65 protein-coding genes (1 of these 65 cut by a window edge) are annotated in these 54,562 nt (G+C 65.3%); 43 read left to right on the top strand and 22 right to left on the bottom strand.

The window, feature by feature from the left end:
* From GGD90_RS08185 to GGD90_RS08135, 11 genes are all read left to right on the top strand, one after another.
* A protein-coding gene (locus tag GGD90_RS08185) for a hypothetical protein (protein WP_153116053.1) crosses the window boundary here: on the top strand, positions 1-506 show its 3' portion. The gene continues 241 nt to the left of window position 1, outside the view; 506 of the gene's 747 nt are visible here — the last part of the coding sequence; the start codon falls outside the window, past its left edge; its stop codon occupies positions 504-506.
* 2 nt (positions 507-508) lie between these two features.
* Positions 509-712 carry a hypothetical protein gene (locus GGD90_RS08180; RefSeq protein ID WP_153116052.1) on the top strand — a complete coding sequence of 68 codons (204 nt, stop codon included), beginning with the start codon at positions 509-511 and terminating at the stop codon, positions 710-712.
* Positions 709-1,302, top strand: a complete 594-nt coding sequence (locus GGD90_RS08175) for a hypothetical protein (RefSeq protein ID WP_153116051.1) — start codon at positions 709-711, stop codon at positions 1,300-1,302. The genes GGD90_RS08180 and GGD90_RS08175 overlap by 4 nt, the downstream gene beginning before the upstream one ends.
* Positions 1,289-1,609, top strand: a complete 321-nt coding sequence (locus GGD90_RS08170; RefSeq protein WP_153116050.1) for a helix-turn-helix domain-containing protein — start codon at positions 1,289-1,291, stop codon at positions 1,607-1,609. Before GGD90_RS08175 ends, GGD90_RS08170 begins: the two co-directional genes overlap by 14 nt.
* Positions 1,610-1,655: 46 nt before the next feature.
* The gene (locus GGD90_RS08165) at positions 1,656-2,192 is read left to right on the top strand and encodes a host-nuclease inhibitor Gam family protein (RefSeq protein ID WP_153116049.1); all 537 of its coding nucleotides are present in this window, start codon (positions 1,656-1,658) and stop codon (positions 2,190-2,192) included.
* Positions 2,189-3,082: a recombination-associated protein RdgC gene (locus GGD90_RS08160; RefSeq protein ID WP_221227708.1), complete on the top strand. Its 894-nt coding sequence runs from the start codon at positions 2,189-2,191 to the stop codon at positions 3,080-3,082. The genes GGD90_RS08165 and GGD90_RS08160 overlap by 4 nt, the downstream gene beginning before the upstream one ends.
* A gap of 82 nt (positions 3,083-3,164) precedes the next feature.
* On the top strand, positions 3,165-3,599 hold the full coding sequence (locus tag GGD90_RS08155) for a hypothetical protein (RefSeq protein WP_153116048.1): 435 nt from the start codon (positions 3,165-3,167) through the stop codon (positions 3,597-3,599).
* A 23-nt stretch (positions 3,600-3,622) separates the two neighbouring features.
* Positions 3,623-3,979: a hypothetical protein gene (locus GGD90_RS08150; RefSeq protein ID WP_153116047.1), complete on the top strand. Its 357-nt coding sequence runs from the start codon at positions 3,623-3,625 to the stop codon at positions 3,977-3,979.
* On the top strand, positions 3,976-4,374 hold the full coding sequence (locus GGD90_RS08145) for an ASCH domain-containing protein (protein WP_153116046.1): 399 nt from the start codon (positions 3,976-3,978) through the stop codon (positions 4,372-4,374). The genes GGD90_RS08150 and GGD90_RS08145 overlap by 4 nt, the downstream gene beginning before the upstream one ends.
* Positions 4,371-4,832 carry a regulatory protein GemA gene (locus tag GGD90_RS08140; protein WP_153116045.1) on the top strand — a complete coding sequence of 154 codons (462 nt, stop codon included), beginning with the start codon at positions 4,371-4,373 and terminating at the stop codon, positions 4,830-4,832. The genes GGD90_RS08145 and GGD90_RS08140 overlap by 4 nt, the downstream gene beginning before the upstream one ends.
* A complete protein-coding gene (locus tag GGD90_RS08135; RefSeq protein WP_153116044.1) occupies positions 4,829-5,245 on the top strand; it encodes a Mor transcription activator family protein in 417 nt (138 codons plus the stop codon). The genes GGD90_RS08140 and GGD90_RS08135 overlap by 4 nt, the downstream gene beginning before the upstream one ends.
* A 3-nt stretch (positions 5,246-5,248) precedes the next feature.
* On the opposite strand, the gene GGD90_RS18315 is transcribed toward GGD90_RS08135, so the two are convergent.
* The gene (locus GGD90_RS18315; RefSeq protein WP_221227707.1) at positions 5,249-5,452 is read right to left on the bottom strand and encodes a superinfection immunity protein; all 204 of its coding nucleotides are present in this window, start codon (positions 5,450-5,452) and stop codon (positions 5,249-5,251) included.
* Positions 5,453-5,606: 154 nt separating this feature from the next.
* Here GGD90_RS18315 and GGD90_RS08125 point away from each other — a divergent pair, with 154 nt between their 5' ends.
* The 32 genes from GGD90_RS08125 to GGD90_RS07970 all read left to right on the top strand — a co-directional run bounded on the left by GGD90_RS08125 (position 5,607) and on the right by GGD90_RS07970 (position 32,688).
* On the top strand, positions 5,607-6,149 hold the full coding sequence (locus GGD90_RS08125; protein ID WP_153116042.1) for an N-acetylmuramoyl-L-alanine amidase: 543 nt from the start codon (positions 5,607-5,609) through the stop codon (positions 6,147-6,149).
* Positions 6,146-6,313 (top strand): hypothetical protein, encoded by a 168-nt coding sequence (locus GGD90_RS08120; protein WP_153116041.1) that lies wholly within the window; start codon positions 6,146-6,148, stop codon positions 6,311-6,313. The genes GGD90_RS08125 and GGD90_RS08120 overlap by 4 nt, the downstream gene beginning before the upstream one ends.
* A complete protein-coding gene (locus GGD90_RS08115; protein WP_153116040.1) occupies positions 6,313-6,834 on the top strand; it encodes a hypothetical protein in 522 nt (173 codons plus the stop codon). Before GGD90_RS08120 ends, GGD90_RS08115 begins: the two co-directional genes overlap by 1 nt.
* Entirely contained in the window at positions 6,831-7,025 is a 195-nt protein-coding gene (locus tag GGD90_RS08110) for a hypothetical protein (RefSeq protein ID WP_153116039.1), read from the top strand. The genes GGD90_RS08115 and GGD90_RS08110 overlap by 4 nt, the downstream gene beginning before the upstream one ends.
* A gap of 171 nt (positions 7,026-7,196) precedes the next feature.
* Positions 7,197-7,469, top strand: a complete 273-nt coding sequence (locus GGD90_RS18310) for a TraR/DksA C4-type zinc finger protein (RefSeq protein ID WP_221227706.1) — start codon at positions 7,197-7,199, stop codon at positions 7,467-7,469.
* Complete coding sequence (locus GGD90_RS08100; protein ID WP_153116038.1) at positions 7,469-7,858, top strand: hypothetical protein; 390 nt, start codon at positions 7,469-7,471, stop codon at positions 7,856-7,858. Before GGD90_RS18310 ends, GGD90_RS08100 begins: the two co-directional genes overlap by 1 nt.
* Positions 7,851-8,162 (top strand): hypothetical protein, encoded by a 312-nt coding sequence (locus GGD90_RS08095; protein WP_153116037.1) that lies wholly within the window; start codon positions 7,851-7,853, stop codon positions 8,160-8,162. Before GGD90_RS08100 ends, GGD90_RS08095 begins: the two co-directional genes overlap by 8 nt.
* Positions 8,162-8,716 (top strand): DUF3486 family protein, encoded by a 555-nt coding sequence (locus tag GGD90_RS08090; protein WP_153116036.1) that lies wholly within the window; start codon positions 8,162-8,164, stop codon positions 8,714-8,716. The genes GGD90_RS08095 and GGD90_RS08090 overlap by 1 nt, the downstream gene beginning before the upstream one ends.
* Positions 8,716-10,167 carry a phage terminase large subunit family protein gene (locus tag GGD90_RS08085; RefSeq protein WP_153116035.1) on the top strand — a complete coding sequence of 484 codons (1,452 nt, stop codon included), beginning with the start codon at positions 8,716-8,718 and terminating at the stop codon, positions 10,165-10,167. The genes GGD90_RS08090 and GGD90_RS08085 overlap by 1 nt, the downstream gene beginning before the upstream one ends.
* A gap of 15 nt (positions 10,168-10,182) precedes the next feature.
* Positions 10,183-11,784, top strand: a complete 1,602-nt coding sequence (locus tag GGD90_RS08080) for a DUF935 domain-containing protein (protein ID WP_153116034.1) — start codon at positions 10,183-10,185, stop codon at positions 11,782-11,784.
* Entirely contained in the window at positions 11,784-12,062 is a 279-nt protein-coding gene (locus GGD90_RS08075; RefSeq protein WP_153116033.1) for a hypothetical protein, read from the top strand. The genes GGD90_RS08080 and GGD90_RS08075 overlap by 1 nt, the downstream gene beginning before the upstream one ends.
* 20 nt (positions 12,063-12,082) lie before the next feature.
* Entirely contained in the window at positions 12,083-13,345 is a 1,263-nt protein-coding gene (locus GGD90_RS08070) for a phage head morphogenesis protein (protein WP_184415028.1), read from the top strand.
* Positions 13,345-13,833 carry a phage virion morphogenesis protein gene (locus GGD90_RS08065; RefSeq protein ID WP_184415026.1) on the top strand — a complete coding sequence of 163 codons (489 nt, stop codon included), beginning with the start codon at positions 13,345-13,347 and terminating at the stop codon, positions 13,831-13,833. Before GGD90_RS08070 ends, GGD90_RS08065 begins: the two co-directional genes overlap by 1 nt.
* A 237-nt stretch (positions 13,834-14,070) precedes the next feature.
* Complete coding sequence (locus GGD90_RS08060; protein WP_153116030.1) at positions 14,071-15,135, top strand: phage protease; 1,065 nt, start codon at positions 14,071-14,073, stop codon at positions 15,133-15,135.
* A 16-nt stretch (positions 15,136-15,151) separates the two neighbouring features.
* Positions 15,152-15,559: a hypothetical protein gene (locus GGD90_RS08055; protein ID WP_153116029.1), complete on the top strand. Its 408-nt coding sequence runs from the start codon at positions 15,152-15,154 to the stop codon at positions 15,557-15,559.
* 24 nt (positions 15,560-15,583) lie between these two features.
* Positions 15,584-16,600 (top strand): Mu-like prophage major head subunit gpT family protein, encoded by a 1,017-nt coding sequence (locus tag GGD90_RS08050; RefSeq protein ID WP_153116028.1) that lies wholly within the window; start codon positions 15,584-15,586, stop codon positions 16,598-16,600.
* Positions 16,601-16,746: 146 nt separating this feature from the next.
* On the top strand, positions 16,747-17,238 hold the full coding sequence (locus GGD90_RS08045; protein WP_184415024.1) for a hypothetical protein: 492 nt from the start codon (positions 16,747-16,749) through the stop codon (positions 17,236-17,238).
* An 18-nt stretch (positions 17,239-17,256) separates the two neighbouring features.
* Positions 17,257-18,978 (top strand): hypothetical protein, encoded by a 1,722-nt coding sequence (locus tag GGD90_RS08040; protein WP_153116027.1) that lies wholly within the window; start codon positions 17,257-17,259, stop codon positions 18,976-18,978.
* Between the two features lie 148 nt (positions 18,979-19,126).
* On the top strand, positions 19,127-19,555 hold the full coding sequence (locus tag GGD90_RS08035) for a gp436 family protein (RefSeq protein WP_153116026.1): 429 nt from the start codon (positions 19,127-19,129) through the stop codon (positions 19,553-19,555).
* Positions 19,552-19,995 carry a phage tail terminator protein gene (locus tag GGD90_RS08030; protein WP_153116025.1) on the top strand — a complete coding sequence of 148 codons (444 nt, stop codon included), beginning with the start codon at positions 19,552-19,554 and terminating at the stop codon, positions 19,993-19,995. Before GGD90_RS08035 ends, GGD90_RS08030 begins: the two co-directional genes overlap by 4 nt.
* Positions 19,992-20,168 (top strand): DUF7210 family protein, encoded by a 177-nt coding sequence (locus tag GGD90_RS08025; RefSeq protein ID WP_153116024.1) that lies wholly within the window; start codon positions 19,992-19,994, stop codon positions 20,166-20,168. Before GGD90_RS08030 ends, GGD90_RS08025 begins: the two co-directional genes overlap by 4 nt.
* Positions 20,169-20,192: 24 nt before the next feature.
* Positions 20,193-20,957, top strand: coding sequence for a phage tail tube protein (locus tag GGD90_RS08020; RefSeq protein WP_153116023.1), 765 nt, complete (start codon positions 20,193-20,195; stop codon positions 20,955-20,957).
* A gap of 2 nt (positions 20,958-20,959) precedes the next feature.
* Positions 20,960-21,433, top strand: coding sequence for a hypothetical protein (locus GGD90_RS08015; RefSeq protein WP_153116022.1), 474 nt, complete (start codon positions 20,960-20,962; stop codon positions 21,431-21,433).
* An 8-nt stretch (positions 21,434-21,441) separates the two neighbouring features.
* Positions 21,442-21,579, top strand: a complete 138-nt coding sequence (locus tag GGD90_RS08010; protein WP_153116021.1) for a hypothetical protein — start codon at positions 21,442-21,444, stop codon at positions 21,577-21,579.
* Complete coding sequence (locus tag GGD90_RS08005; protein WP_153116020.1) at positions 21,576-24,656, top strand: tape measure protein; 3,081 nt, start codon at positions 21,576-21,578, stop codon at positions 24,654-24,656. Before GGD90_RS08010 ends, GGD90_RS08005 begins: the two co-directional genes overlap by 4 nt.
* A complete protein-coding gene (locus GGD90_RS08000; protein ID WP_153116019.1) occupies positions 24,619-25,062 on the top strand; it encodes a hypothetical protein in 444 nt (147 codons plus the stop codon). The genes GGD90_RS08005 and GGD90_RS08000 overlap by 38 nt, the downstream gene beginning before the upstream one ends.
* Positions 25,059-25,574: a DUF1833 family protein gene (locus GGD90_RS07995; protein WP_153116018.1), complete on the top strand. Its 516-nt coding sequence runs from the start codon at positions 25,059-25,061 to the stop codon at positions 25,572-25,574. The genes GGD90_RS08000 and GGD90_RS07995 overlap by 4 nt, the downstream gene beginning before the upstream one ends.
* Entirely contained in the window at positions 25,571-25,993 is a 423-nt protein-coding gene (locus tag GGD90_RS07990) for an NlpC/P60 family protein (RefSeq protein ID WP_153116017.1), read from the top strand. Before GGD90_RS07995 ends, GGD90_RS07990 begins: the two co-directional genes overlap by 4 nt.
* Positions 25,993-30,690: a host specificity factor TipJ family phage tail protein gene (locus GGD90_RS07985; RefSeq protein WP_228273692.1), complete on the top strand. Its 4,698-nt coding sequence runs from the start codon at positions 25,993-25,995 to the stop codon at positions 30,688-30,690. Before GGD90_RS07990 ends, GGD90_RS07985 begins: the two co-directional genes overlap by 1 nt.
* A 16-nt stretch (positions 30,691-30,706) precedes the next feature.
* Entirely contained in the window at positions 30,707-30,904 is a 198-nt protein-coding gene (locus GGD90_RS07980; protein ID WP_153116015.1) for a hypothetical protein, read from the top strand.
* A gap of 146 nt (positions 30,905-31,050) precedes the next feature.
* Complete coding sequence (locus GGD90_RS07975) at positions 31,051-31,872, top strand: DNA adenine methylase (protein ID WP_228273681.1); 822 nt, start codon at positions 31,051-31,053, stop codon at positions 31,870-31,872.
* A 237-nt stretch (positions 31,873-32,109) separates the two neighbouring features.
* Positions 32,110-32,688 (top strand): hypothetical protein, encoded by a 579-nt coding sequence (locus GGD90_RS07970; protein ID WP_153116014.1) that lies wholly within the window; start codon positions 32,110-32,112, stop codon positions 32,686-32,688.
* 45 nt (positions 32,689-32,733) lie between these two features.
* Here GGD90_RS07970 and gloA read toward each other — a convergent pair whose 3' ends face one another.
* From gloA to GGD90_RS07865, 21 genes are all read right to left on the bottom strand, one after another.
* Positions 32,734-33,117, bottom strand: coding sequence for a lactoylglutathione lyase (gene gloA, locus GGD90_RS07965; RefSeq protein ID WP_153116013.1), 384 nt, complete (start codon positions 33,115-33,117; stop codon positions 32,734-32,736).
* A gap of 33 nt (positions 33,118-33,150) precedes the next feature.
* On the bottom strand, positions 33,151-33,969 hold the full coding sequence (locus tag GGD90_RS07960) for a M48 family metallopeptidase (RefSeq protein WP_153116012.1): 819 nt from the start codon (positions 33,967-33,969) through the stop codon (positions 33,151-33,153).
* The gene (locus tag GGD90_RS07955; RefSeq protein WP_153116011.1) at positions 33,950-34,687 is read right to left on the bottom strand and encodes a lysophospholipid acyltransferase family protein; all 738 of its coding nucleotides are present in this window, start codon (positions 34,685-34,687) and stop codon (positions 33,950-33,952) included. Before GGD90_RS07955 ends, GGD90_RS07960 begins: the two co-directional genes overlap by 20 nt.
* The gene (gmhB, locus tag GGD90_RS07950) at positions 34,687-35,229 is read right to left on the bottom strand and encodes a D-glycero-beta-D-manno-heptose 1,7-bisphosphate 7-phosphatase (RefSeq protein ID WP_184415021.1); all 543 of its coding nucleotides are present in this window, start codon (positions 35,227-35,229) and stop codon (positions 34,687-34,689) included. The genes GGD90_RS07955 and gmhB overlap by 1 nt, the downstream gene beginning before the upstream one ends.
* Before the next feature lie 55 nt (positions 35,230-35,284).
* Positions 35,285-37,369, bottom strand: coding sequence for a glycine--tRNA ligase subunit beta (gene glyS, locus GGD90_RS07945; RefSeq protein ID WP_153116010.1), 2,085 nt, complete (start codon positions 37,367-37,369; stop codon positions 35,285-35,287).
* A 1-nt stretch (position 37,370) separates the two neighbouring features.
* Positions 37,371-38,276 carry a glycine--tRNA ligase subunit alpha gene (gene glyQ, locus GGD90_RS07940; protein ID WP_153116009.1) on the bottom strand — a complete coding sequence of 302 codons (906 nt, stop codon included), beginning with the start codon at positions 38,274-38,276 and terminating at the stop codon, positions 37,371-37,373.
* Between the two features lie 503 nt (positions 38,277-38,779).
* On the bottom strand, positions 38,780-40,300 hold the full coding sequence (gene lnt, locus GGD90_RS07935; protein WP_184415019.1) for an apolipoprotein N-acyltransferase: 1,521 nt from the start codon (positions 40,298-40,300) through the stop codon (positions 38,780-38,782).
* Position 40,301: 1 nt separating this feature from the next.
* On the bottom strand, positions 40,302-41,144 hold the full coding sequence (locus GGD90_RS07930) for an HlyC/CorC family transporter (RefSeq protein ID WP_153116008.1): 843 nt from the start codon (positions 41,142-41,144) through the stop codon (positions 40,302-40,304).
* A 66-nt stretch (positions 41,145-41,210) separates the two neighbouring features.
* Positions 41,211-41,675, bottom strand: coding sequence for an rRNA maturation RNase YbeY (ybeY, locus tag GGD90_RS07925; RefSeq protein ID WP_153116007.1), 465 nt, complete (start codon positions 41,673-41,675; stop codon positions 41,211-41,213).
* Entirely contained in the window at positions 41,665-42,681 is a 1,017-nt protein-coding gene (locus GGD90_RS07920; protein WP_153116006.1) for a PhoH family protein, read from the bottom strand. The genes ybeY and GGD90_RS07920 overlap by 11 nt, the downstream gene beginning before the upstream one ends.
* Positions 42,678-44,060 carry a tRNA (N6-isopentenyl adenosine(37)-C2)-methylthiotransferase MiaB gene (miaB, locus tag GGD90_RS07915; RefSeq protein ID WP_153116005.1) on the bottom strand — a complete coding sequence of 461 codons (1,383 nt, stop codon included), beginning with the start codon at positions 44,058-44,060 and terminating at the stop codon, positions 42,678-42,680. The genes GGD90_RS07920 and miaB overlap by 4 nt, the downstream gene beginning before the upstream one ends.
* A gap of 28 nt (positions 44,061-44,088) precedes the next feature.
* Positions 44,089-44,514 carry a hypothetical protein gene (locus GGD90_RS07910; RefSeq protein ID WP_153116004.1) on the bottom strand — a complete coding sequence of 142 codons (426 nt, stop codon included), beginning with the start codon at positions 44,512-44,514 and terminating at the stop codon, positions 44,089-44,091.
* A gap of 116 nt (positions 44,515-44,630) precedes the next feature.
* Positions 44,631-44,936, bottom strand: coding sequence for a hypothetical protein (locus tag GGD90_RS07905; RefSeq protein WP_153116003.1), 306 nt, complete (start codon positions 44,934-44,936; stop codon positions 44,631-44,633).
* Positions 44,937-45,117: 181 nt separating this feature from the next.
* Positions 45,118-46,251, bottom strand: coding sequence for a methyltransferase (locus GGD90_RS07900; RefSeq protein ID WP_153116002.1), 1,134 nt, complete (start codon positions 46,249-46,251; stop codon positions 45,118-45,120).
* 12 nt (positions 46,252-46,263) lie between these two features.
* Entirely contained in the window at positions 46,264-47,157 is an 894-nt protein-coding gene (locus tag GGD90_RS07895) for a polyprenyl synthetase family protein (protein ID WP_221227705.1), read from the bottom strand.
* A 107-nt stretch (positions 47,158-47,264) separates the two neighbouring features.
* Positions 47,265-48,329, bottom strand: coding sequence for a phytoene/squalene synthase family protein (locus GGD90_RS07890; RefSeq protein WP_153116000.1), 1,065 nt, complete (start codon positions 48,327-48,329; stop codon positions 47,265-47,267).
* Positions 48,310-49,842: a phytoene desaturase gene (locus GGD90_RS07885; RefSeq protein WP_228273680.1), complete on the bottom strand. Its 1,533-nt coding sequence runs from the start codon at positions 49,840-49,842 to the stop codon at positions 48,310-48,312. The genes GGD90_RS07890 and GGD90_RS07885 overlap by 20 nt, the downstream gene beginning before the upstream one ends.
* Before the next feature lie 213 nt (positions 49,843-50,055).
* Entirely contained in the window at positions 50,056-50,949 is an 894-nt protein-coding gene (bchO, locus tag GGD90_RS07880) for an alpha/beta fold hydrolase BchO (protein WP_153115998.1), read from the bottom strand.
* A 35-nt stretch (positions 50,950-50,984) separates the two neighbouring features.
* Positions 50,985-52,805, bottom strand: coding sequence for a magnesium chelatase subunit D (locus GGD90_RS07875; protein WP_153115997.1), 1,821 nt, complete (start codon positions 52,803-52,805; stop codon positions 50,985-50,987).
* The gene (gene bchI / locus GGD90_RS07870) at positions 52,802-53,836 is read right to left on the bottom strand and encodes a magnesium chelatase ATPase subunit I (protein WP_153115996.1); all 1,035 of its coding nucleotides are present in this window, start codon (positions 53,834-53,836) and stop codon (positions 52,802-52,804) included. Before bchI ends, GGD90_RS07875 begins: the two co-directional genes overlap by 4 nt.
* Before the next feature lie 519 nt (positions 53,837-54,355).
* On the bottom strand, positions 54,356-54,562 hold a 207-nt coding region (locus tag GGD90_RS07865; RefSeq protein WP_184415017.1), incomplete at its 5' end, for a DUF3623 family protein.

Below are 54,562 nucleotides of genomic sequence, written 5' to 3'. Positions count from 1 at the left end.
CCTACCTGCTGCCGGGTCGGGTGGTCGCCTTCGCGCCACGCGCGGCTGCCGCCGAAAAGCGCAGCGCTAAGCCGGCGCCTGCGCGCAAGACGGTGCCAGTCCCCACGGCTGACAGACCCGCGAAGCTACTGGGCCGGATTGTCGATGCTCTCGCCGCCGCTGGCCCTGGTGGTCTGACGACCAAGCAGCTGGGCGACGCCCTGCCCGAGTACTGCCGCTCGTCGCTCTACCCGATGATCACCGCCGCTTGCCGCGCTGGCCTTGCGCACCGGCCGCGCTATGGCTTGGTCGTTGCCGGGCCGGGCGCCGATGCGCCGTCGCAGCCGCGACCCGCAACGGTCGATAAGTTGAAAAAGCTGCTCTCGACCGTAGTGGATGCGCTCGAAGAAGCAAAGAACGGGCTGCTTTGGTATCAGGATCAATTCCCCGACGTTGTGAATGACTCAGACGCTGAGGCAATGGAGCGGATCGATTCCGCTCTTGAAGCCGGGCGCCGGGGGGGCTGACCATGCCGGAACTGCTCAACCGCACCAAGGGCAGCGTGCAGGATCTGGCCTTGTCGCTGGCCTGCGCACGCGACAGCGGCCGCCCCTATACGCTCGCCGACCTTGAAGCCTCGCTTGACGATGAGCGGCGCTCGGTCGGCGCGCGCAAGACGGTGATCGCGCTGCTGGAGCGCGAAATCAAGCGCCAGCGGAAGGCGGCAGCATGAGCGGCCTGCCTCTCGTCTCCTGCCCGTCCTGCGGCGCCCGCGCCTCGCTCGACGTGCTGATCGGCCACGCTGGCGCGCGCGATGCGCTGCTGGCGCTGGCGCGGCTGCACCCGGCCATGTCCTCGTTTGCGCTCGTCGCGCTGCGCTACATCGGCCTGTTTGCGCCAGGCAAGCGAGAGATGGGGCTGGACCGTGTAGCCACCATCCTCGCCGAGTTGGCCGACCTGATCGGCTCCGGCCGCGTCGAGCGCCACGGCCGCCAGTGGCCGGCGCCGCTCGACGCATGGCAGACCGGCATGGAGTCCATGCTCGCCAACCGCGAGCGCCTCACCCTGCCGCTGCGCTCGCACGGCTACCTGATGCAGATCGTCGTCAGCGCCGCCGAGCGCGCCGAGGGCGCGGCCGAGGCCAAGACCGAGCAGACGCGCGCCTACGCCTACACGCAGGACCGCACCAGCGCCCCGGCGCCGGTGCAGGTGGCCGTAGCGTTCGAGCAGCGCGAGAAAACCCCAATCCCTTCCGCCGTCGCCGAGCAGCTTGCCGCGCTCGGCATAGCGCGCAAACCAAGGAGCGACCATGCCGCCGATTAAACCCGCCTGCCTTGCCGCGCTGTCGCAGCACATCGGCGCCAGCAAAGGCATCACCGCCGCCGCGCTCGCCCGGCAGCTGCATGCCGGCCAGCGCGGCGTGCGCACCGCCATCACCGATCTGCGCATGGACGGCGTGGCCGTCTGCGGCCACCCGCGCAGCGGCTACTACATCGCCGAAAACGCGGCCGAGCTGGAAGAGACGTGCCGCTTTTTGGACAACCGCGCCCTGCACAGCCTGACGCTCGCTTCGCGCCTGCGCCGCGTTCCGCTGGCCGATCTGCTCGGCCAGCTCAAGCTGCGCACCTGACCCCTTTACCCACCTTCCCACCACCTTCCCACCACCAGGAGAAACCATGCCTCCCAAAGCAAAAACCCGCATCAAATCGGCCGCCGCGATTGTCGCGGTGCCGCAGAACCGCGAGCAGGCCGCCGAGGCCGTGCGCGAGATCGGCGAACGGCAGCGCGAGCTGACCCGGCTCACCGCTGACATGAACGACGAGCTGGCGCGCGTGAAAGAACGCTGGGAGGCCGCAGCCGAGCCGCACAACGCCCGCATCGCTGCCCTCACGCAGGGCGTGCAGACGTGGGCCGAGGCCAACCGCGATGCGCTCACGCAGGGGGGCAAGGTGAAGACCGCCGCACTCACCACCGGCGAAATCCTCTGGCGCCTGCGCCCGCCGAGCGTGCGCGTCACCGGCGCCGAGGCGGTGCTCGACATCCTGCGCCGCATGGGCCTGACGCGCTTCATCCGCAGCAAGGACGAAGTGAACAAGGACGCGATCCTCAACGAGCCGGAGGCCGTAGTGGCGGTGCCTGGCATCAGCATCCAGCAGGGCGAGGATTTCGTGGTCGTTCCGTTTGAGGCCGAACTGGCCGGGGAGGCAGCATGATCTGGTTCAAGAATCTCATCATTTTCCGCCTGCCGAGCAACTGGTGGGTGACTGCCGAACGTCTGTCGGAGCAGTTGGTGCAGCGCCCGCTCATTTCTTGCGCCGCGCTGGAGTCTGAGGCGCGGGGCTGGGTAGCGCCGCGTGAGGGCGGCGAATTGGTGCACGCGGTCAACGGCCAGTGGCTGCTTGCGCTCGGCATCGAGCAGAAGCTGCTGCCCGCTGCCGTCGTGGCCCGCGTTGCCAGGGACCGCGCTGAAGAAATCCGCGAGAACGAAGGACGCCGCGTCGGCCGCAAGGAAATGCGCGAGCTGAAGGAGCTCATCACCGAAGAGCTGCTGCCGCGCGCCTTCGTGCGCCGCCGCACCACCTTCGGCTGGATCGACCCGAAGAACGGCTGGCTGGTCGTTGATTCCGCCACGCCGGCCAAGGCCGAGGAATTCCTCGAAGCGCTGTACAAGACGCTCGAATCGCTGCCGGCCAAGCCGCTGCATCTGGCGCGCTCGCCGGTGGCGGCGATGACCGGCTGGGTCGCCGACAACGAAGCGCCGGCCGGATTCTCGATTGATCAGGATCTGGAACTGCGCTCGCCGGAAAAGGCGACCGTGCGCTACGCGAAACACAGCCTCGACGGCGAGGAAATCCGCGCCCACATCGCCGCCGGCAAGACGGTGACGCGCCTCGGCATGACCTGGAACGACCGCATTTCCTTCCAGTTCGGCGAGTCGGGCGCGATCAAGCGCGTCGCCTTCCTCGACATCCTCAAGGAAGAAAACGAGACCGACGTCAGCAACGAGGACGAGCGCTTTGACCTCGACTTCACGCTGATGGCCGGCGAACTGGCAAAGCTCTTTGCCGACCTGATCGACGTTGTCGGCGGCGAATCCCCTTAAACGCCGGCTCTCGCCTCAAGCCGCCCGCGTTAAGCGTCGGGCGGCTTCGGGAGAAAGCCGAAGCGATTTAACGGAGACGAACATGGCAATCAGCAAAGAACAGTGGGCCAAGATCGAAGAGCAACTCTCGTTGCCGTGGGGGCGTGTCGAGATCAAGTGCGATGGGTATGCCGTAACCGCTTGTGTCTCGCGCGACAGCAAAACGTCTATGAGGTACCACGTCGCGATCTACGTCGACGGCTACATGCGGGGCGAATGGTTCAAGGGTGAGGCCGAAGAAGCGAAGAAATTCTGCCGCCCGGTTTCGCGCCCGGTGCTGACCGGAAAACTGCGCCAGCTCTACGAGCGGCTCTCGAAGAGCCGCGCCCTTCCCGCCGCAGAGAGAAAGCGCAATGTCGAAGCGCTGAACCAGAAGCACACCTACTGGACCCCGACATTTCCGAACGGAAAAGCCTTCTGCCGGCACATCCGTAAAACCTGCACCGACATCGAACTGATGACGGCCGGGGCTGAGTGAAGTCGATATCAGGGAGTAGCGCCATGCCCAAAGCCATCTTTCCAGCCCCCCTCGCGGCCATGCTCGTCGCCAGCGCCGGCAAAAAGTACCGCCCGAGCAACGGCACCGAAGGCGAAATCTTCATTTCGCACTGGTGCTTTGCGTGCCAGCGCGACAAGGCGCTGCGCGAAGACCGAGACGTATTCGAGTGCGACGACAACGAGCGCTGCGACATCGTCGGCAACACGATGTGCTACGACGTCGAGGACGAAAAGTACCCGAAGGAATGGCGGATCGGCAACGACGGTCAGCCGTGCTGCACGGCGTTCGTTCCGGCCGGCGACCCCATCCCCACGCCGCGCTGCGAACGCACCCTCGACATGTTTGCGGAGGCGCCATGAAAGCCATTTCTATCCGCCAGCCGTGGGCATGGATGATCTTGAACGGCAAGGATGTCGAGAACCGCGACTGGGCGACGCGATTTCGAGGGCGTGTGTTGATCCATGCCAGTAAGGGCATGACGTACGAAGAGTGGCAAGACGCGTGGGAGTTCGCCCAAGGCAGCGGCCTATCGCCCAAGGCTGTCAATGCTGGACTGACGAGCAAGAACATCGCGCGCGGCGGCATCGTCGGCAGCGTTGAGATCGTCGATTGCGTTACCAAAAGCGACTCTCGGTGGTTCGTCGGTCGCTATGGCTTTCTCCTGCGCGATCCGGAGCCGCTTCCGTTCATCCCGTTTAAGGGCCAGCTTGGCTTCTTCGACGTGCCTGATCACCTATTGAAGGTGTCGCCATGAAAACCAGCCCCTACCACCGCAGTCAAGCCGTGCGCCGACAGCCCGAGCTGGCACAGATCCACATCGCCAAGAAAGACCTTGGCATGGCCGACGACACCTACCGCGCCATCCTGTGGTCGCTCGGCCGCGTGCGCTCGTCGGCCGACCTCGACCACGCCGGCCGCGCAGCGGTGCTCGCGCACTTTCGCGCCTGCGGCTGGAAGCCCAAGCCGCCCAAGGCCAAGCCCGCCGCGCAGCGCCACAAGGCGCCGGCGGCGACCAAGGAAGACATCAGCGCCAAGATTGCCGTGCAGCTGCGCGCGCTCGATGCCGACTGGCCCTACGCCTACGCTGTCGGCCGGCGGATTTTCCCGGCCATCGAGCGCTGGGAGTTTTTGAGCGCCGAGCAGCTCGGCAAGGTGTCATCGGCGTTGGAGCGGACCATCCGTTACCGTGCTGCGAATGGGGCGAAGCCATGACTGATCGTAAGCACGACAGCACGGCCAGCGGCGACGAGGATCTGCTCGACCTCTTGCCCGGAGAGCTGCGCGCGATCGCCGAGATTATCGGCATCCCGGCGGCGCTGCGCCTCGTCGAAGCGCGCGGTGGGCGGCGCATTTACTTCCCCGCCGGCGTCGATGCCGATCACCAGCTGGTCAAGCTGATCGGACAGGCGCCGGCCGAAGCGCTATGCCAGGCGTACGCTGGCGAGCGGTTGGAGATCCCGCGGGCGCTCGGTTACGTCCGCGCCGTGCGTAACGCCCACATCATGCAGAGCCGGGCGCAGGGCATCAGTCAGTCGGCGCTGGCTGGCGAGCACCAGCTCTCGGAGCGGCACATTCGCAACATCGAGCGCTGCGCCGGCGACGACGGTCAGATGGGATTGTTCTGACCGTCAGCTGGCGCTGCGGACCTGAGTCGCCGACCACACGAGTGCGCCGACCCAACCGAGCAGCGTCCAGCCCAAAAACAGGTTGAGGATGGCGATTGCGTTGCGCTGATGATGCCCTCTGCGGTAAGCGACGATCGCCGGTACGAAATAAACCAGAATCAACAGGGCAATGGTTGCCAGGCCCAAGACGCCGTATAGATCAATCACGATCTTCTCCTTGCCGATAGCATCACTCTGAGACCAAATTCTAGCGGCATTTGACACTGCAATGCCGTAGTCGTAGCTTAAAAAAGGACGGACGCATCGCAGGCGGAACCATTTCCGCCTTATCCCGCGGTGCCTCAGCCGCCACGATGGCGGCATGCGTCCAATCAATCTCATCGTCATCCACTGCGCTGCAACGCCAAACGGCGACAGCCTGTTCCGCGGCAGCCCAGGCACGCCGGGCCAGCGCACGCCCGTGCAGGCCATCGACGCCATGCACCAGGCGCGCGGCTTCCGCCGCTCGCCCAAGGTACGCCAGGCGTTCAACCCACAGCTGGCCGCCATCGGCTACCACTTCGTCCTCTACACCAACGGCGCCATCGTCACCGGCCGCGCCCCCGCCGAGATCGGCGCCCACGTACAGGGCCACAACGTCGACTCGCTCGGCATTTGCCTCGTCGGCACTGACAAGTTCTCGCCCGCGCAATGGGAGTCGCTTCGCGGCGTTGTCGACTCGCTCGCCAAGCTCTACCCGGCAGCCCGCATCGTCGGGCACCGCGATCTGTCGCCCGATACCGACGGCGACGGCAAGGTCGAGCCGAAGGAGTGGATCAAGGTTTGCCCCGGCTTCGACGTCGGCACCTGGCTCGCTGGCGGCATGGCGCCGCTGACTGATCACCTGCTGGAGACATCACGATGACACCGTTACTCGCCCTTGGCCTGACCTTGCTCTCCGTCGGCTGGCTGCTCGGCATGGCCTGGGCAACCCATGCCACCGCCTACTTTCAAATCACCGGCTGGCGCCGGCTGCTCTACATCGTCTTCTGGCCGGCCTTGGTCATCGACCTGCTGCAGGTGCCGTGATGGAGCCGCTGACCATTGCGCTGGGCCTCGCCCAGATTGCCCCGAGCCTGCTGCGCTACTTCGGCGTCGGCGAAAAGCCCGTCGCCATCGCCGAGCAGGCCATCGCCCTGGCCAAGACCGTCACCGGTGCTGCCAGCGGCGAGCAAGCGCTGGCCGCGCTGCAGGCCGACCCAAAGCTGGCGCAGGATTACCAGCTTGCCGTGATCAAGGCCGACGGCGAGCTTGAGACGGCGTACCTCGCCGACCGGCAAGACGCCCGCGACCGAGACGTGAAGCTGCGCCAGGCCGGCTACGCAAACAAGCGGGCCGATCTGATGGTGCTCTTCGACGTGATCGGGCTCGTCGCCTGCCTGGTGGTGCTGTCGCTCTTCCGCGCCGACATCCCCGGCGAGGTGGTCGGCCTGCTCTCGACCATTGCCGGCATCTTCGGCCTTTGCCTGCGCGACGCGCATCAATTCGAGTTCGGCAGCAGCCGTGGCAGCCGCGACAAGGATGTCTTGCTCTCGGGAGTCAAAAAGTGAAGGCGCGCTGGATCTGGCTGCTGCCCGCTGCCATCACGATTGCCCTGCTGGCGCGGGTCGGTCATATCGCCGCTGCGGGGGGCATCGCATCCGGTATCGGCGCAGCGCTCGCGTTAATCGACTGCGCCGTGCTCTCGGGCTTTGCATGGGCCTTAACGTGGCTGGCGCGCCTGATCTTCGCCAAGGAGTAAGTCTCTCACCGTCAATCATGCTGCGGCGGGTTGGCTATGTCTTTCGCAACGAGGCGTCAGGTCTGCAGCTGCTCGATGCAGAGGGGTCATTCAAGGCTTGGATGACCCCGTCGAGCAGTTGGACGGTGAAGCCCATCTACGAAATCGTGCAACTGGATCAGGAAAACCTAAGTGACATACAACCTCGACCAGGACATTGAGCGCGCAGTCGATCCCGTTGATCATGGCTGCGCCCGCGCCGACGAGTTCGTGTCGGACGCGATCGACGCCCAGATCCGCAAAGGCGGCTTGCGCGACAAGACGATCGACGACTCCGCGAAAGAGTGCGCGATCTGCGATGCCCCGATCCCCGACGCTCGTCGAGCCGCCTATCCCGGCGTGCAGACGTGCGTCGAATGCGCAAACGATCTTGAGCGCGAACTAGCGCATGCACGGAGACGGTGATGACTGTTCAGGTTGAGCTTTGGGGGCTGATCACCTTTCTGGTCATGCTGGCGATCACTTTCATGGGCTGCGTTTTCGGCTTTGCTCGCGTGCTGGGCGCGCAGATCGATCAGCGCCTCAGCGAGAAATTCAAGGCGCAGGAAGAGGCGCGCGAGGTGGGCAGTAAGGCGCTGCGCGAGCACATCGACCGTTACATCGCGCAGGCCGATCGCACTGCCGATCAGGTGGCGACGCTTGAGCGCGACTTTTTGCGCTGGCAGGCGGAGCTGCCGGTGAATTACGTGCGGCGGGAAGACTACGTGCGTGGGCAAAGCGTGATCGAGGCAAAGCTCGACGCGCTCTACAGCAAGCTGGAGGTGGTGCAAATGAGGGGAGTAAGCAATGGTTGATACCGCCAAAGTTCGGCGCGAGTCGATGCGCTGGAATCTGATCAACACGCTGGACAAGGCGAGGCCGCATACCAGCAGCGAAACCTTCCTGCTCGACGTGATGCGGGCAATCTATCCGGATGCGACCTTGCTGGAGGTCCGGCGCGAACTGGATTACCTGGCGGATCGGCGACTGGTCGATCTGAACAAGATGCCGTCGGGCGCGTGGTTTGCGGATCTGACGCGCTACGGCGTCGATATCGCCGAATACACGATCGACTGCGCGCCCGGCATCGCCCGTCCCGAGAAGTACTGGAGCGAGTGATGGCTCGGCGGTCGAACATTGACGGACTGCCGGAGGACGTTCGTCGGTGGCTTGAGCGTGCGCTCGCGGAAAGCAATTTCAGCGGCTACCAGGCGCTGGAAGAGATGATGCGGGAGCGCGGCTACAGCATCAGCAAGAGCGCGATCCATCGCTATGGCCAGAAGATCGAGCGGCGCTTCGCTGCCATCAAGGCCAGTACGGAGGCGGCGCGCTTCCTGACCGAGGGGGCGGCCGATGACCAGGACGCGCGCTCGGAAGCGGTGATCGCCCTGGTGCAGACCGAGCTCTTCGAGAGCATCGTGAATCTGCAGGAGGCCGATGAAGAGGGGGTGAAGCCGGAAGACCGGATCGGACTGCTGTCGAAAGCTGCAAAGAACATTGCCACCCTGGCGCGGGCGTCGGTCAATCAGAAGAAGTTTCGACTCGAGGTGCAGGAAGAAACGCGGCGGAAGCTGCTCGAAGAGCAGGCGAAGAAGCTCGATGCTCTGCAGAAGAAGGGGGGCGTGACGCCCGAAACACAAGCAGCAATCCGCGAAGCACTAGGAATCTCGTAATGGCCTTCAAAGGAAACGCCAAGTGCATTCCGCGTGACGTGGACGCGATCTTCTTGCCCTATCAGTCCCGCTGGATTACCGATGATTCGATCCTGAAGCTGATGGAGAAGGCTCGACAGATCGGTCTTTCCTGGTCGTCTGCCTACAAGTGCGACGAGCGCACGGCTGCTCAAGGTGCGCGCAATGACCAGTGGGTCAGCTCGCGAGACGATCTTCAGGCAAGGCTGTTTATCGAAGACTGCAAGATGTGGGCGAAGATCATGGACCTCGCGGCGAATGATCTCGGCGAAATCGTCATTGACCCGAAGGCGAAGCTGACTGCTTACGTGCTGGAGTTTGCCTCCGGCAAGCGAATCCACAGCATGAGTAGCAATCCGGATGCACAGGCCGGCAAACGCGGCGGGCGCGTACTCGACGAGTTCGCGCTGCATCCAGATCCGCGCAAGCTCTGGTCGATCGCCTATCCAGGCATCACTTGGGGCGGCAATCTCGAAGTCCTTTCCACTCATCGCGGCTCAAAGAACTTCTTCAACGCACTGATCCGCGAGATTCGAGAAAATGGGAATCCGAAGAAAATCAGCTTGCATCGCGTGACTCTGCAGGATGCCCTAGATCAGGGCTTTCTCTTCAAATTACAGCAGATGCTGCCCGCGGACGATCAGCGTCAGGCGATGGACGAAGCGATGTACTTCGATTTCGTGCGAAGTGGTTGCGCGGATGAGGAGTCGTTCCAGCAAGAGTACATGTGCAACCCCGCCGACGACGATACGGCCTTCCTCGAATACGACCTGATTGCTGCATGCGAGTACGCGACAAACGTCGATTGGAAAGTGCGCGACCCGCTGACGAAGGGGGGGCTTTACACCGGTATCGATATCGGTCGAAAGAAGGATTTGACGGTCGCCTGGCAAGTTGAGGATATCGGGGGCGTGCTGCATACGCGTCGTGTCGAGCGCCTGCAAAACATGCGCAAATCGGAACAGGAAAAGATCCTCTACCCGATGATTGCCGAAAGCGACCGCACTTGTATCGATGCGACCGGTCTGGGCATCGGCTGGTCTGACGATGCCCAGGACAAGTTCGGGACGTACCGGGTTGAGGCGGTGACATTTTCCATCAGGGTTAAGGAAGAACTGGCCTATCCGGTACGCAGCAAGATGGAGGACCGCAAGGTCCTCATTCCCTACGATCCGAAGATTCGCGCAGGCTTACGCTCCGTGACGAAGCAAACGACCAGCTCCGGCAATGTTCGCTTTACTGCGGAACGCACGCCTGACGGCCACGCCGATGAGTTCTGGGGGCTGGCGCTGGCAGTTCACGCTGCATCCAGTCCGCGGTCGCCGATCGAGTACACCGCAGTACCGGACAAAGCCCAGCGCGAGCGCGACGGCGCCGGCGACGATGATGACGATCGCGACGATGCGCCCGCCGGCAAGGGCGGCTGCTGGTAACCCGAGGAAAGCACAATGGCACAGATCGTCGACATCAATGGCAAGCCAATCACCAGCGAAGCACTGGCCGAGCCGCAGACCGCGCGCACCGGCCAGATCTATCGTGTCTTCGAAGAGCATCCGGCGCGCGGGCTCACGCCCGCCAGCCTGAACCGCATCCTCGCCGGCGCCGAGCAAGGAGACCTGATCGCCCAGCACGACCTCTTCCGCGACATGGAAGACCGCGACGGCCACATACTCACCGAGATGTTCAAGCGCAAGGCGGCGCTGCAGGGGCTGGACTGGGAGATCGTGCCGCCGCCCGACGCGACCGCCCAGGAAAAGGCCGATGCGGAGTGGCTGAAGGAAATTATCGGCAGTCTCGAACTTGAGGACATTATCCTCGACGCGATGGACGCCGTCGGACACGGGTTTTCCTGCCAGGAAATCACCTGGTCGCTAGTCGGCCGAGAGCGGCTACCGACGGGCTTCGAGCACCGCCCACAGTCATGGTTTCAGCTTGACCAGGCCACCCGGAGCCAGATCCGACTACGCGACAACACGGCCGACGGTGCCGAGCTCTGGCCGCTCGGATGGGTCGTTCACGTGCACAAGGCCAAGTCGGGCTACGTCGCGCGCGGCGGCATCCACCGCACGCTCGCTTGGCCGTACCTCTTCAAGAATTACGCGGTGCGCGACCTTGCCGAGTTTTTGGAGATCTACGGCCTGCCGCTGCGCCTGGGCACCTATCCCATCGGCGCCTCGCCGAAAGAAAAGGCCACCCTGCTGAATGCAGTGATGTCGATCGGCCATGCCGCCGCCGGTATCGTGCCCGAAGGCATGGCGATCGACTTCAAAGAGGCTGCCAAGGGGCAGAGCGATCCCTTCGAGGCCATGATTGGCTGGTGCGAGAACACCCAGTCGAAGATCATCCTCGGCCAGACGCTCTCCGCCGACGCCAAGCCCACTGGGCTGGGGTCGGGCGTCTCCAATCTGCACGGGGAAGTGCGGCACGACATACTTGCTGCAGATGCGAGGCAGGTCGCTCGCACGATCACGCGGCAGATTCTCTGGCCGGTCCTCTCCGTCAACCGGCCCGGCGCCGATCCGGCACGATGCCATCGCTTCCGCTTCGACCTCGGCGAAACCGAAGACCTCGCTGCCTACGCAGAGGCACTGCCAAAGCTGGCCAGCGCCGGCATGCAGATCGGTATCGACTTCGCCCACGAGAAGCTGCGCATCCCCAAAGCCAAGAAAGGCGAAGCCATCCTCGGCGCGTTAAAAGCGCCGGCGCCTGATGGGACTGTAACGCCGCCTGCCGGCCCTGCAGCGCTGAAGCGCGAGGCCGGCAGTATTTCCCAGCCGGACGCTATCGACGGCCTCGTGGGCGAAGCGCTCGACAGCTGGGAGCCCGATCTGACCGCGCTGCTCGCCCCCGTCCAGGCCGCCCTCGACAAGGCGGTCAAGGACGGCGAGACCGTTGCAGATTTTCAGCGCCGCTTGGCCGACCTGCTCCCGAAAATGGACGCTGCCGCGCTGGCAAACCATCTCTCGATGGCAGCGTTCCAGGCACGGCTGGCGGGTGTCGCCGGCATCGACGCCGACGGTCGCCGCGACGATCCTGCCCAGGGGGCGTGATGCCCGACTATGAGGTTACGGTCAGTTCACTTTTTCAGGTGAACGTGGCGAAGTCGATTCGCGACCGCCTTGGCCAATGGCTGCGTGACGTCGCAACGCGGATCGACGGCCGCCATTCTTTGGAGATATCGATCGTCACTGCGCCGCCGATATCTCACGAAGACGAGGTCGCGATCATCCATCACGGGCTCAAGGCAATGAGCTGGGCCGTGACTGATTCAGCGCAAAACGCAGCGACCGAATCGATCCTGCAGATCGTCAGCAAGGCAGGCGACTGATGCCACCGATGCCGCCTCCGTTGCCCGCCAACGTCCGCCTGCAGCTGCTGCCCGCGGCCGACGCGGTCGCGGCGTTCCAGGCGCGTGGCCTGCTGACGCAAACTTTCTCCTGGCAAGACCTGTTGAACGAGGAGCATGCCCGTCAGTTCACCGTCGCCAAGCTCTTTCGCGATGACCTGCTTGGCGAGATCTACCAGCAGCTCGGGCGCGCACTGACCGCCGGCGGCACGCTCCGTGACTTCCAGCAGGCGCTGATTCCCCAGCTCAAGAAAGCCGGTTGGTGGGGCAACGTCGAAGTCATCGACCCATCGACCGGCGAGATCGGCCGCACGCGCGTCAATCCCGCGCGCCTCGAGCTGATCTACGACGTGAACGTCCGCCAGGCGCACGCCGCCGGCCGCTGGGCAAGATCCGCGCGCGGGTCAATGCCCTACTTGATCTACCGCACTCGGCGCGATGAGCGCGTGCGCGCATCGCACCGGCGCTGGGACGCCATCGTGCTGCCCAAGGATCACCCGTGGTGGGACACGCACTATCCGCCCAATGGCTGGCGCTGCCGCTGCCTGGCATATCCGATCGACGATGCCGGCATCGCCGAGCTTGAAGCCGCCGGACTGAAGCTGCTGCGCGAGCCGCCCGACGACGGCCCGTCAATCCCGTTCACGAACAAGATCACCGGCGAGATCACGCAAGTGCCTTGGGGGATCGACCCCGGCTTCGCTTACAACCCCGGCAAGGGCTCGCAGCGCCGCCTGGGTGACCTGGTGCTTACCAAGAACGCGCAGCTGCCGCCGACGATCGCCGCGCGCGCCGTCGCTGACCATCTCGCCGATGCTGGCCTGCTGGCAGCTATCACCCGCGACTATCGCGCCTGGGCGGAAGGCATCAGCCGACCGGTCGGTGCCATGCGGCCAGTCGGCGCGCTCACGCCGGCGACGGTGGCGGCGCTGGAGGCGAACGACCTGGCGCCCGCCTCGGCAATGCTCGCCGTGGTCGACGCCGAAGTCATTGCTGCTCGCGCGGACAACGGCCAGCCCAGCGCATGGCTCGCCGATCTGCCCGCGCACCTGGCCGCGCCGCAGGCAGTCCTGCGCGATCACACCGGCTCCGTGCTCCTGGTCTTTACGATCCCTGGTCAGTCGGGCAAGTGGGTCATCCCCGTCGACCTGTCCGCTGCGGGCGCCACGACGGCGGCGCCCGCCTCATCCGTGCGTATTGCCGCCGGGCACCAGGTCGATGCGCGCAGCCTGGCCGGCTACGAGATCATGAGCGGGAAGCTCTGATGGCTGACGGCCTCACGGTTACCGTTGTCTCGGATCAGATCCGCGCCGGACTCGGTGAGCTGCAGGCGCGTTTCGGCGATCTGCAGCCGCTCTTTATCGAGATCGGCGAGCAGCTCGAATCGCGCGTGCAGACGCGCTTCGATACCAAGCGAGATCCGCTCGGCGCGCAATGGAAGCCCTGGGAAGAATCTACGCGTGACGCCTATGATCGAGCCGACACCGTCATCGGGCGTGGCGGAGAAGCCGAGATCAAGCGCAAGGGCACGCTGCTTGAGCGCTCCGGCCATATGCGTGACGGTTTGTCCTACGTCGCCAGCGCGATCGCACTCGAACTCGGTTTTGATCGCGAGTACGCGATCTATCACGAAACCGGCACAGAGAAGATGCATCGCCGAGGCTTGCTGCTCGGCGACGCCGAAGCCGGTACGCTTTCGGCCCCGGACGAAGACCTGGTAATGACCATCATCGGCCACTGGTTGAACGCCTGACCCACAAATTCGCAAATCGGCAGATTCCGCGCAGGAGGCGTTAAAAGCACTGCCGCTGATGCGACGATATGCGCAGCAGGGTGAAAATCGAAATTAACGCGCCATTAACGCGGTTTTCGGGGCGGTCTGAGTTGCTTCAGATCCGACCAAAGCAGTATTGTGTAAATAACACCCCTCAGATCGGGGCGGAAACCCTTCCGCCTTAACCGATCGCGCCCGTGCCGCAATCATGGCGGCATGGCACACAAAACCCCCCTTCGTCAGATCGCAATCGCCGCGCTCGCCGCCGAGCTGCCCGTCAGTGCCGGGCAGCCGCCGGCCGAGTTTCGCCTTTTCCCCGCCGGGCGCTTCCGCTCGGTCGATGGACGTCCGGAACGGCCGGCCAAGGGCTGGCTGATGGACGCCAGGGTTGCCGCCCGACTCATCGACGCGGCCAAGGCGCGCAAGTCCGACTACGTCATCGACTACGAACACCAGACGCTCCACGCCGCCAAGAACGGCCAGCCAGCGCCGGCGGCAGCCTGGTTCCACGATCTGGAGTGGCGCGAAGGCGACGGACTCTATTGCGTGACGCCCACGTGGACCGCCGCCGCGGCCGCGCATGTTGCCGCCCGCGAATACCGCTACGTCTCGCCGGTTTTCACCTGGGACAAGGATACCGGCGAGGTGCTCAAGCTGTTGCACGGCGCCTTGGTCAATGACCCTGGTATCGACGGCCTTACCGACTTTTCTGCGCTCAGGGCATTCGGCCCCGAGGGCTCAACTCATGGAGGAGATGACATGGATCTGCTTGAAAAGCTTCTGGGTGCGCTTGGCTTGCCGGCGGATGCGGACGCTGAAACCGGGCTCGCCACGGTGACGGCGCTCAAGGCCAAGGCCGGCAAGGCCGACGCGCTCACCACCGAAGTGGCCGCATTGAAGGCCAGCGCTCCCGACCCCGCGCGCTTCGTCTCGGTCGAGACGATGCGCGCGCTGCAGACCGAGGTCGCTGCGCTCAAGACCCAGCTGCAGGGTGGCGAAGTCGACGGCCTGGTGAAGACTGCGCTGGCTGAAAGCCGGCTCCTGCCGGCGCAGGAGACGTGGGCGCGCGAGCTCGGCGGCAAGGACGTTGCCGCGCTCAAGAGTTACCTGGGCACGGTAACGCCGAATCCGGCGCTCGCCGGCAAGACTCAGACCGAAGGCAAGGGGGCCGGCAGTCGTGACGAAGCTACGACCCTCAGCGTGGTCGAGCTGGCCGTCTGCAAGGCCACGGGCACCAGCGCCGAGGACTTCCTCAAGACCAAGCAGGCCACCGCGGCCTGAACGCTAGGAGACCACGATGAGCGCGCTCACCGCTGACCGCAACACCCCATCTCGCGACAACGTCGATTTCGAGTTTCCCGTTGCCGCATCCACCAAGATCTACGCCGGCGGTCTGACCTGCCTCAACGCTGCAGGCACGGCAACGAAGGGCGCCGTATCCACGACGCTCAAGACTGTCGGCGTCGCCCAGGCGACCGTCGACAACTCGGCCGGTGCGGCCGGAGACAAGCGCGTGAAGGTGCGCCGCGGCTGCTTCAAGTTCGGCAACTCCGCGAGCACCGATCTGATCACACTCGCGAACGTCGGCGCCTCGGCCTACATCGTCGATGACCAGACGGTGGCGCTTACCAGCGGATCGAGCACGCGCTCGATCGCCGGAACGATCCGCGACGTCGAGTCCGACGGCGTCTGGATCGAGATCTGACCGACATTCACAGGAGACACACTCATGAAAAGCTCTCTCAAGATTTCCCGCCTGGCCGCGCTCGCCTGGGCTGCGGTCGCCGTTGTCGCGGTTGCAGCCATTGCCGGCGTCACGCCGATCCCGCTGCATGCCGACGACGCCCTGTTCTTCGCCGGTGCCGGTCTCATCGTTAACCGTGAGTCGCTCAACGCCATCTACAACGGCTTCAAGACCGCGTACGCCAATGCCTTCTCCGGTGTTGAGCCGAGCTGGAAGCGCGTGGCCACGCTGGTGCCCTCGACCACCAAGGTCGAAAACTACGGCTGGCTGGCCGAGTTTCCGCGGCTGCGCGAGTGGATCGGCGATCGCCAGATCAAATCGATCGCGGCCAGCGGCTACCAGGTGACGAACAAGAAGTTCGAATCCTCGATCGGCGTGTCGCGCGATGACATCGACGACGACACCTACGGCGTGCTCACGCCTTTGTTCGCCGAGATGGGCTATGCCGCCGCCACTCACCCGGACGAACTGGTGTTCGCGCTGCTCGCTGCCGGCTTCACGACGACGTGCTTTGACGGGCAGTACTTCTTCGATACCGACCACCCGGTCGGATCAGGCACCGTCAGCAATCACGGTGGCGGTGCGAGTACGCCCTGGTTCCTGCTCGATACGAGCCGTCCGCTCAAGCCGCTGATCTTCCAGAAACGCCGCGACTACGCCCTCAAGGCGATGACGGATGCCAACGACGAGTCGGTGTTCATGCGCGACGAGTACCGCTATGGCGTCGATGCGCGCGGCAATGTCGGCTACGGCTTCTGGCAGATGGCGTTCGGCAGCAAGCAGACGCTCGATGCAACCTCGTACGGCGCGGCGCGCGTTGCGATGTCCAGTTTCAAGAGCGACGAAGGTCGCCCGCTGGGTATTGCGCCGAACCTGCTCGTTGTGCCGCCGGCGCTCGAAGCCGCAGCGCTGCAGGTTGTCACGGCCGAGAAGCTCGCCAACGGCGCTGACAACATCTACCGCAACACCGCCAAGGTGCTGGTCGTTCCCTGGTTGGCATAACGAACACCTGCCGCCGTGGGCGTTGAGGCGAACCTGGTCGAGGGCGTTTTGCGGTGTTCCCCCTCGATCGGCTAAGCGGAGCCTAGCGTTAAACCGCATGTCCCCCGGCCGCGTTGGCGGCCGGGGTTTGAAAGAGGAGAACGAATATGGCACCGCCCAAGAAACGCGCTGCAGCCTCCGCCCCGGCCGAAGCGCCGGCCGCTGCAGCCACCGCCTCCGCTGCCGAAGCACCGGCCGCTGCAGCCACCGCCCCCGCTGCCGAAGCACCGGCCGCTGCAGCCACCGCCCCCGCTGCCGAAGCGCCGGCCGCTGCAGCCACCGCCCCCGCTGCCGAAGCGCCGGCCGCTGCAGCCACTGCCCCCGCTGCCGAAGCGCCGGCCGCTGCAGCCACCGCCCCCGCTGCCGAAGCACCGGCCGCTGTAGCCACCGCCCCCGCTGCCGAAGCACCGGCCGCTGTAGCGGCGCCAGCCGGCGAGCCGGTCAACACCCACCGCATCGCCGGGCTTGGCGAGAAGGGCTTCTACCGTGCCGGCCGTCACTGGCCACGCGAAGGTGTGGATGTCAGGCAGCACGATTTCACCGACGAGCAGTGGATCGCGCTCGCGACCGAGCCGCGCCTGGTTGTCTCGGCGCTCTAACAGAATCCGGAGACGGGCATGAGCAAAGGCAGTTACGACGAGTCACAACAGGCAGCGACCGCACCGCTGCGCGTGCTGCTCGACAAATCCGGCACGGCGATCGGCCTGCTCGGCCCCGACGGTACTAAAGAGTCCGGTGACGCCGTGCTCGATGCCCTGGGTTTTGTGCGTGCGAAGAAGGCTCTCACCGGGGTGATTGAATTTTCCCCGATCAACAACACCGAACTCGACCCGACGATCCGCGCCATGAACGGCAAGATCACTTCGGTTCTCGGCGTCAAGATTCTCGATTTCGGCGCAACCGACTTTCTGCCCACTGGTGCGGCGTTTTCCGGCAGCGGCACGTACGGCAACCTTGGCCGCCTTGCTGTGCAGTCGACTGGTGAAGTTCGCCACAATCCTGCGGGCTGGACTGACGGCAGCGCGTGCCTTGAATTCACGCCGAACAGCGACTCCGGGGAGTTGCGGCTGTACTTCGACGGAACCACTGGTTTCTCTCCGCTCGATTTTTACGACGAAAACGGCATCGCGCTGCATTACATCATTCCGGACGGCGACCCTGCGAAGGCTAACTTCTCTCTCGGAATGGAGTACGCGAACGACGCTGTTAGCACCGGTCCGGCCAATAAAGCCTTCTTTTCTTTTTTCCGAAACGACTCGGTACGCTCTCCGCAAGACAAGGAATTCGGCGGGGAAAAATACACGCGATTCCGCTTTGATTCCCTCGCCACCGACACAAAGGCAGGGCCGTGGCCCGGCTACGCTCTTACACCGGCTAGCGCAGGAACAGGCGCCGACTGGACGAAGCCGGTAAATTTCATTCGCGTCATGGTCAGCAAGTTTTCCGGCAAAACGATCAAGCTCAAGTCTCTGCGTCGCGGCGGCTGGAGTACGCCGTGCATCGTGCTCGGGACTGATAACGCGGTGCCTGACCCCCTTTCCGCTCTTGTCGCTCCGTTGTGCGCAAAGAACAAGGTAGCCGCCTACGCAAACCAGTATTGGCAGGAACTGGATTTCGACCCACGGGCAAAGGATCGCTACCACCGGCTCTACGCCGCAGGATGGGAACTCGCCGGAAACGACGTTGTTGACCGCCCGCTCGGCATTGACGTTCTCGACCCAGTGACGATGCGCGCCGCGATCACCACGACGCGAGATAGAAACCTTGCTGCGGGCTGGCTGCGAGGCTTGCGCGTCTGGATTGCAAACAACAATTCGACCAGCCAGTTGATGATCTCCGAATTGCGGGCGGCCGGATATGTTGCAAACCGGAATGGCGGGGCAGAGGGCCGTTATTGCTTCCCGGAGGGCGGCGTCCCTGATCGCTACCGCATCCCCGGCGCGAGCATTGACGGCGGAACGCTGACCACGATTCAGCCGCTGATCGACCGCTGCATCGAGTACGGCGCAACGATGTGGATGTACTACCACAACGTCTGGGCAAAAAGCCTTGTCGACCACGACCGGACGAACAATGCGACCGGAACGGCAGGCGCTCCGATTGCCGTCAGCGCGGGAGAGACGACAGCGCAATACCGTGCCCGCGCGCTCGCTCTCGGTACGGCAGTCGGCAATGCGACGGTGGCATACATGGACGCGAGGATCGGGGCGGCAGCAGGGCTGGCGATCTGGTTCGAGGATCTGGCCGACATCATCAACTACATCGGCACGAAGCAGCAGGCCGGCGCTCTGGTGACTTTGCGCCCGTCTGACTGGTGCGCCGACGTTGGTCTGCTGTGATTCTCTAATCCCCTCTGCACACACGTCATGCGCCCCTTCGTCATCCTCGCCGAAACCGTGATCTTGCTGCTCGCGTTGGTCGCTGTCGTCTATTGGCTTGGCGAGGATCTGATCAAGCGGCGGCCGCTTGGGACGATGGAGATCTGAGATGACCTACGCCACCCAACAAGATCTGCTTGACGCCTTCGGCGCCAGCGAGTTGCTCAACCAGACCGATATCGACCCGACGCCGACTGGCGCGATCGTCACGGCGCGTGTCGATCGGGCGATTGCTGCCGCAGCTGGGGAGGTCGAGGGTTACCTGGCTGCACGCTATCAGGTGCCTCTCGCATCCGTGCCGGCCAACGTCAAGCAGGCCGTCTGCGACATCGCTCGTTACCGGCTGTACCGCGACAACGCGCCGGAGCTGGTGGTCGAGAACTACAAGGCGGCGATTCGGCTGTGCCGGGACATTTCGACAGGTGCCGTTCGCTTGCCGCTGCCGACCGGCAACGAGCCGGAGCGCACGGAGTCGCTGGTGGACTTCGCTGGCGGTCAGCACGTTTTTGCGCGCGAGTCTCTCAGGGGCTGCGAATGATCGCCGACTTTCTGGCCGACGAAGAGGCGATCGTCGAGCGCCTGAAAGCTGCCGTACCGGCGCTGCGGCACGTCGAAGAGAGGGTCGACACCGAATCCGCTGCCGGACAGGACAGTCCGTCGCCGGCTGCGTTCGTCGAGTACATCGGCAGCCGCCTTCCCCAGGGCGACGGCGCTCAGGCGGGAGACGGTCTGCTGCAAGAGATTCAGCTCGGCTTCATGGTGACGCTTGTCGTGCGTCGCGCCGGCAGCGATGGACGCCGGCTGCGTCGCGAGGCCGGCCCGCTCATCTCGGAGATTTTTCAAGCATTGGCGGGATGGCTTCCCGACCAGGAGGGCCGGCCGCTGTCGTGTGCGGCGATCAACCGCCCGGCCTACAAACAGAATTACGCCTATTTCCCCCTCGTTTTCCAACGTCCATTGATCGGAGTTGCGCAATGAACACCAAGACCGCTATCGCAGCCGCAGAGGCTGTTCCCGAAGGTTTCAAGAAGATCGTGCTGACGCTGCCGCATACCGATAGCGGCACCGAACATCCGGTCGGCGCCGAGCTGACGCTGCCGGCTCCGGTCGCAGACTGGCTCGTGTCGATCCAGAGTGCCGATGTCAAGTAACGCAACGCAACCAGGAGAACGCACATGAGTACTCTTTACTATTCCGGCGCTGGCTACATCTGGATCGGCCAGCGTGGCCCGGACGGCAAGCCGTTGTGGCTGATGGACATCGGCGACACCGGCGAATACAAGGTGTCGCTCAACGTCGATACCGAAGAGGTGCAGGAAGATCAGACCGGTGATCGTTTGACCGCGGTTCGGCTGCAGACCGCAAAGAAGGCCGGCCTGTCGATGCAGGCGAAGAACTGGTCCAAGGACAACCTGGCGATGGTCACCTACGGCACAGTTCTTTCTCAAGGTACCGGCACCGTCAGCGGAGAAACGCTGCCGAATCCGTCCGCGGTGGGTGCGTTGGCGCTGCTCGCCAAGCAGAACGTCTCGTCGGTGATCGTCGTCGACTCGACCGGCACGCCGAAGACCCTGCCCGCCGGCCAGTACACGGTCAATGGCCCCGGCGGTTCCATCCAGCTCAAGGACAAGACGGCCGGCGGTCCCTACGTTGAGCCGTTCAAGGCGTCGTATTCCTACGCCGACGCTTCGGTCATCCCCATGTTTTCCGGCGAGGCAAAGGAGTACTGGGTTCGCTTCGAAGGCCGCAACACAGTGCCTGGCGGCGGCCGCATGATCGTGGATCTTTATCGCGTGGTGCTCGACCCCGCAGCGACGCTCGATTTCATCACGCGCCAGGTGGCCAACTTCCCGATCGCCGGTTCCGTACTTCGCGACGATACCAAGGTCGGTGATGCCGTGCTCGGCCAGTTCGGCCGGATCATTCAGGTCGCGGCTTGATCATGGAAGATCTCGAGGCACTGATCCCGGCGCCGCGCGTCGTCACGACGGCGCTGGGTGATATCTCCGTGCTGCCGATCGTGACGGCGCAGATCCCGCCTTTCCTGCGCCACGCCCGGCCCCTGCTTGACCAGCTTGATTCGCTGCTGATCGTCGTCGGCGCCGATGCTGGGGAGGCGGTCATCGCGCCCCCGCCGGACTGGATGTCGCTGATCGAGCAGCACGGCGAGTCGGCGATCGCCGCGATCGCGGTGGCGACCGGCAAGACGGCAGATCAGATCGGCACGCTGCCGCCTGACCAGACGCTGGCGCTGCTGCAGGCGATCGTCGAGGAGAACCTCGATTTTTTCGTCCGTCGGATTCTCCCGGCGACCAGAAGTCTGGTGGTCGGTCTGCTGTCGCGCCTGGCGACGCTGGCTGGGCGGATGTCTTCCAGCGACTCATCGCTCACGGCCACCGGCGCGCCGACATCCTGAACTACACGATGCGCGAGATCCGGGCTTATCTGGCCGCGATCGACCGTGCCGAAATTGCGGACCAGCGCCGGCGGCTTGCACTGGTCCGGCTGGTGAATCCTGAAGCCGGTAACGCCATCGACGCCATCCTGAAGACGCTGACGTGAATCGAACCCTTCAATACCTGCTGCGTTTTACGGGCGACACTGGCGCTGCCCGTGCCCAGATCGAACAGCTCGACAAGTCGGTCGAGGCGCTCGGTCGCGAGCTCAAGCAGGTCAAACAGGAGGGTAGCGGCGGCCTTGGTCTCGGCGCGCTGTCCAAGGAAGCTCAGGCGTATCTCAACCAGCTCAAGCAACAAGCCGATGCGATCGGCAAGACCCGCAGCGAGCTCGCCGCTCAGAAGGCGGCAATGCTCGGGGTCGCGGATGCGGCGGCGCCGTATATCGCCAAACTGCGTGAGGCTGAGGATGCAACGCGGCGAACTGGTGGGGTGATTTCGTCTTTTCTCACCGGGCTTGGCTCTGCACTGTTGGCCGGACTCGGGGCGCAGTCGATCGTCAGTATCACGCGCGCGTTGATCGACGCACAGTTGGCCAGCGACAAGCTCGCCAGCCAGCTGAAGTATGTTGCCGGTTCCAGCGCCGGAGCCAAGACCGAGCTGGGCTACTTGCGCGATGTTACGCAGCGCCTTGGTCTGGACTTTTCGACGTCGGCCGACGCCTACGCGAAGTTCGCAGCAGCGACCAAGGAAGCGGGAATCTCGTCGGCGACTACGCGTGCCGTTTTCGAAGGCATCGCAAAAGCGTCGATGACGATGGGCCTGTCGGCGGCAGAGACTCAAGGCGCCCTGCTCGCGCTATCGCAGATGGCCAGCAAGTCCGTCGTCAGCGCCGAAGAGTTGCGCGGCCAGCTTGGCGAACGCCTGCCGGGCGCGTTCGCACTTGCTTCCAAGGCGATGGGCGTCACCGAGGCGCAACTCTCCAAGCTGCTCGATACCGGCCAGCTGATGGCCAGCGACTTCTTGCCGAAGTTCGGTGCTGCGCTCAACGCCGAGTTTTCGACGCCGGTCAGGAGCCTGCAGGCCGAGCTCAATCGCCTCAGCAGCGCGATGGACCTGTGGAAGCGTCAGATGGCCGATGCAGATGGTGGACTCTTCAAGCCGCTGACAAACGGGCTGAATGAATCAACCGCGGCGATGAAGGTCCTTGGCCAGGACGCAGGAGTCGTGCATCGCCTGCTCGTTGCCATTGGTGCTTTTCAGGCCGGCGCCTTTGGCGTGGGCAAGTTCGACACGACTCGCCTGCAGGAGCAGGCAATGGCGAAGCTGCAGTCGCTCAAGGCCGAGATTTCCGCCCTGGAAGAGAAACAGTCGAACGACGGCTCTCTGGGGCTGATCGACAGTGCCCGGCTGAAGAGCTATCGCGTCGAACTGGCACGGACGCGGGAGGAGATCAACCAGCTCGCCGTCGCTCAAGGCAAGGAAACCGGTTTCAAGGCGCCGGATCTCGCCGGCGACCTGGCGCGCGAAAAGGCTCAAGCCAAGGCAGCGCTGACGGCGTTCACCGATCAGTACAAGGACAGCACGGCTAAAGCCGCCGAGGAGGTCGCCAAGTACAAGGCGGCTATCCTGCGCGCCGGCACCGACGTTGACCCGCAGGTAATTGCTGCAATCCAGGCGAAATACAACAAGGGCGACGGCGCCGCGGCTTCAGCACAGTTTGCCCAGGTGAAGGCGCAGGCCGAGGCCGAGATGAAGCTGATGCAGCAACAGCTTGCTGCTGCCGGCGACGCCTATCAACGGGCTTACGATCAGCGGCTGATCGGCGTGCGGGACTTTTACGCAACGCAGGCAGCGCTGCAGGATCAGGCGCTGGCGGCGCAGGAGAAAGCGGCGCAGCAGGAGTTGTCTCGGGCGCGCCAGAATCAGGCGAGCGCGGCCGGGGTCGCGGAAGTCAGCAAGCGCACGGCCGAGGTGACGCGGCTTGAGGGTGAGCTGGCGGTCATCACGGCCAAGCGCGGCCAGGTGCAGGCCGACGCCAATGCCAAGACGGCACTCGGCCTGAAGACGCTGAGCGAGCAGCTCGACGCGCTGCGCCTCAAGCTGGCTGAGGCGATGGGCGAAGCGACGCCGGAACAGATCGGCGCTGCCGTTGCGGCGCGTTACAAGGACATCCTGCAACAGGCGAAGATTAACGCTGCGGATCTGCCGGGCGGCGTCGATCTGGTCGAGAAGATGATCGACGTCGAAACCGCCAAGGAGCGCCTGGCGCAAATTCAGGCGGCCTGGACGCGCACGACGAGTGCGCTCAACGCCGAAGAGCAGCGCATCAACATACTGCGAGAAAACGGCCTGGTGGGTGAGATCGACGCGCGCTCGCAGATCCTGCAGCTGCAGCGTGACGCGGCGACGGCTCTGCAGGGCCAGCTGCCGATGCTCGACGAGCTCGCGGCGAAATACCCGCAGCTGGCGACCGAGATCGCCAAGATGAAGAACGAGTGGGTGAATCTCTCTACCGTCACCGATGCATGGACGGCCACCTTCAACAGCTCGGCGAAATCAGCGCTGGCCACGTTCTTTGAAGACGCGACGAATCGCTCAAAGGGATTCGGTCAGGCCGCGCTCAGCGCACTCAACTCGATCCGTTCGGCGATGGTGCGCCTTGCGGCCGAACGCCTCGCCGAAGAGATTTTCAAGGTGTCGAGCAGCAGCAGTGGCCTTGGCCTCTTTGGCTCGCTGCTGGGGGCTCTCGGCTTCGGTGGCTCTACGGCGTCTTCCTCCTCGGCATCTTCGGTGCCGGGCTACGGGGGCTCGGGGCTTGGGAATGGCATCACGCTACGTCACACCGGCGGCCTGATCGGCCTTGGCGGTGGGCTGCGCCGCTCTGGCCTATCGTTCTCGGCGGCGGCCATCGCCGCTGCACCTCGCTTCCACCAAGGGGGCGAGATCGGCGCGAATGAGCGTCTGCTGGTGGGCAAGGTCGGCGAGGAGGTCGTGACAGAGGATGACCCCCGTCATAGCAAGAATGGCGGCGGTAGCAAGCCGGAGATCCACATCCACGAAGCCGCTGGCGCGCGCGTTAGCCAGGTGCAAAGCAGCAGCGATGGAAGTCGCTTCGACGTGTTCCTGGAACAGGTCGATGGCTTCCTCGCGCGCAACCTGGTCAAGGGAAACGGCGCATTCACCGAGGCGCTCGAATCCGTTGGTGCAATCAGCCGCGGTCGATCGATCAGGGGCGGCTGACATGTCACTGCCAATCTGGCCTTCGCTGCTGCCGACGCCGAAGCTGCCAATCGAAATCGAAACGGACGATGCAACGGCGCGCACCGATATGGAGGACGGCGCGGCGATCGTCAGGCGCGTCAAGACGATGATCGTCACGAATTACGCAGCGACTGTCGATTTCACGCGCGAACAGATGCAGATCTTCGAGGCGTGGCATCGCCACTACCTGCACGATGGCGCTGACTGGTTCGATATGCCAGTGGCCTCTGGGTCCGGCATCTATCGAGCCGAAGCTCGCTTCAAGAAGGGGGCGATCAAATCGAAGCTGATCGCCGGCGCCGTGTTTGCGGTGACTTTTGAATTCGAAACCCGTAATCGCCCGGTGCTCAGCAAGGCGGCGCTCGATGCGCTGATCAACCCATGACTTTCTCCTACGACGACGCAACGCGAGAGGCGTACGCAGCGGCTCCGACAGACACGGTTGTGCTCAACACACTGGAGTTTCTGCACCCGACCTTCACCGAGCCGCTGCGCGTGGTCATCAATACTGAGTCGATCACGGGAACGCTCGAAGTCGACGCGCCTGCGGGCGCCGGGCAATCGGTGGTGTTTGTTGCGATCGCCGCGCAGATCGAGTTGCCGGAAGTGGGCTCCGGTAGCCACGAGATGAGCATTCAGATGGACAACGTGTCCGGGCAGATCAATGAGGCGCTCGCCCTGGCCAGCGCCAGCACGATCAAGACGACGGTGGTGTATCGCGGCGCGCGGGTTGTCGACGGCGTTGTCAGCCTCGGCATGCGCTGGGTGCTGACGCTGACCGAAGCCCGCGCCAACGTCTATACGGCAAAAGCAACGACCAGCTTTGGCGATACCGTCAACTGGCCCTTCCCCGGTAAGGATTACACCGCCACCGACTATCCGGGGCTGGCCGAATGATGCACTGGGCGCACGACTATAAAGGCAAGCCGTACCTGCCCGGCGCAATGGGTCCGGACGCCTATAACTGCTGGGGCCTGGCAACGGCCATCGAGCGCGATCACTTCGGGCGCGAGTTGCCTAAGCTGCGCGTTGCGGTCGACGAGCTGCCGCCGCGCGCCCTGATCCGGCTGTTGCGCGAGCATCCGGGCCGCAGCGGGTGGGTCGAGGTGCCGCGGCCGTTCGATGGCGACCTCGTCGCAATGGGCCGGTCATCCGAAGAGGCACATATCGGCGTCTGGGCCGACATCGACGGCGGCGCGGTGGTGCATGCGCTTGCCGGTGCGGGCGTATGCAAGCACAGCCTGCTGCACGTCAAGCTGCACGGCTTCTCGCTCATCCGCTATTACGCCCCAGCCAGCGAGGTGGGCCGGTGGTGATGCACGAAGATCCGGCGCCAGTAGATCCGCTGGCAGATCCGCTGGCAGATCTGCCTTGGCAGCCGTTGCCCAAGCAGGCGACCGTCGTGCATGTGGCAAACGTGCTGCGGCCACGCGAACACAAGTTGACGCTGCTCGATCGGCGCTACCGCCTTGGCGTGTGGCTGAGGCGCAGCGGCCACGACATTGTTGCTCGCCGCACCATTTGCTCGATCAACGGCGAATGGATGCCGCGGGATCAATGGACACGGTACCGGCCGCGCCGCGGCGACCAGATCGTCCTGATCGACAACCCCCACGGCAACGGCGACGGGTCGAACCCGGTGGCTGCCGTGATGATGATCGCGGCCATCTATTTCATGCCGGCCGGGGTCGCTTTCCTCGGGTCGATGGGCATCACAAATGCCGGCGTAGCGCAGGCGTTGTACCTGCTTGGTGCCAACCTGCTCATATCGGCGCTGGCGCCGCCGGCAAAAGCACTCGCTGCATCGAACGCGGCCGAAATGGCGGCGCCAAGCCCGACTTATTCGCTCAGCGGCCAAGGCAACAGCAATCGTCTTGGATCTCCGCGTCCGCGCCACTACGGTCTGTTCAGATTTGCGCCGGCCTACTGCGCCCAGCCGTACGGGGAGTTTTCCGCCAACGAACAGTACCTCTACGAAATCCTTGATGTCGGTCTCGGTCATTACCGCATCGACGGCATCACCATCGAAGATACCGACATCGCTGCATTTGAGGATATCGACTATGAGGTCGTTCCTCCCGGCGGTGCCGTCACGCTCGTTCCGGCCAATGTCCAGTCCAGCGGCGAGGTTGCCGGGCAGGAGCTGGTACAGGGCGCTTGGGTCGGTGGCGGCGTCGGCTTCGTGGCTGTGCTTGCGGACACGTCGGCGACGGAAATCGGCGTCGACATCGTTTGCCCCTATGGCCTCTATCTGCTCAACGACTCGGGCGGCTTTGAAACGCTGTCGGTGCATGTGCGGTTGCAGGCGATCGCGCTCGACGCCATCGGCGCTCCGGTAGGTGATTGGTTCGTTCTCGGCGACATTACACACGCGGCAAGTACGAATACTGCTCAGCGCGTCAGCAAGCGCTGGCCGGTTGCCGCCGGGCGCTATGCTGTTCGCGGCACCCGTATCGATGCCAAGAACACCAGCAATCGCGCCGGCCATGAAGTCACATGGGCCGGTCTGCGCGCCTATTTGCCGACGCCGCTATCGTTCCCCGACAACACGGTCATCGCCATCCGCTCGAAAGCGAGCGGGCAGCTCACTCAAGCCAGCTCGCGCAAGGTCTTCGTGCGCGGCATGGGCATGGTGCCGACCTGGTCGCCGGCAAACGGATGGTCAGCGCCGGTTGCCACACGCGCCATCGCCTGGGCCGCGGCCGATATCCTGATGGCCGATTACGGCAGGGGCGCTGCTGCCGCCAGCATCGATCTGGATAAGCTGTACCAGCTCGACCAGGTGTGGGAGGCGCGCGGAGATCGTTTCGACGCGAGCTTCGACACGCGCAGCACGGTCGCTGAGGCGCTGACGGCTTGCCTGAAGGCCGGTCGGGCTCAGTGGTTTCAGGTTGCCGGCATGTTCTCGTTTGCGCGTGACGAATGGCAGAGCGTCCCGTCGACCACCTTCACGCCGGGCAACATCGTGCGCGGATCGGTCGAAGTCGAGTACGTCATGCCGGGGGACAAGACGTCTGATTTCGTCCGCGCAAAGTACTGGGATACGACCGTTTTCGGCTGGCGGGAAGTGGATTGCAAGATCGACGGCAGCACGTCGACAAAGCCCGCGAGCGTGAGCTACTTCGGCATTGGCGATCGCCAGCACGTATGGCGCGAAGGCGTTACAGACGCGGCGGAAAACGTCTACCGGCGCCGGGTATTAACGTTTCAATCTGAGCTCGAAGGGCGGTTGCTGCTCCCGCTCGATACGATTGCGATCTCTCATCATCTGGTGAACAGGTCGCAGACCGGTGAGGTCGTGGCGATCGGCGCGGACGATGGCAACGGCGGCATGCCGGTCGGTACGACGCTGACGCTCTCGACCGACGTCGAGTTCGTTCCCGGCAACGACCATTATCTGGTGATGGGGACGCTTACCGGCGGCCGCTCTGGCCCGTGGCGGGTGAGCGCCGGCGTGCAGCCGAATGTGGTCAGGCTCGACGAGCCCGTCGCTGGTTTTCAGCCATACGTCGGCGGCGGAAAGCGGCGCTCGCGGTTTTCGTTCGGCATCGGCAGCGAAGTCTATCTGATTGGCAAGGTCGTTCCGCCGCTCAAGCCGAAGGGGAGCAAGGTCGAAATCAAGATGGTCATTGATGACCCTCGCGTGCATTCGGCCGACCAAGTCAATACCGTGCCCCCGCCGGCGGTCGGCTGGGGCTTGCCAAGGGCGTCTGCGCGGCCGGTCCTCAAGTCGATCTTCGTTGCTCAGAACGGCGATCCGGACGCGCCGGTGATATCGGTGTCGTGGGCTGCGGTCGATGGCGCATCGTTTTATGTCGTCGAATGGAGTGACGACGGCGAGGTCTGGAAGCGCGCCGCCGGCGATACGACGGGCACCAACATCACTTTTTCTCCGCCCGCTGGACCGTTGCACGTGCGCGCCTGCGCCGTCGGCAAGGTGGCCGGGCCGTGGGCGACATGGGACGGCATCGCCGGCGAGGTGCCGGCGCCAGGCGCACCGGTGAACGTCGTGCTGGTCGAGCCCTGGCTCGGCTCGCGTGCGCGCTGGAAGTGGCAGGCCGCGACGCGCGCTCGCTACTACGATCTTGAAGTCGTGGCTGCGTCGGTCGTGGTGCGGTCGGCGCGCACGAACAACCTCTATTTCGACTATGACGCCGAAGACATCATCGCCGATGGTGGCCCGTGGCGATCGCTGACGCTGCGGGTGCGTGCTGGTGGTCCGCTCGGTGTGTCCGACTGGGTCACCAGTCCGGCGGTGAATCCTCAAATCGGTGCCTTGAGTGCTATCCGCCTCTCAAGCGGCCATCTGCAGATCATCGCCAGTTACGCGCTGCCGACGGACACCGACTTCGCCGGCGTGATCATGGCCATGTCGCGCACCAGCGGATTCAATCCGGCATTGCTGGCCAATCAGGCATACAAGGGCTACGACCAGGTGATCGTGCTCACCGAGGGGCCTGGCAGCGAGCCATTCGTCAACGGTGATGTCTGGTACGTTCGGATGGCCGGCTTCGACAAGTTCGGCGCTGACGAATTGCAGTGGTCGGTCGAGCACAGTCTGACGATACGGGCGATCACCGCCGACCCGGACTCGATGCTCGATGAGATCAATGGCCTGCTGACGGACGGGAGCGGTAGTCACAAGTTCGAGATCCTCGCCGACCGTTTTGCCATCAAGGCGCCGACCGGGGACAAATTCCCGTTTGCGCTCGTGGATAAAGGCGGCGGCGATTATCAGGCGCTGCTGAACGCCGACGTGCTGATCGGCGGCAACGTCGATATCGCCAACCTGAAAACCGGCACGCTACCAAGCGACGTCATGATGCGGCTGGGGGGCGGCACCATCGAGCTCGACGGCGCCGGCGAGATCCGGGTTTATCGCAATACCGAAGTCAACGCCGACTTCGTTCGCCTGTCGGCGGGAGAGATCAGGTTCATCCGCTACATGGATGGCGCCTTCCGCTCGTACAACTATCTGAGCCGGCTGGAATCCGGGATCGCCGCCAACGGAGACACCGTCGTCATCCCCGGCTATTGGCTCGCCGAGCCGAGGGTGATGGTCTCGCCGGCGAGCCTTGCGCTGTTCAAGGCATCGGCCAAAGATCAGGACCAGTCTATCGAGTGCTCGGCGATCAACCTGACCGAGACCGCTCCGGGATCTGGTCGCTGGCAATTCACCGCCCGCGCGAATCTGAACATCGCTGCGGGGAGCGGTATCTCGGCGATCAATGCGTCATCGGGTGATCTCACGGCATCAACGACCTGGACATCCGGCACCTACGCGACGCCAGGCAATTGCACGGCAATCACGCCGACGGTCAGTCTGTCCTCGATCCGATGGACAGGGTCAGGTGCGACGTATCGGCGCCGGCAGGTCAACTGGAGAGTCCGCTACACCGGGGACGGTGGTGGTGGCGCCTGGCGCACCAAGGACATCGGCCCGGTCATCACCGCAGTGACCGACAGCTACACCTTCAATTTCCCGTCAGCTGGAGCGTATTCGTTCTGGATCGAGTTCTCGGCATCCGACGCAAGCGGCACGTTCTCTGCGCCCGAAGGTGCCGTGGGCACAACGACCGTGACGTTAACCAGCACGAAAAATCATCAGTCGGGCAATTCGATCATCCGGACGATGCCGACCTACACCCCCCCTGATGGCTGGACTGTCACGTCGGTTCAGTGGTCGTACTCGGTCATCTGGTCACTGCTGCCTGGACAGTCAGTGATCTTTCCGACCTTTGTCGCGTCGTTCCAGGACTACAACACGCACCAGGCCGGCCCGCTCACATTCTCGACTGGTTCTTACAACAGCGAAGGGCTCGTGCTGACTCGGTCTTATGAGGAGATTTACGCGATTTTCACGCTGGGGACCGCTGTGCTCACCATTGGTCAATACCTCGGCTACACCACTTCTGGGCAGAACCGCTTCGACGTTGCGTCCTACGGCTACACGGTCGCTGGAGCGAGCGTTTTAGCTGCGGGGACGTTGAACTGGATGGCAACAGGTCGATAGGAGACGGAGGAAAGCTATGCAATCCATTCTCATCATATTGGTGCTTTTTTCAGGCCCGCAGAGTGGCAGCACCATCGCGCAAGTGGCGTTTCAGACGCCCGAGCTGTGTGAAGTCGCGCGCGTTCAGGTCGGCGACGAAGTGTTGGCCGCCCTGCGCCAGAAGCAGATGGACAAGTTCACCGTCAGCCTTGTTTGCACCACCGTCGCTGGCTGACGCGACGGCATCAATTGAAGAACGGTGCGACCCAGTTCGGTGCGCTAACACCGAACCGGGCCACCTCCCGCAGATGTCCCTGCGTTCGGCCAAGGCACCGCCACCGTGCACACGGCGGGCTGAAGCCTACACGCATAGGTTCTAACGTGGAAGAGACACGATTTTTCAGCACCAGCGCCAGTCCGATCATCCCGTGGATGGGGGGCAAGCGGCGGCTCGCCGACAGGCTTATTCCCCTGTTCCCTCCCCATGATTGCTATGTCGAGGTGTTCTGTGGCGGTGGCGCCCTCTACTTCCTGCGCCCGCTGCCGGCGCAGTGCGAGGTGATCAACGACATCAACGGCGAGCTGGTCAATCTTTACCGGGTTGTTCAGCACCACCTTGAGGAGTTCGTCCGGCAATTCAAGTGGGCGCTATCGTCGCGTCAGGTCTTCAAGTGGGCGCAGATGGCGGCCCCGGAAACGCTGACAGATATTCAGCGCGCCGCGCGGTTCTTCTACCTGCAGCATCACGCTTTCGCTGGCAAGGTCTCCGGGCAGAACTTCGGGACGGCGACAACGGCGCCCGCGGTCAATTTGCTGCGGATCGAGGAGAATCTGTCAGCTGCTCACCTGCGGCTGGCCGGTGGCACGACGGTCGAGAATTTGCCGTGGGATGAGTGCGTTCGGCGCTACGATCGGGTGCACACCTTTTTCTACATGGACCCGCCGTACTGGGAGACCGAAGGCTACGGCGTGCCGTTCCTCTGGGAGCAGTACGAAGCGATCGCCGAGGCGATGCGCAGCTGTAAGGGGAAGGTGATGCTGTCGATCAACGACCACCCGGACATCAGAGCGTGCTTCGCCGACTTTCAGATGCACGAGCTAGGTATCAAGTACTCGGTGGCGAACGCTCAAGGCGCCCCGAAGGAGAGCGGCGAACTGGTGATCACGAACTACGAAGCGGGCCTGATGGGCGGCTTGTTTTGATGCGCCGAATGGGCGTTAAAAAGGGGGCTAGAATTGCCCCCTGCCGCGAGACGGTAACGCCCCGATTCCGGCGCCGCTTTCGCCCCTGCTACTTAGGCTCCGAGGCTGTGCCAAATGTCGCGCAAAACAGTGCCAAAAATCGCGCGCCGCTACACACTATCGTCGGGCCATTCCAGATCCAGCGCCCTGACATAGCGTTATAAAACCCGCAAGCGTCAAACCTCTTCGGCGCCCTCCATGGATAACTTCGCAACCCACAGTCCCGGAAGCAAGCTGCGCCCGGCTGGGCCGCAGCGCTGGCTCCTCGCCGCCAGCGTCGGGCTGCTGTTCGTCTGCACCGGGACTTTTGCCGATGATCGCTGGGTTTACGTCGGCGACCTGCAACTGCCGACGACGCGGGCGACCGGCAAGCTCAGCCTGAACCTCGCCAGCCTGCACCGGCGCGGGCAGCACTACGAAATCTGGGAACGCGTCGTTTTCGAGGTGGATGCGGCCAAGCGCTTCATCACGCTCGCCAGCGACGCCGTACCCGAACGCCGCAAGCTGTGGGCGATCCGTTGCCGCAGCGGCTCGCTGGCGGTGGTGACCGAGGGCGAACCGGGCGCGTTCGAGCCGCGTGCCGAAAAGCTCGCCTTCTACGTGCCGGCGCCGACGAGTGCGGACGCGGCAGTGATCGACATCGCCTGCAGCGAGGCGCGGCGGCTTGCTGCCGAACAGCGCACGCCAACGGTGAGCGCTGATGACGCAAAGAAACCGGCACTGGCCTTCCCGCCCTCGCTGTTCGAGAGCGACGGACTTGACGAGGCCGATGAGTAAGCGAGCAGGCTGCGGTACAGCCCTGCCCTTCCTTGCAGGTACGGCTCAGCCGCGCTGGATCAGCTCGATCTTGTAGCCGTCCGGGTCTTCGACGAAAGAAATCACCGTGTTGCCGTGCTTCATCGGCCCGGCTTCGCGCACGACCTTGCCGCCGCGTTCGCGGATCGCCGCGCAGGCTGCGTAGGCGTCGTCGACGGCTAGCGCAACGTGACCGAAGGCGTTGCCAAGCTCGTAGGACTTAGTATCCCAGTTGTGCGTCAGCTCGATCACCGCGCTGTCGGCTTCGCTGCCGTAGCCAACGAAGGCCAGCGTGAAGCGTCCTTCGGGATAGTCGTTACGGCGCAGCATGCGCATGCCGAGGACTTCGGTGTAGAAGGCGAGCGAGCGGTCGAGATTGACGACGCGCAGCATGGTGTGCAGGATTCGCATGGTTTGCTCCGGTAATGGTTCGGATGGGCTGCGTCAGGGCAGGCAGTGCGCCGCGCGTTGGCGCAGTTCGGCGCGTGCGGCACGCCAGCCGGGGTAAAGACTCTCGACAACGGACCAGAAGCGCGGGCTGTGGTTCATCTCGAGCAGATGTGAGACTTCGTGCGCGACGACGTAATCGATCAGCGTCGACGGCAACTGCACCAGCCGCCAGTTGAGCCTTATGCCGCTCGGGCTGCAACTGCCCCAGCGCGTGCGCGCCGACGAGAGTGTCAGCGCCGGCGGCGTGACGCCGAGGCGCGCACAATAGTGCTCCAGACGCTGCGTGAATAGCGGTCGCGCACGCTCGCAGAGCGCCGCCTTGAGCGCTTTGGCGACAGCTTCCTCGCCAGCCTCCTCGCGGCAGTACAAGGTCAGCGTCGGCAACGGCGCTGGCTGCTCAAGCCCAACCGCGGCCACGGCGCCCGTCTCTCCAGCCAGACAATCATCCTGGGCCGGCACATCGTCCCACTGCGCCCGCCCGCGACCGGCGCAGACCTTCAGCAGCAGTTCGCCACCGAGAAAAGCGACGCGGCTGCCATCGCCAATGACCGGAGCCGGCAGCGGCGGTGGTCGCGAGCGCCATTCGTCGAGCTTGCGCAGCACCCAGGCGGCGTGCTTACGGATCACCGCTTCAATGTCGCCCAGCGGCGCGCGTTGCGGCGCGGCAACGGCCAGGCCAGCGGCGTCGACAGTCAACCCGATGCTGCGCCGCGCCGAACGGCGCAGGCGGTAAGCGAGTGGCGTGTCGCCGAGCGTGATCTGCCGCGACGTAATGCCGGCAGCGCCGCTGCGCTTACTGGCCAGCAGCGGCATCCGGGTAGCGGTGCGGCGAAATACGCTGCATCTCGGCCTCGATCCACGCCTCGGCTTCCTTGCCGACCTGCAGTTCGGAGCGGCCGGCGGTGTCGATCGCCGGTCCGATGCTGACAGTGATCAGCCCCGGCGACTTGACGAAGGCGTTGCGTGCCCAGACTTCGCCGGCATCGTGTGCCACCGGCACGACCTTGACGCCGGCCGCAGCAGCCAGATGCGCGCCACCGGGCTTGTAGCGTCCGCGCTCGCCGGGAGCGACGCGCGTGCCTTCGGGGAAGACCACCACCCAGTAGCCGGCGGCAAGCCGGTCGCAGCCCTGCTCGGCCACCTGCCGCAGCGCCTCGCGCCGGCTGCCGCGATCGATCGAGATCATCTTCATCGCCGCCAGCCCCCAGCCGAAGAAGGGCATGCGCATCAGCTCCTTCTTGAGCACGAAGACGAGCGGCGGAAAGATATCCTGCAGGCCGACCGTTTCCCACGCCGACTGGTGCTTGGACAGAATCACCGACGGCTCGGCCGGAATGTTCTCGCGGCCGATGACGCGATAGTGGATGCCGAGCACGCCGCGGCACAGCGCGAGGAAAGCGCGCCGCCAGACGGCGATGATGGCAAAGCGCGTGCTCAGCGGCGCCACCATCGCTAGAGTGACGAGGATGCCGAAGGGAATCGTCAGCAGAATGACCAGCAGGGTGAATAGCGAGGAGCGGAGCAGACGCATCAGGTGTCCAGAAGATGGGCGACCACTGCCGCGAGGTCGGGAAAGACCAGCGTACCTTCGGGCAGATTGCCCTCGGCGCGGGTTTTCTCGCCCTTGCCGGTCAGGGTCAGCAGCGGTTTGGCGCCGACCGCGGCAGCAGCCTGCAGGTCGCGCAGCGAATCACCGACCGCCGGCACGCCGGCGAGATCGATGTTGTAGCAGGCGCCGATGCGCCGGAACATTCCCGGCTGAGGTTTGCGGCAATCGCAGTGTTGTTCCGAGGTATGCGGGCAGTAGAACACCGCGTCGATGCGCCCGCCGGCCGCCTGCGCGGCGCGGTGCATCTTGTTGTGGATGCCGTTGAGCATGTCCATGTCGAACAGGCCACGGCCGACGCCCGACTGGTTGGTCGCCACGACCACGCGCCAGCCGGCCTGATTGAGGCGTGCAATCGCCTCCAGGCTGCCGGGAATCGGCCGCCACTCGGCCGGCGACTTGATGAACTGCGCCGAATCGAAATTGATGACCCCGTCGCGGTCGAGAATGATGAGCTTCAGCGGCATGATGGCGACTCCCGGCGCGCCCCGCTAGCGGGGCTCACCCACAAGGCGACGTGGCTCACGCCGCCAGACGCGAAAGATCGGCGACGGCATTGAGCTGCGCCGACAGCGCACGCAGCAGGCCGAGGCGGTTGGCACGCAGCAGCGGTTCCTCGGCCATCACCATCACGTCCTCGAAGAAGCGGTCGACCTCGGCGCGCACCGAGGCCAGCACCTTCAAGGCAGCAGCATAGTCCTCATTGGCGACGAAGGACTGCACTTGCGGCGCGAGCAGCAGCACGCGCTCGAACAGCGCCTTCTCGGCGAGCTCCTGCAGCAGCGCCAGATCGGGCTCGGCGATCGCTGCCGGGTCGGCCTTGCGCAGGATGTTGCCGATGCGCTTGTTGGCGGCGGCGAGCGCTTCGGCCTCGGGCAGGCGCTGGAAGTCGCGCACCGCGTCAAGGCGCGCCGGCACGCGGTCGATGCGCGTCGGGCGCTGCGCCAGCACGGCCTCGACAGCGTCCTGCGCATAACCGGCGTCGCGCAGCAGGCCGCGCAGGCGGTCGAGCATGAAATCGAGCAGTGGTTCGCTCACCGGCTGCGTCAGCACGCCCGGCACAAAGCCGGCTTGCGCGTCGGCGATCAGGTCGGCGAGGTCGAGCGGCAGCGGTGATTCCATCAGGATGCGCAGCACGCCGAGCGCAGCGCGGCGCAGGCCGAAGGGGTCCTTGTCGCCGGTCGGAATCTGGCCGATGCCGAAGAAGCCGGTCAGCGCGTCGAGCTTGTCGGCGAGCGCCGCGGCGCAGGCGATGTTGCCGGCCGGCAGCGCGTCGCCGGCAAAGCGCGGCTGGTAGTGGCTCTGGATCGCGTCGGCAACGGCAGCGTCCTCGCCGTCGTGCAGCGCGTAGTAGCGGCCCATGATGCCCTGCAGTTCGGGGAATTCGCCGACCATGTCGGTGACGAGGTCGGCCTTGGCCAGCCGCGCCGCACGTGCGGCGAGCGAGGCGTTGGCCGACAGGCGCACGGCGATCTTCTGCGCCAGCGCTTCGAGGCGGTCGACGCGCGCCAGCAGCGAGCCGAGCTTGTTGTGATAGACGACGCTGCCCAGCCGCTCGAGGCGCGACGCCAGCGTCGCCTTGCGGTCCTGGTTGAAGAAAAACCGCGCGTCCGAGAGGCGCGGACGCACCACGCGCGCGTTGCCGCCGACGATGTGCTTCGGATCGGCGACCGCCATGTTGGAGACGATCAGGAACTTGTTGATCAGTTTTCCGGCAGCATCGAGCAGCGGAAAATACTTCTGGTTCTGCTGCATGGTCAGGATCAGGCATTCCTGCGGCACTTCGAGGTACTCGGCCTCGAATTCGCCGACGTAGACGACCGGCCATTCGACCAGCGCCGTCACTTCGTCGAGCAGGCCGTCGGCGCGGTTGATCGTCGCGCCGAGTTCCTGCGCGCGCGCGGCGAGCTGCTGTTCGATCGACGCGCGGCGTTCGGCAAAGCTGGCGACGACCTTGCCCTGCGTGCGCAGTGCTTCTTCGTAGCTTTCGGCCGAGGCCAGCGTAATTTCACCGCTCGACAGGAAGCGGTGACCACGGGTGACGCGGCCGCTGGTCAGACCGAGTACTTCGCCGGGAACAACGCGATCACCGCGCAACAGCACGAGGCCATGCACCGGGCGCACGAACTGGTGGTCAGAATCTCCCCAGCGCATCAGCTTCGGAATCGGCAGCTTCTTCAGCGCATCGCTGACGATGCCGCCGAGCACATCATCCAGGCGCGCGCCCTTGACCGAGGCTTCGTAAAAGAAGGTCTCGGACTTGCCGTCCATGCGTTTTTCGAACTTCGCCACTTCGCTCGCGGCGATGCCCTTGGCGGCGAGCTTCTTCAGCAGCGCCGGGCTCGGCTGGCCGGCGGCGTCGAGCGCGACGGCGACCGGCATGATCTTTTCGACGACCGTCGCGTCGGGCGCCACGGCGAGAACGCCCGGCACCTCGATGGCAAGGCGGCGCGGCGTTGCGAACCAGCGGTAGTCGCTGCCGGCGGCAACGAGCTTGCGCTCGACGAGGCCGGAGTGGATCTGCGCGGCAAAAACCTCACCGAGACGCGCCAGCGCCTTCGGTGGCAGTTCTTCGGTCAGCAGTTCTACAAGCAGGGTTGGATTCATCTCAATTGCCCTCCGCGCCGGCAAGGATCCGGGCCATCGGGAAACCGAGTGCCTCGCGGGAGTTGTAGTAGGCCTGCGCAACTTCGCGCGCCAGTGCGCGCACGCGGCCGATGTAGGCGGCGCGCTCGGTCACCGAGATGGCGCCGCGCGCGTCGAGCATGTTGAAGGTGTGCGAGCACTTCATCACCTGCTCGAAGGCCGGCAGCGGCAGGCCGAGGCCCATCAGGCGCTTGGCTTCACCCTCGTGTTCGCCGAAGTGGCGGAAGAGCATGTCGACGTTGGAGTGCTCGAAGTTGTACTTCGACTGCTCAACCTCGTTCTGGTGATAGACGTCGCCGTAGGTGACGCGGCCGTTCGGGCCGTCGGCCCAGACCAGGTCATAGACGTTCTCGACGCCCTGCAGGTACATCGCCAGCCGCTCGAGGCCATAGGTGATCTCGCCGAGCACCGGCTTGCAGGTGAGCGAGCCAACTTCCTGGAAGTAGGTGAACTGCGTCACTTCCATGCCGTCGAGCCAGACTTCCCAGCCGAGGCCCCAGGCGCCGAGCGTCGGCGATTCCCAGTCGTCCTCGACGAAGCGGATGTCGTGTTCGGCGGTGTCGATGCCAAGCGCACGCAGGCTATCGAGGTAGAGTTCTTGGATGTTGGCCGGCGACGGTTTCAGCACCACCTGGTACTGGTAGTAGTGCTGCAGGCGGTTGGGGTTTTCGCCATAACGGCCGTCCTTCGGCCGGCGCGACGGCTGCACGTAGGCGGCGCGCCACGGCTCGGGGCCGATCGCGCGCAGGAAGGTGGCCGTGTGGAAGGTGCCGGCACCAACTTCGATGTCGTAGGGTTGCAGCAAGGCGCAGCCCTGCTCGTTCCAGAAGTTCTGGAGACGCAGGATGACTTCCTGAAAAGTGGGCATGGAAACGCTTCGGAGTTCGGGGAAAGGGCTGATTCTACTTGGTTTCGTTGCCCGCCAAAACCCGGAGGTATGGGCGGATTGCGCTTGCGGCGCACCTGCTTCGGCTGCTTCCGGCTTTGGTGAGCGCCATGGACGGCGTCGTTGCGTAGTTGACAGCGCACGTTGCGCCGGGGTGCGGACGCTCCTCATGGCTGCACAAATCGTCGCATCCGCCCCCCGGCGCAACGTGTGCGACCGTGTTGGCGACTCAACCGAAGAGCGAAACCACGAGCCGCGTGCGGCTCCCTGCGCCCCGCTCAAGTTGCCGGCAAGCTTTTCCTGTCAGCGAACCACGACTGCCCGACACGCGGGGGCGGGGCCGTGGGCAACGATTTGTGCAGCCATGAGGCGCCCACGGCCCCGTTCCCGCGTGCGCGCCAGGCACCGAATCCAGAACACCCGAACACCCGAACACCAAGCATCGAAAACCGAGCGGACGAGCAAACAAGCGCCCGACGCGACAATCAGTAATGCCCGCTCCGCCGCCGCAAGGCCCCCAGCCCGAGCAGCAACACCGCCAGCAGCAAGGCCGGCACGTCTCCCCAGCGCACGTAAGGAGTGGTTCCGCTATAGCCCTGCACTTCGCCAGTCAGCGCGTCACGCGTGAACGGTGGCAGCACCGCCTGCACGTGGCCATCGACGCCGACGATCGCGGTCATTCCGGTATTGGTCGCGCGCAGCATCATGCGGCCGGTTTCGAGTGCGCGCATCTGCGCGATCTGCAGATGCTGCGCCGGCGCCAGCGAGTCGCCGAACCAGGCGACGTTGGACAGATTCACCAGCAGCGTCGCCTGCGGCAGGGCGCGGATGATCTCGCTGCCGAACAGGTCTTCGTAGCAGATGTTGATCGCCACCTGCTGACCGGCAATGGCCAACGGCGCCTGTTTCGCCTCACCCGGCGTGAAATCCGACATCGGGATGTCGAGCGCGTGCATGAACCAGGAAAAGCCCGGCGGCGTGAACTCGCCGAAGGGGACGAGGTGCGACTTGGCGTAACGCTGCGCCGGCGAAACACCCAGGCTGAGCGCGGTATTGGCGTAGCGCTCGCCGTCGCCGGTGACGATGCCGAAGACCAGATCGCCGTCCTCGCGCGCTGCCAGACGCGCCAGTTCTTCGAGGTAGTCGCGCGGCGCGCGCTCGTAGAACACCGGCAGCGCCGTTTCCGGCAGTACCGTCAGCCTGGCCGGGTGGTCAAGGGCAAGACGATGGTAGGTGGAGAGGGACTCGGCGAAGGTTTCCGGACGCCATTTCACGTCCTGCGCCACATTGCCCTGCAGCAGCGCCACGCTGAAAGGCGCGCCCTGCGCCGCCGTCCAATTGATCGTGCGCAGACTGGCGCCGCCAGCGAGGAGCAGCGCGACGGCCAGCAAGGGCAGCAGCGGGAAACCGCTGAGCACGCGCCGCTGGCCGGCGCGTATCGCCGCGCCACGCGGCAGCAGGCCGGATAGCAGTTCCATCAGCAATGCCGCGAGCAGCGCACTCAGCAAACCGACGCCAACCACGCCGGCGAGCGGCGCAAAGCCGGCCAGCGGACTCGGCGGCGTCTGCGAATAAGCGATCGCCAGCCATGGGAAGCCGGTGAACAGCACGCCACGCAGCCATTCGCTCAGCGCCCACAGCGCGGCGAAGAAGAGTGCACGCGCCAGCCGCGGCCCCGGTGCGAAGCGCACGAACAGCGCGCCGGCGAGCGCCGGGAAGAGCGCCAGATAGGCGCAGAAAGCGAGCGTCGCGCCGGCAGCGGCGGCCATCGGCATGCCGCCGAAAACGCTCAGGCTGACATAGACCCAGGAGACGCCAGCGCCGAAGAAACCAAGACCGAAAGCGCCGCCGAGCAAGGCGCCGGCGCCGGCCGTGCGCACGCGGTTGAGCAGCCAGTAACAGCCGCCGAGCGTCAGCCAGAGCAGCGGAAACCAGGCCAGCGGCGCAAAAGCGGCAACACTGGCTACGCCCAGCAGTGCCGCGGCCGCCAGCTGCCAGCCGCGCAAACTATGACTGATCGCTGCCCCCGTCGGGTGCGGTGACGAGCAGGGTGTACAGACGCCGGCTGTCGGCGCGCAGCACCTGGAAGCGGACGCCGTCGATGTCGACCATCTCGTTGCGTTTCGGAACACGTTCGAGCTGGTGCAGGATCAGGCCGCCAACGGTATCGCACTCCTCGTCAGAGAAGCGCGTTCCGAACGCGGTGTTGAAGTCCTCGATTTCGGTCTGTGCCTTGACGCGGTAGCGACCGGCCTGGTCGAGCTGGATGTTGTCGTCGGCCTCGTCGAAATCGTATTCGTCCTCGATGTCGCCGACGATCTGCTCGAGCACGTCCTCGATCGTCACCACGCCGCAGACGCCGCCGTATTCGTCGACAACCACCGCCATGTGATTGCGCGAAACGCGGAATTCGCGCAGCAGCACGTTGAGGCGCTTCGACTCGGGAATGAACACCGCCGGCCGCAGCCAGTCGCGCAGGTTGAAATCCTCTTCGGTATGGATGCGCAGCAGGTCCTTGGCGAGCAGGATGCCGATGACGTTGTCGCGACTGCCGTCGATCACCGGGAAGCGCGAATGCGCGGTGCGGATGACGTAGGCGACGATCTCGTCGATCGAGTCGTCGATATCGACGACGTCCATTTGCGCGCGCGGCACCATGACGTCGCGCACGCTGGTGTCGGAAGCGGCGAGCGCGCCCTCGATGATGGTCAGCGCGTCGGAATCGAGCAGATTGCGCTCGAAAGCGGCATGCAGCAGATGCATGAGCTGTTCGCGGTCCTCCGGCTCACGCAGGAGAAGCGAGGAAAGACGTTCCAGAAATCCGGGTCTGGAACCCGTGCTACTGTCCATAGGGAAAGAGTCGCCAGAGGCGTAAAGAACGAGGCGTAAACGGCGAGACTGCTCGCCGTTTACGCATCATCCCTCGCCGGCATAAGGGTCGGGATATCCCAGTTGCGCCAGTACCTGACGCTCGCAATCCTCCATCGCGTCAGCTTCTTCGTCGCCCTGCTCGTGGTCGTAACCGAGCAGATGCAGAATACCATGCACGATCAGATGGGCATAATGCGCATCGGCCGTCCGCCCCTGCTCTGCCGCCTCGCGCAGCGCCACCTCGGCACAGACGACGAGATCGCCGCAGACGACAGGCTCGACCTCATAGGGAAATGACAGCACGTTGGTCGCGTAGTCGCGGCCGCGGTAGTCGTTGTTCAGCGAACGCCCCTCTTCCGGATCGACGAAACGCACGACGATCTTGCCGCCACATGGCCCGTCGACGTCGAGCGCAGCACGTACCCAGCGACGAACGGAAGCGCGCAAGGGTAGCTCCGCCGTGTTACAGGCATATTGCACCGACAGGTCGAGACGCCGGCTAACGGCCATGATTGTTCCCTTCGCGAGCATTGCCGGCGGCAGTCTCGTGCGCCTCGTAGGCGGCGACGATGCGCGCCACCAGCGGATGGCGAACGACGTCTTCCTTGAGGAATTCGGTGAAGGCCAGACCGCGCACGCCGTTGAGGATCGTCCGCGCCTCGATCAGGCCGCTCTTCTGCCCGCGCGCCAGGTCGATCTGCGTCACGTCGCCGGTGATCACCGCGCGCGTGCCGATGCCGATGCGCGTCAGGAACATCTTCATCTGTTCGGGCGTCGTGTTCTGTGCCTCGTCGAGGATGATGAACGCGTGGTTGATGGTGCGCCCGCGCATGTAGGCGAGCGGCGCGATCTCGATGGCGCCGCGCTCGAAGAGCTTGCCGACGCGCTCGAAGCCCATCAGGTCGTAGAGCGCATCGTAAAGCGGGCGCAGGTAGGGGTCGATCTTCTGCGCCAGATCGCCGGGCAGGAAACCGAGTCGTTCGCCGGCTTCGACCGCCGGCCGCGTCAGCACGATGCGCTGCACCAGTTCGCGCTCGAAGGCGTCGACCGCCGACGCCACCGCCAGATAGGTCTTGCCGGTGCCGGCCGGGCCGATGCCGAAGGTGATGTCGTGCTCCTGGATCGCCTTCAGGTAGTCGACCTGCCGTGGCGTGCGTCCATGCAGCTCGGTCTTCTTGGTGATCAGCGCCGGCGCGGCGCCACCGGCTGCACGCGAGAGATGGCGCACCGGCCGGTTGAGCAGCTCGATCAGGCCAAGCTGGATGTCGTCGACCGACAGGCCGTCCTTGGCCTGTGCGTAGAAATGCTCGAGCGCCGTCGCCGCACGCTCGGTCTGCCCGCTCTCGCCGCGCAGCGTGAAACGCTCGCCGCGGCGGGCGATCGACACATCGAGTGCGGTTTCGATCTGGCGCAGGTTTTCGTCGAGCGCGCCGCACAGGTTGGCGAGCTGGTGGTTGTCGAGCGGCGAAAGCAGCAGCTCGCGCGCTTTCGGCTGAGCGGAATTCGCCGGACTCATGGCTGTGCGGCGCTGGCGCTGTCGCGCGTGACGATCTCGCCGCGCAGCGAGTGCGGCAGTGCGCCGGTGATGCGCACATCGACAAAGCGCCCGATCAGGCGCGGCTGGCCGACGAAATTGACGATGCGGTTGTTGTCGGTACGCGCCGCGAGTTCGTGCTCGTCCTTCTTCGACAGGCTTTCGACGAGCACGCGCTGCACGCTGCCAACCATCGCCTGCGATACCGCCTGCGCCAGTTCGTCGATGCGCTTCTGCAGGCGCGCCAGACGCGCACTCTTCACCGCCGCCGGCGTGTCGTCGGTCAGGTCGGCCGCCGGCGTTCCCGGACGCGAACTGTAGAGGAAGGAGAACGAGGCGTCGAAACCGATCTCGTCGATCAGGCGCATCGTCTTTTCGAAGTCCTCTTCACTCTCGCCAGGGAAGCCGACGATGAAGTCCGACGACAGCGACAGATCGGGACGCGCCGCGCGCAGTCGGCGTACCAGACTCTTGTACTCGAGCGCGGTATAGCCGCGCTTCATCGCCGCCAGCACGCGATCGGACCCCGACTGCACCGGCAGGTGCAGGTGCGAAACGAGCTTCGGCACGCGCGCATAGACGTCGATCAGGCGCTGCGTCAGCTCGCGCGGGTGCGAGGTCGTATAGCGAATGCGCTCGATGCCGGGAATCTCGGCGATGTATTCGATGAGCATCGCCAGATCGGCAACATCGGTTTCACCCGCGCCTTCAGTCGCAACTTCGCCCGTCGGCAGCGCGCCGCGATAGGCATTGACGTTCTGCCCGAGCAGCGTCACCTCGCCGACACCTTGCGCCGCCAGTCCGGCGACTTCGGTGAGCACGTCGTCGAACGGCCGCGAAACCTCCTGGCCGCGCGTGTAGGGGACGATGCAGAACGTACAGAACTTGCTGCAACCTTCCATGATCGAGACGAAAGCCGATGAACCGTGCACCGTCGCCGGCGGCAGGTGGTCGAACTTCTCGATTTCCGGAAAGGAAACATCGACCTGCGGCTTGCCCAGCCGGGCGCGATCGGCGAAAAGCTGCGGCAGGCGGTGCAGCGTCTGCGGGCCGAAGACGACGTCGACATAGGGCGCGCGCGCGACGATCGCCGCGCCTTCCTGGCTGGCGACACAGCCGCCGACGCCAATGAGCAGATCGGGGCGTTCGAGCTTGAGCAGGCGCATCCGCCCGAGGTCGTGAAAGACGCGCTCCTGCGCCTTCTCGCGCACCGAACAGGTATTGAAGAGAACGATGTCGGCGTCTTCCGGCGTATCGGTGCGCACAATATCGCCGAAAGCGGCGAGCACGTCGGCCATCTTGTCCGAGTCGTACTCGTTCATCTGGCACCCGAAGGTACGGATGAACAATTTCTTGGTCATTGAGTGTTTCGCGGAAAAGTGCGCTGGGTCAGCGCGAGGTTTCGGAGGAACTGGCCGCAGCGTTGGCGGCAGCGGCGGCGGCAATCGCTTCGGCAGCAGCCTTGTCGGCCGCCGCGGCACCGGCCGCCTCGGCCGGCGTCAGTATCCAGACGCGGAAAACCGCGCCGGAAGCATCGACCAGGAAGCGTACATTCACCGGCCGCTGCACATAGGCCGGCAGCACGATGAGATTATTGGTATCGCGAATCTGCGCCGCCGGTGCCAGCGTCAGCAGCTTGCCGTTGATCACCACCGTATTATCGACCGGCGGCTGCATCTCACCGAGGCGGGCAAGGGGCGAAATCGCCCGCGGCAGCGGCGATACGATCGGCGGCGGTGGCGGCTGCGCGGGCGCGTCGACGACGGCGCCGACGATGCTGCCGACCAGCGCGGGGATCAGGTCGAGAGGTGGCATCCGGGCATTATAGACAAGGCCGTCAATGCTCGTGCGTCTTGCCACCGAAAGCGCAGCCGCCGCCGGGCTGCGCCTGCTGCGCAGGAATCAGCAGCGGCCGCTGCGGATAGCGGCGCTCAGGAAAACAGCCGACCGCGCAGCCCTTCCAGTTCCGCTTGCCAACCCGGCGCAGTGCGCCGGCAATAGACGACCGGAACACCGAGACTGTCGGCCTGGCGGCGCACGTTCAGCATCAGGGGATGGCTCAGGTGACGGCAGACAAAGACGATCGCCCGTGTCCCCGGCGATACCGAACGCCGCGCATCGGCGGCCTTGCGCCCCGGCCAGTGTTCGACGCGCAGACTGCCTGAATCAGACGTCATTTTTATCAGCGCCTGGCGAATCGCCTCAACGCGATCGCCGCCAACAATCAAGACACTCATCGCAGCCCCTTCTTGCAGAGAAACGCAGGGGTGCCGGGCAGGACGCCCGCTGATCCCCCTGCGCCAGGGCAAGACTACGGGCGGCTCTGGCGGCGGGCCAATACGAATTCGTGCATTGCTTATTCAAGCCGCCTGGCGCAGCGCCGCGCTCAATTGCCGGCAGGAATGCAAGACCGCCGCGCTACTGCGCGACCATCACCCGCGTCTGCAACGGCATTGACGTCGGCAGCAGGCGCTGCCGGTGGAAGCCGGCGCTGCCGAGCAGCGCTTGCAGCGCCTCGGCACTGCGCGGCCGGCCACGGCCCATCGCCAGCAGGTAGAAGCCGAAGTAGGCGTCGCCCATCGGCTCGGCGCCGGGTGTCTCCGACATCGGTTCGACGATGAGCAGGGTGCCGCCGGGCGGCAGGGCGCGGCGGATCGCCAGCAGCAACTTGAGTACGCCGTCGTCATCGTGGTCGTGCAGCACACGCACAACCGAGACGATATCGGCGCCGGCGGGCAGCTCGTCGCGCAGAAAGTCGCCACCGACCGCGCGCGCGCGCCCGGCAAGACCGGCAGCGGCAAAGCGTGCGCTGGCGCGCTCGGCAACCGGTGGCAGGTCGAAAACGATCAGCTGCAACTGCGGATCGCGGCGCGCTGCGGCGCAGAGGAAAGTGCCTTCGCCACCGCCGACATCGAGCAGGCAGCGATGGCCGCGCTTTTCCAGTTGATAAGCGTCGAGCGCTTCGTCGGCGACGAGCGGCTGCGAGGCGCTCATCAGCGCGCTGTAGTCGGCAACATGCCCGCCATCGAGGCTGGCGCCGCCGGCGGCGCCAGCGGCGGCATAGGGCCAGTAGCGGCCCAGTGCGGTATCGGCATGTTCGCCGCGCAACAAGGCGACCGGGTCGCGCAGGTCGGCGTAGAGCAGCGCGTGGTGTTCGATCATGGCGACGATGCCGGGATTGCCGAGCAAGGCCGCGCCGAGCGGGCCAAGACCATAGCGACCATCGTTGCGCCGCTCGGCAAGATCAAGTGCGGCGCAGGCCGCGAGCAGACGCTCAGTGGCATCGGGCGACAGCGCCAGCGGGCCGGCCAGATCCTCGACGCTGGCCGGACCATCGGCAAGACGCTCGAAAAGCTTGAGGCGAACGCCAGCGAGCAGGATCTGCGTATAGACGAAGCCGGCGACGAGGTCGAACAGCGAACGCGCATGGCGCCGCGCGATCGGCCGCGTCAGCGGGAAGCGGGCTGCCCAGCGCTGGAAGCGCGGACTGGCCAGCCAGCGGTTGCGCCGCGCGCGCCAGCGGTCGCCGAACGACGGCAGCGGGCGGCTCATCGGCAGTAGCGCCTAGGCGACGCGATTGGCCAGAGACGCCGGCAGGAAGCTCTGCGTCTGCCGTTCGATGACGGCACGCAGGCCGGCCGCGCCGCTGCACTCGGGAATCGACTCGATCGCTTCAGCGATCAGCTTGTTGAGATAGACGATCGCCTCGTCGAGGCCACGTTCGCGCGCGACATTGGGCCGACCGAGAATGGCGTCGCGACCGACCGGCTTGCCGAGTTCGGCTTCGTTGGAAGCCACATCACGGATGTCGTCGGCGACCTGGTAGGCCTCGCCAAGGCGTTCGCCGAGCATCCGCCACGGGCCGGGTTCAGCACCGGCAGCCGCCGCGCCGGCCATGGTGGCGGCGGCGAACAGCGCACCGGTCTTGGCGCGGTGATACTCGGCGAGCGGCGCCACCGGTTCGCATTCCCAAGCCTGACCGGCGATGATACCGGCGGGCGTACCGGCGCCACGACCGACGATGGTGGTCAGCGCGGCGAGACGGTGCGGCGCCGAAGCGCAGCCGCGCACCAGCGTCTCAAACGCCATGACGATCAGCGCGTCGCCGACCAGCACCGCCAGACGCTCGCCGAAAGCACTGTGCAGCGAAGCCTTGCCGCGACGCGTCGGCGCATCGTCGAAACACGGCAGGTCGTCGTGCACCAGCGAGCCGCAGTGAATCAGTTCGATCGCCGCGGCGGCCGAATCGGCAATACCGGGATGGTCTTCGCTGCAGGCGCAGGCCACCGACAAGGTCAGACGCGGACGCAAGCGGGCGCCGCCGGGAAAGACGGCGTAACGCAATGCCGCCGCCAGCCGCGTCGGGCAACCGGAGCCGCTTGCCTGCGCCACGCTTGCCGCCAGAGACTGCTCGATCGCCGTCGTCAGCGTTTTGTCGATCCGCTTCATCGCATCCATCTTCAACTCTCCATCCCTTGCACTTCGATTTGTTGCACGGAACAGCCCGTGCGTCCCTTATTCCAGTCAATGCCGCCGCCGGGTGGGCGTGGCGCCTGCCAACCGGCTCAGGCGCTGCTGCGCGATCCGGCCATGCGATCGCGGCGCTCCAGGCGATCGACGAGTTCGAGCGTGCGTGCCGCGCTGTCGGCGAAGTCCCACCAGTGCGGTGGTCGCGGCAGCGCTGCCGGCGGTCGTGAATTCGCCACCGCATCCACCAGAAAACGCGTCGCTTCGAGCGGCGGCGTGGCGTCGTGTCGCGCCGGTTGCGCACTCGCCGCCAAGGCGCCCGCCAGTCCGCGCAGCTTGCGCGACAAGGGCGTCACGGCGCGGCGCGAGACCGAGTCGCCGCCGTTGCGTTCGACTTCGCGACCGATCTCGGCGTAAATGCGCGCCGCCGCGTTGATCCCCGGACGACAACTGAGCGGCAGACCGGCGACACCGCCGCAGGCGCGCTGGTAGAGCGCGTCGGCTTCGCGCAGCAGACGGGCGACAACACTGCCGATGCGCTCGTCGAATCGCGGGTCGGCGAGCCAGGCATCGGCGTCGATACCGGCTTCGGCGAGCCAGGCGAGCGGCAGGTAAAGGCGTCCGGCGCGGGCATCCTCGCCGACATCGCGGGCGATATTGGTCAGCTGCATGGCGACGCCAAGGTCGCAGGCTCGAGCCATGACTTCCGGCGTGCGCACGCCCATCAGCAGCGTCATCATCGCGCCGACGGTACCGGCAACACGTGCGCCGTAGCCGTGCAGATCCTCGATCGTTGCGTAGCGACGGCCGAAGGCGTCCCACTCGAAACCTTCGAGCAAGGCTTCGGGTAGCGTGCGCGGGATGCCGTACTTGACGACGATACCCGCGAAGGCCCGGTCGGCGGCATGGTCCTGCGGCGTTCCCGCATAGATCGCGTCGAGACGTTCGTACAAGCCGGCCAGCGCGGCATGTCGCTCGTGCGCCGGGCAGTCGTCGACGGCGTCGTCGGCGACGCGGCAGAAAGCATAGAGCGCCGCAGCCGGCGCGCGCATGCGCCGCGGCAAGACCAGCGAGGCGGCAAAAAAGCTGTGCGAGCCGCCGCGCAGGAGACGCGCGCAGGCGGCGGCGTCTTCAGGAAAATGCTCAGCGGAAGGTCGCTGCATCGGGAACCACCATATCGAGAACGCGCGCCGACGAAACCACCCCGGGCAGGCCTGCGCCCGGGTGCGTCCCGGCGCCAACCAGATAAAGATGCTCGATGTCCTCGCTCTTGTTGTGCGGGCGGAACCAGGCGCTCTGCGTCAGCGCCGGCTCAAGGCCGAAAGCGGCGCCGTGGATCGACAGCAGGCGGTTCTGGAAATCGAGCGGCGTCGTCATCAGCGACGAGACGACATTGTCTTCGAGATCGGGCAGGATGGTCTCGGAAAGATACTTGGCAATCGCCTGCCGATACGGCTCGGCCTGCACCTTCCAGTCGACGCCCGACTCGAGATGCGGCACCGGCGACAGCACGTAGAAGCTGTCGCAGCCCTCCGGCGCCATTGACGGATCGGTCGCGGTCGGCCGGTAGAGGTAGAGGCTGAAATCCTTGGCGAGGATCTTGCGCTTGAAGATGTCCTCGACCAGCCCCTTGTAGCGCGGGCCGAACAGGATGGTGTGGTGATTGACGTCCTCGTAACGCTTCTTCGTGCCGAAGTACCAGACGAAAGCGCTCATCGAGTAATCGGCGCGGTCCAGGCGCGCCGGACTCCAGCGACGCGGCAGGTCTGCCGGCAGCAGGTTCTTGTAAGTCCATGCCGAATCGGCGTTGGAAACAACGATGTCAGCGGCAATGACTTCACCGGACTTGAGGCGGACGCCAGTAGCGCGGCGGCCGTCGAGCGTGATCTGCGCAACTTCGCTCTTGTAGCGGATGCTGTTGCCCTGCCCTTCGATCAGGCCGACCAGCCCCTTGACCATGCTGCCGGTGCCGCCCATCGCGAAATGCACACCCCAGCGCCGCTCAAGGTAGGCAATCATCGAATAGACGGAGGTCACCGTGAACGGGTTACCGCCGACGAACAGCGGGTGGAAGCTCTGTGCCATGCGCAGACGCGGGTCGCGAATGAACTTGGCAGCGATCGAGTAGACGCTGCGCCAGGCGAACAGGCGCATCATCGCCGGGGCGACGCGCAGCATGTCCATGAAGCTGTTGAAGGGAATATGCGCCATCTGCTCGAAGCCGAGGCGATAGGTTTCCATGCTGTGCGCGAGGAAACGATCGAAGCCAGCGACGTCAGCCGGATTGAAGCGCTCGATCTGCGCGTTCATCGCCTCGCGGTCGCCGTTGTAATCGAGGATCGAGCCGTCGTCGAAACGCAGCCGATAGAACGGATTCAGCGGGCGCAGGTCGATGTCGTCGGACATCTTCTTGCCGCACAGCGTCCACAGCTCTTCAAACAGGAAGGGAATGGTGATGATCGTCGGGCCGGCATCGAAAACGAAGCCGTCCTGACGGTGCACGTAGCCGCGCCCACCAGCCTGATCGAGCCGCTCAAGAACCGTGACACGGAAGCCGCGCGCCCCCAGACGAATCGCCGCTGCCAGCCCACCATAGCCACTGCCGATGACGACCGCATGCGGCCTGGAATCCCGGGACTGTTCTGTGCCGGCGGCGATTTTATTCGTTTCGTTCAAAGCCCTGCCTCTTTGCAATCTGTTTTCGCCGATGCGGCGCGAGTCTATCACAGGCCACCGACGCGCAGGCATGCCGGGGCTGCGCTGCGCCCACTCGCAGGCGGTGGCGGCACGGCTTCGGCGACGGGCGTCCGGCCTGCGTCCGACCGCGCCAGTCAGCGCCAGTCAGCGTCTACGCGACGGCAGAAGCGCCAGTCGCGATGCCTTGCCGGCTCAGGCCAGCGGCGCCAATACGCCAGTCTCGCGCGCAAGCTTTTCGATCAGCGTCGCGACACCGGCAGGATCTTCTTCATGCGCCAGATGGCCAAGCCCGGGCAGACTGACGATTTGTGCTTGCGTCAGGCGCTTGGCCACGCGCTGCGCGTGCGCCGGCGGCACCGTACCGTCGATGGCGCCGACCACCAGAACCAGCGGCACCGGCAAGCGCGGCAGCGCGCGCTCCAGTTCGGCCAGTTCCCAGTTGGCCATCATGCCGATGGCGGCTGCGACGTGCCGGGGGCTGCGCACCAGTTGCAGGTAGCAGCGTTCGCCTTCGGCGTCGATCGTCGATCCGGTGCTCGCCAGCATCTGCTTGAGCAAGGCGGGATTGCCGGCGCGCCAGGCGACAAGGCGCGGCATCAGCGGCAAGGAGGCAAAGAGGCGCGCCATCGGCAGGTAGAGATGACCGGGAACGCCAGTCAGCGGCAGCAAGGCACCGTTGAGGCTGACCAGCACACGCGGCGCGATGCTGCTGTCGAGGCACATGCGCGCCAGAATCGCCGCACCAGCAGAATGCCCGACGACGATTTGCGGCGCCACGTCCAACTGCTGCAGCAGCCCGGTCAGCGCGCTGGCCATTCCCGGCAGCGACAGGCCCGCTGCCGGCGCCGCCGAAGTGAAGCCGTGACCCGGCAGATCGGGGGCGATGACCGTGAAATTACGCGCCAGCAAGGGCGCCAGCGCGCGCCAGGAGTGCGTCGCCGCACCGGTGCCGTGCACCAGCAGCAGCACCGGGCCGGCGCCCATCTGCTGCACATGCCAGCGCAAGCCTGCTGCCTCGACGAAACGGCTGGCGGCGCGGTTCGGCCAGTCGTGCCCGGCGCTTTCCCAGTCGAGACCGCTGCTCACGGTGCGCGCCCGCTTGCCTTCGCCGCCTGGATCGCTCAGCCTGCGCCGCTCGCCGACGGCGTCGCCGCGCGAATCGTCTTGGAAATTCCCTTGGCGTCGGCGTACGGCAGCGGCAGGTAGAGCGCATCCATTTCACGCGCGATCTTCTGCGCTTGCGGATGCGGTTGCGGCGAGGTGTCGACCAGCAGCGCGGTGATATTGGCGGCACGCAGGACACGTGCGGCCGAGAGCGCATCCTGTTCGGCCTGCGCACGGCCACCCTTGCCGTCGCGACCGACGTTGGCACGGCCGTCGGTGAGGAACACCAGCAAGGGTGTCTCGCCCTTGCGACGGACGGCATCGGCGAGATCGACGGCGGCATCGATACCGGCAGCGAAAGGCGTACCACCGCCGCCCGGCAGACTCGACAGCGAGCGCTTGGCGCGCACCAGCGAACGCGTCGGCGGCAGCAGCAACTCGGCACCGGTGCCGCGGAAGGCGATCAGCGCGACGCGGTCGCGGCGCACATAGCAATCGGCGAGCAGCAACTCAACCGCGCCCTTGGCTTCGGCGAGGCGATGCAAGGCCGCCGACCCCGAGGCGTCGACGACAAAAATGCTCGTCGTCTGTGACTTCTGCTTGAAACGGGTGATACGGAAATCGTCCTGGCGCACTTCGACGCGGCGGCCACCTTCGACCTCTTCGCGACCGGCAGCGGCGGCTTCGCGACGGCGCAAGGGCTGCCACGGAGCGGCATTGCGCAGCGTTTCGACGACGTTGAGACGCGCGCCGTTCTGCGGCAGGCCACGGCGAACGCCGACCGGACGGCCGCGGCCGCCGGACTGCTTGGCGGCACCACTGCGGCCACCGGCGGAAGCGCGCGAACGCATGAATTGCGCCGCGCGCAGCTGCGCCAGCAGCCCCGCCGGCATTGCCGCCAGCGCCGCCGCCAGCACCACGTCGTCGAGCGGCTTGTCAACTTCGGGCGGCGGCTTGTCTTCGTCATCGTCCTCGGGCGGCGGCTGTTCCGGTGGCTGTTCGTCCGGCGGCGGCTCCTCGGGCGGAACTTCTTCCGGCGGCGGCTCCTCCTCGGACGGTGCTTCCGGAATGCGTGTGGCGCGCGGCACCAGTACCAGCCGCACGGCGATCGACGCGTCATCCTCGTCAGCCTCGTCGCGGCCCGCAAGCGCCGCCGACGCGCGCGCAACGCGCACGGCGAGCAGCGTCGGCCGCAGCGAAGCGACGCCGAGCGCCGCGCCGGCGCCACAGATCGCCTCGACCAGCTTGTCGCCGACGACGACCTTGGGCAGGCGCGCATGCGCCTCGGCGATCTCGTCGCGCGTCGGCGCCAGCGCTTCGGTGTCGCGCACGCTGACGTCGGTGAGCACCACCTTGAACGCCAGCCGTTCGAGCAGCGCCGTCGGCGGACATTCGTCGTCGCTGACGCCCTCGTCGAGAACGATCACGCCGAAGCGCGTCGGCAGGCGCATCGCCAGGCCGTCGCGTTCGAGCATCACTTCACCGTTGTCCATTACCGCGGTCAGGCGTGCCGCCGTTGCCGGCGTCAGGCGCTCGCCCATCGCCATTATGGCGACACCACCATCGACGTCGGCGAGCACGCCGCGCTCGGCGATCGGCCGGCCAGTCTGCAGCGTTGCCGCGAGGTCAAGACCACCGAGCAGACGACCGTCGGTGATGTGCAGCGGAATGCGCCGCAAGGGCGCGCCCTCCGGCTGCAGTTGGGCAAACATGGCGAGCCAGCGATCGCGTACCGGACCGGCGAGCGAGCGCACCGAAACGCCACCCAGCCCCGGCGGATCAATGGCGAACAGCGAAGCGGCGAGTACCGCCTCGCTCCAGTGGGCCGCTGCGCTCACGCGCCGAACAGCTCCGCGACAGCCCGCTCGACACGCGTCGTCGAACCCGCGTCATCGAGCGGATTGCGGCGCAGACGGTGGCGCAGGGCCGACGGCGCAATGCGGCGCAGGTGATCGTCGGTAACGACAGGATCGCCTTCCAGCGCCGCCAGCGCGCGCGCGGTGCGCATCAGCGTCAGCTCGCCGCGCAGACCGTCGGTGCCGAGCTTGATGCACAGCTGTGCGGCACGCTCAAGCGCCGCTTCCGGCACCTCGACGGTCTTCAGGCGCTCGCGGCCGGTAACGATCTTGCGCCGCAGGCGTGCGTTTTCCTTCTGCCACTTCTCGGTGAAGCCTTCCGGATCATGCTCGAAGGCATCGCGGCGGCGGACGACTTCGACGCGCGCGGCGATATCGGTCGGCGTCTTCACCTCGACCGAAAGGCCGAAACGGTCGAGCAGCTGCGGCCGCAGTTCGCCCTCTTCCGGGTTGCCCGAACCGACCAGAACGAAACGCGCCGGATGGCGGACCGAGAGGCCTTCGCGCTCGACGACGTTTTCACCCGAGGCGGCAACGTCGAGCAGCACGTCGACCAGATGGTCTTCGAGCAGGTTCACTTCGTCGATGTAGAGGAAGCCGCGGTGCGCGCGGGCCAGCAAGCCCGGCTCGAAGGCCTTGACGCCCTGAGCCAGCGCACGCTCCAGATCGAGCGCGCCGACGACGCGGTCTTCGGTCGCGCCGAGCGGCAGATCAACCACCGGCACCGGTGCCTTGACCTTCTTCTTCGCAGCCTTTTCCTTGCCACCGCTGGCACAGAGTTCGCACAGCGAGGGCATCGCCGGAGCAGCCGGATCGCAGTTGTAGCGGCAGCCGGCGATCACCGCCATCGGCGGCAGCAAGGATGCCAGCGAACGTACCGCAGTCGATTTGCCCGTGCCGCGGTCGCCAAAGACCAGAACGCCGCCGATCGACGGATCAACCGCCGCGATCAGCAGCGCGTGTTTCATTTCGTCCTGGCCGACGATAGCGGCGTACGGATATGCCAAGCCCATGCTCATGCCTCCCCGCGCACGGCAAATGCCGCGGCGACAATCAGGATCGACCGCGAGGTCTTCTCCTGGGTGAAATCGGAACCGGATCGCGGCTCAGCAACGCTGCCACGCGTTATCCCGCGACCAGAAGACGGGGCGCACGCAAGCTGCGCCTGCACGTCTGGACAAAACGGGACGCCACATGACATCGCGTGTACCGAGCAAGTCTGGAAATATTGTTTGCCCGCCTCGGAAAGTGAACTGGCGAGCGCTGCCTGCCAGCCCCCGCATGGCCGAAACCAGCAGGCTTTGCGTTGCGTCGCATCGACTCGCTGGCGCCAGCCGCGTTGCGGCGGAAGCCAACAAGGCCACGACGTCCGCAGTGCTCGCTTGCGCGCCGGATTCTACCCCGCGACGCGGCGGCGGGGGAATACCCCACGGCCAATTAGGCGTCTGCGCATGGGCCGATCAGGAAGGCGAGGCAAACGGCCGAGTCCTTGCACCCCCGGAAGGAGCACGATCGGCAATCCACTCCCCTGCTCAGTGCAATTCGCGGCGGGGGCGGCGGCGCGGCAAGGTGCTGACCTCAGCCGACAGGCGGTTCGCCGGCGGGGTGCAATCCTCGCCCGCGACGCGACTGCGTCTTTCAGGCTGCAAAGACCAGAGCCAGAGTTTGGCGCCGTTGAGGGGGACGACCATGAACCAGTGTTCGAGGATGGCGAGGACGAGGAGGGTGGAGACGAGGGC

Source organism: Rhodocyclus tenuis, from assembly GCF_014197755.1.
GTDB lineage: Bacteria > Pseudomonadota > Gammaproteobacteria > Burkholderiales > Rhodocyclaceae > Rhodocyclus > Rhodocyclus tenuis.
The sequence above is the reverse complement of the archived record's forward strand: the minus strand, read 5'-3'. Positions and strand labels throughout refer to the sequence as shown.

Coding starts and splice junctions, on each gene's coding strand:
- GGD90_RS08065 (WP_184415026.1), top strand. CDS start 13,345: ATGGCTGACGGCCTCACGGTTACCGTTGTCTCGGATCAGATCCGCGCC.
- GGD90_RS08180 (WP_153116052.1), top strand. CDS start 509: ATGCCGGAACTGCTCAACCGCACCAAGGGCAGCGTGCAGGATCTGGCC.
- GGD90_RS07980 (WP_153116015.1), top strand. CDS start 30,707: ATGCAATCCATTCTCATCATATTGGTGCTTTTTTCAGGCCCGCAGAGT.
- GGD90_RS08095 (WP_153116037.1), top strand. CDS start 7,851: ATGGTTGATACCGCCAAAGTTCGGCGCGAGTCGATGCGCTGGAATCTG.
- GGD90_RS08100 (WP_153116038.1), top strand. CDS start 7,469: ATGACTGTTCAGGTTGAGCTTTGGGGGCTGATCACCTTTCTGGTCATG.
- GGD90_RS07920 (WP_153116006.1), bottom strand. CDS start 42,681: ATGAGTCCGGCGAATTCCGCTCAGCCGAAAGCGCGCGAGCTGCTGCTT.
- GGD90_RS07960 (WP_153116012.1), bottom strand. CDS start 33,969: ATGCCGCTGCTGGCCAGTAAGCGCAGCGGCGCTGCCGGCATTACGTCG.
- GGD90_RS08075 (WP_153116033.1), top strand. CDS start 11,784: ATGCCCGACTATGAGGTTACGGTCAGTTCACTTTTTCAGGTGAACGTG.
- GGD90_RS07970 (WP_153116014.1), top strand. CDS start 32,110: ATGGATAACTTCGCAACCCACAGTCCCGGAAGCAAGCTGCGCCCGGCT.
- GGD90_RS08090 (WP_153116036.1), top strand. CDS start 8,162: ATGGCTCGGCGGTCGAACATTGACGGACTGCCGGAGGACGTTCGTCGG.
- miaB (WP_153116005.1), bottom strand. CDS start 44,060: ATGACCAAGAAATTGTTCATCCGTACCTTCGGGTGCCAGATGAACGAG.
- GGD90_RS08060 (WP_153116030.1), top strand. CDS start 14,071: ATGGCACACAAAACCCCCCTTCGTCAGATCGCAATCGCCGCGCTCGCC.
- GGD90_RS07890 (WP_153116000.1), bottom strand. CDS start 48,329: ATGCAGCGACCTTCCGCTGAGCATTTTCCTGAAGACGCCGCCGCCTGC.
- GGD90_RS08150 (WP_153116047.1), top strand. CDS start 3,623: ATGCCCAAAGCCATCTTTCCAGCCCCCCTCGCGGCCATGCTCGTCGCC.
- GGD90_RS08020 (WP_153116023.1), top strand. CDS start 20,193: ATGAGTACTCTTTACTATTCCGGCGCTGGCTACATCTGGATCGGCCAG.
- GGD90_RS08135 (WP_153116044.1), top strand. CDS start 4,829: ATGACTGATCGTAAGCACGACAGCACGGCCAGCGGCGACGAGGATCTG.
- GGD90_RS08155 (WP_153116048.1), top strand. CDS start 3,165: ATGGCAATCAGCAAAGAACAGTGGGCCAAGATCGAAGAGCAACTCTCG.
- GGD90_RS08115 (WP_153116040.1), top strand. CDS start 6,313: ATGGAGCCGCTGACCATTGCGCTGGGCCTCGCCCAGATTGCCCCGAGC.
- GGD90_RS08160 (WP_221227708.1), top strand. CDS start 2,189: ATGATCTGGTTCAAGAATCTCATCATTTTCCGCCTGCCGAGCAACTGG.
- GGD90_RS08045 (WP_184415024.1), top strand. CDS start 16,747: ATGGCACCGCCCAAGAAACGCGCTGCAGCCTCCGCCCCGGCCGAAGCG.
- GGD90_RS07895 (WP_221227705.1), bottom strand. CDS start 47,157: ATGGATGCGATGAAGCGGATCGACAAAACGCTGACGACGGCGATCGAG.
- GGD90_RS08015 (WP_153116022.1), top strand. CDS start 20,960: ATGGAAGATCTCGAGGCACTGATCCCGGCGCCGCGCGTCGTCACGACG.
- GGD90_RS08170 (WP_153116050.1), top strand. CDS start 1,289: ATGCCGCCGATTAAACCCGCCTGCCTTGCCGCGCTGTCGCAGCACATC.
- GGD90_RS08030 (WP_153116025.1), top strand. CDS start 19,552: ATGATCGCCGACTTTCTGGCCGACGAAGAGGCGATCGTCGAGCGCCTG.
- GGD90_RS08140 (WP_153116045.1), top strand. CDS start 4,371: ATGAAAACCAGCCCCTACCACCGCAGTCAAGCCGTGCGCCGACAGCCC.
- GGD90_RS07985 (WP_228273692.1), top strand. CDS start 25,993: ATGCACGAAGATCCGGCGCCAGTAGATCCGCTGGCAGATCCGCTGGCA.
- GGD90_RS08165 (WP_153116049.1), top strand. CDS start 1,656: ATGCCTCCCAAAGCAAAAACCCGCATCAAATCGGCCGCCGCGATTGTC.
- GGD90_RS08050 (WP_153116028.1), top strand. CDS start 15,584: ATGAAAAGCTCTCTCAAGATTTCCCGCCTGGCCGCGCTCGCCTGGGCT.
- GGD90_RS07995 (WP_153116018.1), top strand. CDS start 25,059: ATGACTTTCTCCTACGACGACGCAACGCGAGAGGCGTACGCAGCGGCT.
- GGD90_RS07910 (WP_153116004.1), bottom strand. CDS start 44,514: ATGCCACCTCTCGACCTGATCCCCGCGCTGGTCGGCAGCATCGTCGGC.
- GGD90_RS08175 (WP_153116051.1), top strand. CDS start 709: ATGAGCGGCCTGCCTCTCGTCTCCTGCCCGTCCTGCGGCGCCCGCGCC.
- ybeY (WP_153116007.1), bottom strand. CDS start 41,675: ATGGCCGTTAGCCGGCGTCTCGACCTGTCGGTGCAATATGCCTGTAAC.
- GGD90_RS08035 (WP_153116026.1), top strand. CDS start 19,127: ATGACCTACGCCACCCAACAAGATCTGCTTGACGCCTTCGGCGCCAGC.
- GGD90_RS08120 (WP_153116041.1), top strand. CDS start 6,146: ATGACACCGTTACTCGCCCTTGGCCTGACCTTGCTCTCCGTCGGCTGG.
- GGD90_RS07930 (WP_153116008.1), bottom strand. CDS start 41,144: ATGGACAGTAGCACGGGTTCCAGACCCGGATTTCTGGAACGTCTTTCC.
- glyQ (WP_153116009.1), bottom strand. CDS start 38,276: ATGCCCACTTTTCAGGAAGTCATCCTGCGTCTCCAGAACTTCTGGAAC.
- glyS (WP_153116010.1), bottom strand. CDS start 37,369: ATGAATCCAACCCTGCTTGTAGAACTGCTGACCGAAGAACTGCCACCG.
- GGD90_RS07905 (WP_153116003.1), bottom strand. CDS start 44,936: ATGAGTGTCTTGATTGTTGGCGGCGATCGCGTTGAGGCGATTCGCCAG.
- GGD90_RS07955 (WP_153116011.1), bottom strand. CDS start 34,687: ATGCGTCTGCTCCGCTCCTCGCTATTCACCCTGCTGGTCATTCTGCTG.
- GGD90_RS08040 (WP_153116027.1), top strand. CDS start 17,257: ATGAGCAAAGGCAGTTACGACGAGTCACAACAGGCAGCGACCGCACCG.
- GGD90_RS08125 (WP_153116042.1), top strand. CDS start 5,607: ATGCGTCCAATCAATCTCATCGTCATCCACTGCGCTGCAACGCCAAAC.
- GGD90_RS08025 (WP_153116024.1), top strand. CDS start 19,992: ATGAACACCAAGACCGCTATCGCAGCCGCAGAGGCTGTTCCCGAAGGT.
- GGD90_RS08085 (WP_153116035.1), top strand. CDS start 8,716: ATGGCCTTCAAAGGAAACGCCAAGTGCATTCCGCGTGACGTGGACGCG.
- gmhB (WP_184415021.1), bottom strand. CDS start 35,229: ATGCCGCTGAAGCTCATCATTCTCGACCGCGACGGGGTCATCAATTTC.
- GGD90_RS08055 (WP_153116029.1), top strand. CDS start 15,152: ATGAGCGCGCTCACCGCTGACCGCAACACCCCATCTCGCGACAACGTC.
- GGD90_RS07900 (WP_153116002.1), bottom strand. CDS start 46,251: ATGAGCCGCCCGCTGCCGTCGTTCGGCGACCGCTGGCGCGCGCGGCGC.
- GGD90_RS08080 (WP_153116034.1), top strand. CDS start 10,183: ATGGCACAGATCGTCGACATCAATGGCAAGCCAATCACCAGCGAAGCA.
- GGD90_RS08010 (WP_153116021.1), top strand. CDS start 21,442: ATGCGCGAGATCCGGGCTTATCTGGCCGCGATCGACCGTGCCGAAATT.
- GGD90_RS08145 (WP_153116046.1), top strand. CDS start 3,976: ATGAAAGCCATTTCTATCCGCCAGCCGTGGGCATGGATGATCTTGAAC.
- GGD90_RS07990 (WP_153116017.1), top strand. CDS start 25,571: ATGATGCACTGGGCGCACGACTATAAAGGCAAGCCGTACCTGCCCGGC.
- bchI (WP_153115996.1), bottom strand. CDS start 53,836: ATGGGCTTGGCATATCCGTACGCCGCTATCGTCGGCCAGGACGAAATG.
- gloA (WP_153116013.1), bottom strand. CDS start 33,117: ATGCGAATCCTGCACACCATGCTGCGCGTCGTCAATCTCGACCGCTCG.